The sequence below is a fragment of the Methylobacterium sp. 275MFSha3.1 genome (genome assembly GCF_900108435.1).
Taxonomy (GTDB): Bacteria; Pseudomonadota; Alphaproteobacteria; order Rhizobiales; family Beijerinckiaceae; genus Methylobacterium.
Genome location: NZ_FNWP01000010.1, coordinates 111559 through 168010 on the forward strand (window position 1 = coordinate 111559; position 56452 = coordinate 168010).

Annotated in this window: 55 protein-coding genes and 2 tRNA genes (2 of these 57 running past the window's edge); 21 read left to right on the forward strand and 36 right to left on the reverse strand. The window is 71.9% G+C overall.

What is annotated here, in order from left to right:
- The 17 genes from BLW78_RS13885 to BLW78_RS13965 form a co-directional block, all read right to left on the reverse strand.
- Nucleotides 1-1310, reverse strand: partial view of a ribonuclease J gene (locus BLW78_RS13885; protein ID WP_012319023.1) — the 5' portion only. It extends 364 nt beyond the left edge of the window; only the first 1310 of its 1674 coding nucleotides appear in the window; its start codon is at nucleotides 1308-1310; the stop codon falls past the left edge of the window.
- A gap of 16 nt (nucleotides 1311-1326) precedes the next feature.
- Nucleotides 1327-2130 (reverse strand): biotin--[acetyl-CoA-carboxylase] ligase, encoded by an 804-nt coding sequence (locus tag BLW78_RS13890; protein ID WP_091680288.1) that lies wholly within the window; start codon nucleotides 2128-2130, stop codon nucleotides 1327-1329.
- Nucleotides 2131-2137: 7 nt separating this feature from the next.
- On the reverse strand, nucleotides 2138-3583 hold the full coding sequence (gene nuoN / locus BLW78_RS13895) for an NADH-quinone oxidoreductase subunit NuoN (protein ID WP_020092244.1): 1446 nt from the start codon (nucleotides 3581-3583) through the stop codon (nucleotides 2138-2140).
- A 10-nt stretch (nucleotides 3584-3593) separates the two neighbouring features.
- Entirely contained in the window at nucleotides 3594-5114 is a 1521-nt protein-coding gene (locus tag BLW78_RS13900) for an NADH-quinone oxidoreductase subunit M (RefSeq protein ID WP_020092243.1), read from the reverse strand.
- A gap of 1 nt (nucleotide 5115) precedes the next feature.
- Nucleotides 5116-7239, reverse strand: coding sequence for an NADH-quinone oxidoreductase subunit L (gene nuoL, locus BLW78_RS13905; protein ID WP_091680291.1), 2124 nt, complete (start codon nucleotides 7237-7239; stop codon nucleotides 5116-5118).
- Nucleotides 7240-7321: 82 nt separating this feature from the next.
- Nucleotides 7322-7627, reverse strand: a complete 306-nt coding sequence (nuoK, locus tag BLW78_RS13910) for an NADH-quinone oxidoreductase subunit NuoK (protein ID WP_010686008.1) — start codon at nucleotides 7625-7627, stop codon at nucleotides 7322-7324.
- Nucleotides 7628-7661: 34 nt separating this feature from the next.
- A complete protein-coding gene (locus tag BLW78_RS13915) occupies nucleotides 7662-8282 on the reverse strand; it encodes an NADH-quinone oxidoreductase subunit J (protein ID WP_020092241.1) in 621 nt (206 codons plus the stop codon).
- Between the two features lie 222 nt (nucleotides 8283-8504).
- Entirely contained in the window at nucleotides 8505-8993 is a 489-nt protein-coding gene (nuoI, locus tag BLW78_RS13920) for an NADH-quinone oxidoreductase subunit NuoI (RefSeq protein WP_007560744.1), read from the reverse strand.
- 27 nt (nucleotides 8994-9020) lie between these two features.
- Nucleotides 9021-10043, reverse strand: a complete 1023-nt coding sequence (gene nuoH, locus BLW78_RS13925) for an NADH-quinone oxidoreductase subunit NuoH (RefSeq protein WP_020092240.1) — start codon at nucleotides 10041-10043, stop codon at nucleotides 9021-9023.
- A gap of 13 nt (nucleotides 10044-10056) precedes the next feature.
- Complete coding sequence (gene nuoG / locus BLW78_RS13930; protein WP_091680292.1) at nucleotides 10057-12138, reverse strand: NADH-quinone oxidoreductase subunit NuoG; 2082 nt, start codon at nucleotides 12136-12138, stop codon at nucleotides 10057-10059.
- A 10-nt stretch (nucleotides 12139-12148) separates the two neighbouring features.
- Nucleotides 12149-12358 (reverse strand): hypothetical protein, encoded by a 210-nt coding sequence (locus tag BLW78_RS13935; RefSeq protein WP_091680294.1) that lies wholly within the window; start codon nucleotides 12356-12358, stop codon nucleotides 12149-12151.
- A gap of 4 nt (nucleotides 12359-12362) precedes the next feature.
- Nucleotides 12363-13664, reverse strand: a complete 1302-nt coding sequence (nuoF, locus tag BLW78_RS13940; protein ID WP_012319032.1) for an NADH-quinone oxidoreductase subunit NuoF — start codon at nucleotides 13662-13664, stop codon at nucleotides 12363-12365.
- A 9-nt stretch (nucleotides 13665-13673) separates the two neighbouring features.
- Nucleotides 13674-15035, reverse strand: coding sequence for an NADH-quinone oxidoreductase subunit NuoE (nuoE, locus tag BLW78_RS13945; RefSeq protein WP_091680296.1), 1362 nt, complete (start codon nucleotides 15033-15035; stop codon nucleotides 13674-13676).
- Between the two features lie 10 nt (nucleotides 15036-15045).
- Nucleotides 15046-16236, reverse strand: a complete 1191-nt coding sequence (locus tag BLW78_RS13950; protein ID WP_020092237.1) for an NADH-quinone oxidoreductase subunit D — start codon at nucleotides 16234-16236, stop codon at nucleotides 15046-15048.
- Between the two features lie 16 nt (nucleotides 16237-16252).
- Entirely contained in the window at nucleotides 16253-16900 is a 648-nt protein-coding gene (locus BLW78_RS13955) for an NADH-quinone oxidoreductase subunit C (protein ID WP_056532537.1), read from the reverse strand.
- A gap of 9 nt (nucleotides 16901-16909) precedes the next feature.
- The gene (locus BLW78_RS13960) at nucleotides 16910-17497 is read right to left on the reverse strand and encodes a NuoB/complex I 20 kDa subunit family protein (protein WP_010686017.1); all 588 of its coding nucleotides are present in this window, start codon (nucleotides 17495-17497) and stop codon (nucleotides 16910-16912) included.
- A 42-nt stretch (nucleotides 17498-17539) separates the two neighbouring features.
- Nucleotides 17540-17905 (reverse strand): NADH-quinone oxidoreductase subunit A, encoded by a 366-nt coding sequence (locus tag BLW78_RS13965; protein WP_007560754.1) that lies wholly within the window; start codon nucleotides 17903-17905, stop codon nucleotides 17540-17542.
- Nucleotides 17906-18288: 383 nt separating this feature from the next.
- Between BLW78_RS13965 and BLW78_RS13970 the strand changes: the two genes are divergently transcribed.
- Nucleotides 18289-18365: transfer RNA gene (locus tag BLW78_RS13970), tRNA-Asp, on the forward strand.
- Between the two features lie 100 nt (nucleotides 18366-18465).
- Here the strand turns inward: BLW78_RS13970 and BLW78_RS13975 are convergent.
- Nucleotides 18466-19368: an EamA family transporter gene (locus BLW78_RS13975; RefSeq protein WP_091680297.1), complete on the reverse strand. Its 903-nt coding sequence runs from the start codon at nucleotides 19366-19368 to the stop codon at nucleotides 18466-18468.
- Between the two features lie 29 nt (nucleotides 19369-19397).
- The gene (locus tag BLW78_RS13980) at nucleotides 19398-19721 is read right to left on the reverse strand and encodes a DUF1127 domain-containing protein (protein WP_056532530.1); all 324 of its coding nucleotides are present in this window, start codon (nucleotides 19719-19721) and stop codon (nucleotides 19398-19400) included.
- A gap of 114 nt (nucleotides 19722-19835) precedes the next feature.
- Between BLW78_RS13980 and BLW78_RS13985 the strand changes: the two genes are divergently transcribed.
- Nucleotides 19836-21227: an aminotransferase-like domain-containing protein gene (locus BLW78_RS13985; protein ID WP_091680299.1), complete on the forward strand. Its 1392-nt coding sequence runs from the start codon at nucleotides 19836-19838 to the stop codon at nucleotides 21225-21227.
- 9 nt (nucleotides 21228-21236) lie between these two features.
- Here BLW78_RS13985 and BLW78_RS13990 read toward each other — a convergent pair whose 3' ends face one another.
- Nucleotides 21237-22562, reverse strand: a complete 1326-nt coding sequence (locus tag BLW78_RS13990) for a sensor histidine kinase (protein WP_091680301.1) — start codon at nucleotides 22560-22562, stop codon at nucleotides 21237-21239.
- On the reverse strand, nucleotides 22562-23227 hold the full coding sequence (locus BLW78_RS13995) for a response regulator transcription factor (protein WP_020092230.1): 666 nt from the start codon (nucleotides 23225-23227) through the stop codon (nucleotides 22562-22564). Before BLW78_RS13995 ends, BLW78_RS13990 begins: the two co-directional genes overlap by 1 nt.
- A gap of 291 nt (nucleotides 23228-23518) precedes the next feature.
- Between BLW78_RS13995 and BLW78_RS14000 the strand changes: the two genes are divergently transcribed.
- The 12 genes from BLW78_RS14000 (at nucleotide 23519) to BLW78_RS14055 (ending at nucleotide 35109) form a co-directional block, all read left to right on the forward strand.
- Nucleotides 23519-24205: a DNA-binding protein gene (locus tag BLW78_RS14000; protein WP_091680303.1), complete on the forward strand. Its 687-nt coding sequence runs from the start codon at nucleotides 23519-23521 to the stop codon at nucleotides 24203-24205.
- Between the two features lie 21 nt (nucleotides 24206-24226).
- Nucleotides 24227-24604, forward strand: a complete 378-nt coding sequence (locus BLW78_RS14005) for a hypothetical protein (RefSeq protein ID WP_244526940.1) — start codon at nucleotides 24227-24229, stop codon at nucleotides 24602-24604.
- A gap of 79 nt (nucleotides 24605-24683) precedes the next feature.
- Entirely contained in the window at nucleotides 24684-26435 is a 1752-nt protein-coding gene (locus BLW78_RS14010) for an ABC transporter ATP-binding protein (RefSeq protein WP_091680305.1), read from the forward strand.
- Nucleotides 26436-26511: 76 nt separating this feature from the next.
- Nucleotides 26512-27387, forward strand: coding sequence for an aldose 1-epimerase family protein (locus BLW78_RS14015; RefSeq protein WP_091680307.1), 876 nt, complete (start codon nucleotides 26512-26514; stop codon nucleotides 27385-27387).
- A gap of 3 nt (nucleotides 27388-27390) precedes the next feature.
- A complete protein-coding gene (locus BLW78_RS14020; RefSeq protein WP_091680310.1) occupies nucleotides 27391-28098 on the forward strand; it encodes a uroporphyrinogen-III synthase in 708 nt (235 codons plus the stop codon).
- 375 nt (nucleotides 28099-28473) lie between these two features.
- A complete protein-coding gene (locus BLW78_RS14025) occupies nucleotides 28474-30390 on the forward strand; it encodes a COG4223 family protein (RefSeq protein WP_244526941.1) in 1917 nt (638 codons plus the stop codon).
- Nucleotides 30391-30515: 125 nt separating this feature from the next.
- Nucleotides 30516-32180 (forward strand): heme biosynthesis protein HemY, encoded by a 1665-nt coding sequence (locus BLW78_RS14030; protein WP_091680313.1) that lies wholly within the window; start codon nucleotides 30516-30518, stop codon nucleotides 32178-32180.
- 226 nt (nucleotides 32181-32406) lie between these two features.
- Nucleotides 32407-32841, forward strand: coding sequence for an NUDIX hydrolase (locus BLW78_RS14035; protein WP_091680314.1), 435 nt, complete (start codon nucleotides 32407-32409; stop codon nucleotides 32839-32841).
- Between the two features lie 102 nt (nucleotides 32842-32943).
- Nucleotides 32944-33018 (forward strand) — tRNA-Thr (locus tag BLW78_RS14040).
- Between the two features lie 123 nt (nucleotides 33019-33141).
- Nucleotides 33142-33423: a hypothetical protein gene (locus tag BLW78_RS14045; RefSeq protein ID WP_020092220.1), complete on the forward strand. Its 282-nt coding sequence runs from the start codon at nucleotides 33142-33144 to the stop codon at nucleotides 33421-33423.
- 422 nt (nucleotides 33424-33845) lie between these two features.
- Entirely contained in the window at nucleotides 33846-34703 is an 858-nt protein-coding gene (locus tag BLW78_RS14050) for a manganese catalase family protein (protein WP_020092219.1), read from the forward strand.
- 154 nt (nucleotides 34704-34857) lie between these two features.
- Entirely contained in the window at nucleotides 34858-35109 is a 252-nt protein-coding gene (locus BLW78_RS14055; protein WP_244526945.1) for a metal-sensitive transcriptional regulator, read from the forward strand.
- A gap of 35 nt (nucleotides 35110-35144) precedes the next feature.
- Here the strand turns inward: BLW78_RS14055 and BLW78_RS14060 are convergent, their stop codons facing one another.
- Nucleotides 35145-35390: a hypothetical protein gene (locus BLW78_RS14060; RefSeq protein ID WP_020092217.1), complete on the reverse strand. Its 246-nt coding sequence runs from the start codon at nucleotides 35388-35390 to the stop codon at nucleotides 35145-35147.
- Nucleotides 35391-35689: 299 nt separating this feature from the next.
- On the opposite strand from BLW78_RS14060, the gene BLW78_RS14065 reads away from it, so the two are divergent.
- The gene (locus BLW78_RS14065; RefSeq protein ID WP_091680318.1) at nucleotides 35690-36439 is read left to right on the forward strand and encodes a sigma-70 family RNA polymerase sigma factor; all 750 of its coding nucleotides are present in this window, start codon (nucleotides 35690-35692) and stop codon (nucleotides 36437-36439) included.
- An 87-nt stretch (nucleotides 36440-36526) separates the two neighbouring features.
- Complete coding sequence (locus BLW78_RS14070; RefSeq protein WP_091680319.1) at nucleotides 36527-36922, forward strand: energy transducer TonB; 396 nt, start codon at nucleotides 36527-36529, stop codon at nucleotides 36920-36922.
- A 60-nt stretch (nucleotides 36923-36982) separates the two neighbouring features.
- Here the strand turns inward: BLW78_RS14070 and BLW78_RS14075 are convergent, their stop codons facing one another.
- Nucleotides 36983-37150: a hypothetical protein gene (locus BLW78_RS14075; protein WP_020092214.1), complete on the reverse strand. Its 168-nt coding sequence runs from the start codon at nucleotides 37148-37150 to the stop codon at nucleotides 36983-36985.
- A gap of 455 nt (nucleotides 37151-37605) precedes the next feature.
- On the opposite strand from BLW78_RS14075, the gene BLW78_RS14080 reads away from it, so the two are divergent.
- Nucleotides 37606-37827 carry a hypothetical protein gene (locus BLW78_RS14080; RefSeq protein ID WP_020092213.1) on the forward strand — a complete coding sequence of 74 codons (222 nt, stop codon included), beginning with the start codon at nucleotides 37606-37608 and terminating at the stop codon, nucleotides 37825-37827.
- Nucleotides 37828-37915: 88 nt separating this feature from the next.
- On the opposite strand, the gene BLW78_RS14085 is transcribed toward BLW78_RS14080, so the two are convergent.
- Both BLW78_RS14085 and BLW78_RS14090 read right to left on the reverse strand, forming a co-directional pair.
- A complete protein-coding gene (locus BLW78_RS14085) occupies nucleotides 37916-38503 on the reverse strand; it encodes a TadE/TadG family type IV pilus assembly protein (protein WP_020092212.1) in 588 nt (195 codons plus the stop codon).
- Complete coding sequence (locus tag BLW78_RS14090; protein ID WP_091680321.1) at nucleotides 38497-39108, reverse strand: TadE/TadG family type IV pilus assembly protein; 612 nt, start codon at nucleotides 39106-39108, stop codon at nucleotides 38497-38499. The genes BLW78_RS14085 and BLW78_RS14090 overlap by 7 nt, the downstream gene beginning before the upstream one ends.
- A gap of 428 nt (nucleotides 39109-39536) precedes the next feature.
- Between BLW78_RS14090 and BLW78_RS14095 the strand changes: the two genes are divergently transcribed.
- The 3 genes from BLW78_RS14095 to BLW78_RS14105 all read left to right on the forward strand — a co-directional run bounded on the left by BLW78_RS14095 (nucleotide 39537) and on the right by BLW78_RS14105 (nucleotide 44827).
- A complete protein-coding gene (locus BLW78_RS14095; RefSeq protein WP_091680322.1) occupies nucleotides 39537-40928 on the forward strand; it encodes a TadE/TadG family type IV pilus assembly protein in 1392 nt (463 codons plus the stop codon).
- A 53-nt stretch (nucleotides 40929-40981) separates the two neighbouring features.
- Nucleotides 40982-42019, forward strand: coding sequence for an HD-GYP domain-containing protein (locus BLW78_RS14100; RefSeq protein WP_091680324.1), 1038 nt, complete (start codon nucleotides 40982-40984; stop codon nucleotides 42017-42019).
- Between the two features lie 78 nt (nucleotides 42020-42097).
- Nucleotides 42098-44827 (forward strand): ATP-binding protein, encoded by a 2730-nt coding sequence (locus BLW78_RS14105; protein WP_091680325.1) that lies wholly within the window; start codon nucleotides 42098-42100, stop codon nucleotides 44825-44827.
- Between the two features lie 261 nt (nucleotides 44828-45088).
- On the opposite strand, the gene BLW78_RS14110 is transcribed toward BLW78_RS14105, so the two are convergent.
- The 8 genes from BLW78_RS14110 to BLW78_RS14145 form a co-directional block, all read right to left on the reverse strand.
- The gene (locus BLW78_RS14110) at nucleotides 45089-46333 is read right to left on the reverse strand and encodes a KpsE/RkpR family capsule polysaccharide export protein (RefSeq protein ID WP_020092207.1); all 1245 of its coding nucleotides are present in this window, start codon (nucleotides 46331-46333) and stop codon (nucleotides 45089-45091) included.
- Nucleotides 46334-46639: 306 nt separating this feature from the next.
- A complete protein-coding gene (locus tag BLW78_RS14115) occupies nucleotides 46640-46834 on the reverse strand; it encodes a helix-hairpin-helix domain-containing protein (RefSeq protein WP_020092206.1) in 195 nt (64 codons plus the stop codon).
- A 67-nt stretch (nucleotides 46835-46901) separates the two neighbouring features.
- Nucleotides 46902-47360, reverse strand: a complete 459-nt coding sequence (locus BLW78_RS14120) for a response regulator (RefSeq protein WP_091680327.1) — start codon at nucleotides 47358-47360, stop codon at nucleotides 46902-46904.
- Nucleotides 47357-48475 carry a sensor histidine kinase gene (locus BLW78_RS14125; RefSeq protein ID WP_091680433.1) on the reverse strand — a complete coding sequence of 373 codons (1119 nt, stop codon included), beginning with the start codon at nucleotides 48473-48475 and terminating at the stop codon, nucleotides 47357-47359. The genes BLW78_RS14120 and BLW78_RS14125 overlap by 4 nt, the downstream gene beginning before the upstream one ends.
- A gap of 217 nt (nucleotides 48476-48692) precedes the next feature.
- Nucleotides 48693-49460: an FkbM family methyltransferase gene (locus BLW78_RS14130; protein ID WP_091680329.1), complete on the reverse strand. Its 768-nt coding sequence runs from the start codon at nucleotides 49458-49460 to the stop codon at nucleotides 48693-48695.
- A gap of 129 nt (nucleotides 49461-49589) precedes the next feature.
- Entirely contained in the window at nucleotides 49590-50087 is a 498-nt protein-coding gene (locus BLW78_RS14135; protein WP_091680331.1) for a peptide deformylase, read from the reverse strand.
- 86 nt (nucleotides 50088-50173) lie between these two features.
- On the reverse strand, nucleotides 50174-51112 hold the full coding sequence (locus tag BLW78_RS14140; RefSeq protein WP_091680334.1) for a sigma-70 family RNA polymerase sigma factor: 939 nt from the start codon (nucleotides 51110-51112) through the stop codon (nucleotides 50174-50176).
- A gap of 62 nt (nucleotides 51113-51174) precedes the next feature.
- On the reverse strand, nucleotides 51175-51924 hold the full coding sequence (locus BLW78_RS14145; protein ID WP_091680335.1) for an SDR family oxidoreductase: 750 nt from the start codon (nucleotides 51922-51924) through the stop codon (nucleotides 51175-51177).
- A 237-nt stretch (nucleotides 51925-52161) separates the two neighbouring features.
- Here BLW78_RS14145 and BLW78_RS14150 point away from each other — a divergent pair, with 237 nt between their 5' ends.
- A complete protein-coding gene (locus BLW78_RS14150; protein WP_091680337.1) occupies nucleotides 52162-53766 on the forward strand; it encodes an ATP-binding cassette domain-containing protein in 1605 nt (534 codons plus the stop codon).
- 77 nt (nucleotides 53767-53843) lie between these two features.
- Here the strand turns inward: BLW78_RS14150 and BLW78_RS14155 are convergent, their stop codons facing one another.
- The 3 genes from BLW78_RS14155 to BLW78_RS14165 form a co-directional block, all read right to left on the reverse strand.
- A complete protein-coding gene (locus tag BLW78_RS14155; protein ID WP_091680338.1) occupies nucleotides 53844-54785 on the reverse strand; it encodes an adenylate/guanylate cyclase domain-containing protein in 942 nt (313 codons plus the stop codon).
- Between the two features lie 8 nt (nucleotides 54786-54793).
- A complete protein-coding gene (locus tag BLW78_RS14160) occupies nucleotides 54794-55039 on the reverse strand; it encodes a hypothetical protein (protein WP_042669809.1) in 246 nt (81 codons plus the stop codon).
- Between the two features lie 312 nt (nucleotides 55040-55351).
- On the reverse strand, nucleotides 55352-56452 hold the 3' portion of the coding sequence (locus BLW78_RS14165; protein WP_091680340.1) for a glycosyltransferase. 201 nt of this gene lie beyond the right edge of the window; the window shows 1101 of its 1302 coding nt (coding positions 202-1302); its start codon lies off the right edge, out of view — the gene reads right to left on this strand; the stop codon is at nucleotides 55352-55354.

Below are 56452 nucleotides of genomic sequence, written 5' to 3' on the forward strand. Positions count from 1 at the left end.
ACGTGGTCGATCACCTCGGGCTTGCCGGGGCTCAGGCGGATCAGGCTGCCGTTGCGGGCCTTGACCACGTTCTGCACGCCCTGCGCCCGCGCGAAGCGGGCGTGCTCGTCGAGGTGCAGGGCCTCGCCGTGGACCGGGATCGCGGTGCCCGGGCGGGTCCACCGGTACATCTCGACCATCTCGTCCCGGCGCGGGTGGCCGGAGACGTGGACGAGGTCGGTGCGGTCGGTGATCACCTCGACGCCCTGCTCGATCAGGTCGTTGATGATCGAGCCGACATCGCGCTCGTTGCCCGGGATGGCGCGCGAGGAGAAGATCACCTGGTCACCGGCGGTGAGGCTGATATCCGGGTGGTCGCGGCGGGAGACGCGGGCGAGCGCCGCCCGCGGCTCGCCCTGTGAGCCGGTGAGCAGCGCGACGACGCGCTCCCGCGGCAGGCTCTTCCACGAATCGGAGCGGCGGAACTCGGGCAGGCCGTCGAGGTAGCCGCACTCGCGGGCGACGTCGATCACCCGGTCCATGGCGCGGCCGACCGCGATGACCTCACGCCCGCAGGCGGCGGCGGCCTCGGCGACCGCGCGGATGCGCGCCACGTTGGACGCGAAGGTCGTCACGGCGACCCGGTGCGGCGCGTCCGCGATCAGCGTCTTCAGCGTCTCGGCGACGGTCTTCTCGCTCGGCGAGAAGCCCTCGCGCACGACGTTGGTCGAGTCGCAGACGATGGCGAGGACGCCCTCGTCCCCGAGCGCCGTGAACGCCTCCGGCGACGTCACCGAGCCGGCCACCGGGGTCGGGTCGATCTTCCAGTCGCCGGTGTGGAGGACGAGGCCCGCCGCGGTGCGGATGGCGATGGCGTTCGATTCCGGGATGGAGTGCGAGACCGGCACGTACTCGAGCTCGAACGGCCCGACGGTCACGCGCCGCCCGGGCTTCACCTCCCGCAGCTCGACTTTCGGGGCGCCGGGCTCGGACAGGCGCCGGGTCTCCAGCAGGTTCTTGGCGAAGCGGGTCGCGTAGACCGGCGCCTTCAGCCGGGGCCACAGCTCGGAGATCGCCCCGATATGGTCCTCGTGCGCGTGGGTGATGAAGATCCCCAGCAGGTCCTTGCGCCGCTCCTCGATGAAGGAGAGGTCGGGGAACATCAGGTCGACGCCCGGCATCTGCTCCTCGCCGGCGAAGCCCATGCCGCAATCGACCATGATCCACTTCCGGCCCTTCTCCGGGCCGAACCCGTAGAGCGCCGCGTTCATCCCGATCTCGCCCACGCCGCCGAGCGGCAGGAAGACCAGCTCCTCCTGTCCCTTTACCATCTGTCGTCGTCCAAACTCAGGCCGCCGTCGCGGCCGATCCGAAATGCACCTCGCCCGCCGTCACGGTATGCCGGTTCCCGTCGGGGGCGAGGATCACGAGCCGCCCCCCCTCGTCGATCGTCTCGAACACGCCCCGCAGGATGTGACCGCCGCTGTGCACCGCGATCTCCGATCCGAGACCCGCGGCCCGCGCGAGCCAGGCCGCGCGCAGGTCAGCGAAATTCCGTCCCCGGTCCCAGGCGCGCGCCCGCGCGGCCACCCGGTCCGAGAGATGTTCCAGTAGCGCCTCGGCGCCGCACGCGTAACCCGCCGCCGCCAAGCTCGCGGCCCCGAGGCCCTCCGGCGCCGCCGCGACGTTCACGCCGAAGCCGATGACCGCGGCGCGCCGCCCGCCCGGGAGCGTCTCCGCCTCCAAGAGCAGGCCGGCGAGCTTCGCCCCGCCGAGCAGCACGTCGTTCGGCCATTTGAGCTGAAAAGATCGGGCCCCGGCGCCGGATCCGGTATCCGGCAGGGTGCCGCAGGCCGCCTCCAGCGCCTCGATCAGGGCGAGGCCGGCCACGAAGCCCAACTCGGCGAGGTGGTCCGGCGCGACCCCGGCGACGGGCCAGAGCACGCTCGCCGCGAGGTTGCCGGGGAGCGAGGACCAGCTGTTGCCCCGCCGACCGCGGCCCGCCTCCTGGCGGTGCGTCACCACCCAGAGCGGGCCTGTCTCGCCGGCGCGCGCGCGCGCCACGGCCTCCGTGTTGGTGGAGCCGAGGGTGTCGTGGACGTGCAGGCGGTGGCCCTCGGCGCGCGCCGAGGGCCCGAGTCGGTAGGTCAAGGCCGTCCTAGAACAGCGACTTCGCGGCCCGGCCGGCGGCGCCGACCAGCGGCCCGGGCAGCAGGAAGAACAGCACCACCACGACGCTCGACAGGGCGAGCACGATGCGCAGGCCCGGGGCCATCGCCTCGTACGGCTCCTTCGGCTCGTCGAAGTACATGATCCGCACGACGCGCAGGTAGTAGTAGGCGCCCACCACGCTGGTCACCACGCCGATTACCGCCAGCGTCACGAGACCCGCCTTGATGGCGGCGGCGAAGACGTAGAACTTCGCGAAGAACCCGGCGAGCGGCGGGATGCCGGCCAGCGAGAACATCATCGCGGCGAGGCAGAAGGCGAGCCACGGATGGGTCCGCGACAGGCCCGACAGGTCCTCGATCTTCTCGAACATCACGTCCCGGCGCCGGAGCGACAGGATGATCGCGAAGGTGCCGAGCGTCATCGCGAGGTAGATGATCATGTAGGTGACGAGCCCGCTGATCCCCTCTTCCGAGCCGGAGGCCAGGCCGATCAGCGCGTAGCCGATATTGCCGATCGACGAGTAGGCCATCAGGCGCTTGATCGAGGTCTGCCCGATCGCCGCGAACGAGCCGAGCGCCATCGACGCGATCGAGACGAAGATGAAGATCTGCTGCCAGATCGCCGTCACGTCCGGCATCGCGCCGATGAAGACCCGCACGGTCATCGCCACGGCGGCCATCTTGGGCGCCGAGGCGAAGAAGGCCGTCACCGGGGTCGGCGAGCCCTCGTAGACGTCGGGCGTCCACATGTGGAACGGCACGGCCGCCAGCTTGAAGCACACGCCGGCCGCCAGGAACACGATGCCCAGCACGATGCCGAACCCGGCATTCTCGTTGAGCGCCGAGACGATGCCGGGGAACGAGACCGTGCCGGTGAAGCCGTAGACCAGCGAGGCGCCGTAGAGCAGCATGCCGGAGGACAGCGCGCCGAGCACGAAGTACTTGAGGCCGGCCTCGGTGGACTTCACGTCGTCGCGGTGGAAGGCGGCGATCACGTAGGCGGCGAGCGACTGCAGTTCCAGGCCCAGGTAGAGCGCGATCAGGTCGTTGGCCGAGACCATGACCATCATGCCGATGGTGCAGAGCACGATCAGGACCGGGAACTCGAACCGGTCGATGCGCTCGCGCTTGAAGAAGTCGTGCGCCAGCAGGATCGTCGCCGCGGATCCGAGCAGCACCAGCGACTTCATCACCTTGGCGAAGGAATCGGACACGAACGCGCCCGACAGGGTCGTGACCCGGCCGTGCACCGGCTGCGAGATCACCACCGACAGGGCGACGAGGAGCAGGGCGAGGGCGCCGATGCTCACGGTCTCGGCGGAGCGGTCGCCGCGCCACGCGCCGTAGAGGATCAGGCCCATGACGCCGACGCCGAGGATCAGCTCGGGCATGAGCGGCGCCAGCGAGGGCAGGACGGAGTGGACGGTTGTCATGGTGTCCGCCTCAGCGCGGGATCGGCAGCGCCGCGGCGGCCGTCTGGGTGTTCGAGAGCGCGGTCTTGATGCTCGCCATCAGCGCGTCGGTCGAGGGCGCGAACACGTCGAGCACGGGGGCCGGGTGAACGCCGTAGTAGATCGTCAGGACGACCAGCGGCGCCAGGATGATCTTCTCGCGGGTGTCGAGATCCAGGATGCCCTGGAGATTCGGCTTCTCCAGCTTCCCGTAGATCACCCGGGCGTAGAGCCACAGGGCGTAGGCCGCCGACAGGATGATGCCGAAGGTCGAGAAGAACGCCACGTTCGGGTTCGCCTTGAAGGCGCCGAGCATGGCCAGGAACTCGCCGACGAAGCCCGAGGTGCCCGGCAGGCCGACATTGGCCATCGTGAACACCATCATGGCCACGGCGTAGAGCGGCATCCGCTTCACGAGGCCGCCATAGGCCGAGATCTCGCGGGTGTGCATCCGGTCGTAGACGACGCCGACGCAGAGGAAGAGCGCCCCCGACACGATGCCGTGGGAGATCATCAGGAACAGCGCGCCCTGGATGCCCTGCTCGTTCAGGGTGAACAGGCCCAGCGTCACGAAGCCCATATGGGCCACCGACGAGTAGGCGATCAGTTTCTTGATGTCGGTCTGCATCATCGCGGTGAGCGACGTGAAGATGATCGCGATCACCGACAGCGCGAACACGAAGGGCGCGAAGTCGTGGCTCGCCACCGGCAGCATCGGCAGCGAGATCCGGATGAAGCCGTAGCCGCCCATCTTCAGGAGGATGCCCGCCAGGATCACCGAGCCGGCGGTGGGCGCCTCCACGTGGGCGTCGGGCAGCCAAGTGTGGACCGGCCACATCGGCATCTTCACCGCGAAGGAGGCGAAGAAGGCGAGCCACAGCCAGGTCTGCATCTGCACCGGGAAGCGGTACTGCAGCAGGGTCGGGATGTCGGTGGTGCCGGCCTGCCAGTACATCGCCATCACGGCGAGCAGCATCAGCACCGAGCCGAGCAGGGTGTAGAGGAAGAACTTGAAGCTGGCGTAGACCCGGCGCGCGCCGCCCCAGATGCCGATGATCAGGAACATCGGGATCAGGCCGGCCTCGAAGAACAGGTAGAACAGCACCAGATCGAGGGCGGCGAAGACGCCGATCATCGTCGTCTCGAGGACGAGGAAGGCGACGAAATACTCCTTCACGCGGAAGTGGATCGAGTGCCACGAGGCGCCGATGCAGAACGGCATCAGGAACGTGGTCAGCAGGATCAGCGGCATCGAGAAGCCGTCGACGCCGAGCTTGAACCGGATCGTCTCGGTGAGCCACGCGTGACTCTCCACGAGCTGGAAGCTCGACGAGGCGGTGTCGTAGCGGCTCCACGCCACCAGGGAGAGCAGGAAGGTGACGATCGTGGTGGCGAGCGCGGCCCAGCGGCTGTTGCGCGCGACCGACTCCTCGTCGCCGTTCAGCGTGAGGATGAAGGCCGCGCCGCAGAGCGGCACGATCAGCAGGCCGGAGAGGATGCCGAGGCCGAGCATGTCAGTGTGCACCCTTGGGCAGGCCGGACATCAGGTACCAGCTGATCAGGCCGGCGACGCCGATGAGCATGACGAAGGCGTAGTGGTAGACGTAGCCGGTCTGGAGACGGACCACTCCGCGGGTCACGTCCACGACGCGCGCCGCGATCCCGTTCGGCCCGAGGCCGTCGATGATCCGGCCGTCGCCCTGCTTCCAGAGGAACAGGCCGAAATCCTTGGCCGGGCGGACGAAGATCCGGTCGTAGATCTCGTCGAAGTACCACTTGTTGAGCAGGAACCGGTACAGCGACGGCTGCTGCGCGGCGAGCGCGCCCGGCAGTTCCGGCCGGCGGATGTACATCCAGTAGGCCACGACGAAGCCGAGGATCAGCATGATCAGCGGCGCGTACGAGACCAGCGCCGGGACGTCGTGGATCTCGTGCATGATGTGGTTGTTCGGGCCGTGCGCCAGGGCGTGACCCCAGAACGCCTCCATCCCCTCGCCGATGAAGCGGTTGTGGAAGATAATCCCGGCGAATAGCGCGCCGAAGGCGAGCACCGCGAGCGGGATCGTCATCACCAGCGGGCTCTCGTGGGGCGTGTGGTCGCCGTGGTGGCCGTGCCCGTGGTGGTCGTCGGCGACGAGGTCGCTCTTGTGGGCCGGCTCGATGTCGTGGCCCTTGTCGTCGTGGGCGACGCCCTCGGTGTGCCCGGGCGCGCCGTCGGCCTCGTGGGCCATGGTCGCGTGGGCCGTAGTCGCGTGGGCGACCGCGGGCGCGTGGTGCTGGTCGTGGGCGGCGTGGGCGCCCCAGCGGGCCGGGCCCTCGAAGGTCATGAAGAACAGGCGCCAGGAGTAGAACGAGGTGAAGAACGCCGCCACCACGGTGCACAGGAAGGCGAGCGTGTGCCCGGGGCGGGTCGAGGCGTAGGCCGCCTCGATGATCGCGTCCTTCGAGTAGTAGCCGGCCGTGTAGGGGAAGCCGATCAGCGCGAGCGAACCGATCGCCATCATGGCGCTGGTGTAGGGGATGTAGCGGCGCAGGCCGCCCATGTTCCGCATGTCCTGCTCGTGGTGCATCGCGTGGATGACCGAGCCGGCGCCGAGGAACAGCAGCGCCTTGAAGAAGGCGTGGGTGAACAAATGGAACACGCCGGCCGCGTAGGCGCCGACGCCGAGCGCCACGAACATGTAGCCGAGCTGCGAGCAGGTCGAGTAGGCGATCACCCGCTTGATGTCGTTCTGCACGAGGCCGATCGTGGCCGCGAACAGGGACGTGATGCCGCCGATCACCGTCACGACGATCAGCGCGTTCGGCGCCTCCTCGAAGAGCGGCGACAGGCGGGCGACCATGAACACGCCGGCGGTGACCATCGTGGCGGCGTGGATCAGCGCCGAGACCGGGGTCGGGCCCTCCATGGCGTCGGGCAGCCACGTGTGCAGCAGGAACTGCGCCGACTTGCCCATGGCGCCCATGAACAGCAGCAGGCAGGCCAGCGTCAGGGCGTTCCAGTCGTAGCCGAGGAGGTGGAAGCTGAGCGTCTTGATCGCGTCGACCTTGCCGAAGACGGCGTCGAACGCCACCGAGCCGGTCAGCACGAAGACCAGGAAGATGCCGAGCGAGAAGCCGAAATCGCCGACGCGGTTGACGATGAACGCCTTCATGGCGGCGGCGTTGGCCGAGGGCTTCTCGTACCAGAAACCGATCAGCAGGTACGAGGCGAGGCCCACGCCTTCCCAGCCGAAGAACATCTGGACGAGGTTGTCGGCCGTCACCAGCATCAGCATGGCGAAGGTGAACAGCGACAGGTAGGCGAAGAAGCGCGGCCGGTGCGGATCCTCCTCCATGTAACCCACGGAGTAGAGGTGCACGAGGGTCGAGACGGTGGTCACGACGACCAGCATCACCCGGGTCAGAGTGTCGACCTTGAAGGCCCAGTCGACCTGGAGGTCGCCGGCCGCGAACCAGGACGCCACCTGCACGCGCTCGGCCGGGCCGCCGTCGATGAACACGCCCCAGGCGATCAGCGCCGTGAAGGCGAGGAAGGACGTGGTGATGTACTCACAGGCCCGCGCCCCGATGTACCGGCCGAACAGGCCGGCGATCAGGAAGCCGATGAGCGGGAAGAAGACGATCGCGTGATACATCGCTCTCTTGCAGTCCGTCCTCCGGGCCGGCCGCGAAGCGGCGGCGTCCGGATGTCACTCGGGGCGCGCGAAGGGGAAGGCCCTAGCCCTTCATCATGCTGACGTCTTCCACCGCGATCGAGCCGCGGTTGCGGAAGAACACCACCAGGATGGCGAGGCCGATCGCCGATTCGGCGGCCGCGACGGTCAGCACGAACAGGGCGAAGACCTGTCCGGTGATGTCGTTCAGCTGCGTCGAGAAGGCGACGAGGTTGATGTTGACCGAGAGCAGGATCAGCTCGACCGACATCAGGATGACGATGATGTTCTTGCGGTTGATGAAGATGCCGAGCACGCCGAGCGTGAACAGGATCGCCGCGACGGTGAGGTAGTGGCTCAGGCCGATCATCGTTCGATTCCTCCGGCTCTCATCAGCGCGCGCATCAGACCTCGACACCCTGGCGCGAGGGGACCTTGCGGGTCTCGACCGCCATGGCCTGGGTGCGGGCGTTCTGGACCGCGATGTTCTGGCGCTTGACGCCCGGCCGGTCGCGCAGCGTCAGCACGATGGCGCCGATCATGGCGACCAGCAGGATCAGGCCGGCGAGCTGGAAGAAGTAGGCGTAGTCCGTGTAGATCACGCGGCCCAGCGCCTGGGCGTTGGTGAGGTTCTCGGCCGAGGCGACGTTGCCGAGCGGGGCCTGGACGAGGCCCGGGTCGATGCTCCACGAGCCGACGACCAGCAGGATCTCGACCAGGAAGATCGCGCCGATCAGGGCGCCGATCGGGAGATACTGCTGGAAGCCCTGGCGCAGCTCGGCGAAATCGACGTCGAGCATCATCACCACGAACAGGAACAGCACCGCGACCGCGCCCACGTAGACGACGACGAGGATCATCGCGAGGAACTCGGCGCCCATCAGGACGAACAGTCCGGCGGCGTTCACGAAGGCGAGGATCAGGAACAGCACCGAGGCGACGGGATTGCGCGAGGCGATCACCATGAAGCCCGACGCGACCGTGATGCTCGCGAACAGATAGAAGAAGGCGGCTGCTGCGGTCATGCGCTGATCGGGATCGGCCGCCGGAGCGGCCCCTTCTGCCGTGCGTGGAGACGGTCCGCGGCGGGCGGCCCGTCTATAGAACCCGGTCGACGGGGGCACAACAGCGCCCCCGGCATGGCTCTAGAGCATCCCACCGGAACCGGGAACCGGTGCGACGCTCTAGGGCCTTGTTTTCGCGTCATCTTCTGCCGGGCACCGGCGACCGGTGCCCGGGACGACGGCTCAGCGATACGGCGCGTCCATCGCGATGTTGCGGGCGATCTCGCGCTCCCAGCGGTCACCGTTCAGCAGGAGCTTCTGCTTGTCGTAGAGAAGCTCCTCGCGGGTCTCCACCGAGAACTCGAAGTTCGGCCCTTCCACGATGGCGTCCACCGGGCAGGCCTCCTGGCACATGCCGCAGTAGATGCACTTCACCATGTCGATGTCGTAGCGCGTCGTGCGGCGGGTGCCGTCGTTGCGCCGGGGGCCCGCCTCGATGGTGATCGCCTGCGCCGGGCAGATCGCCTCGCAGAGTTTGCACGCGATGCAGCGCTCCTCGCCGTTCGGGTAGCGGCGCAGCGCGTGCTCGCCCCGGAAGCGCGGACCGCGATGGCCCATCTCGAAGGGGTAGTTGATCGTGGCCTTCGGCTTGAAGAAGTAGCGCATGCCGAGGATCATCCCGGACACGAACTCCTTCAAGAGGAGGCTCTTGGCGACCTGATCGAGCTTCATGCCCGGATCTCCGATGCGAAGGGGGGCTCAGGCGCCCGGCGCGAGGCCGGTCAGCTTGAGCACGAAGGCGACGACGACGACCGAGATCAGGGAGATCGGCAGGAAGACCTTCCAGCCGAGACGCATGAGCTGGTCGTAGCGGTAGCGGGGCACGATGGACTTCACCATCGCGAACAGGAAGAACAGGAAGCTGGCCTTCAGGGTGAACCAGATCACGCCCGGCACCCAGGTGAAGGGCGCGAACGGGATCGGGGACAGCCAGCCGCCCAGGAACAGAATGGTCCCGAGGGCGCACATGCTCATGATGGCGACGTACTCGCCGAGCATGAACAGCAGGTACGGCGTCGAGGAGTACTCGACCATGTAGCCGGCCACGAGCTCCGACTCCGCCTCCGGCAGGTCGAAGGGCGGGCGGTTGGTCTCGGCGAGCGCCGAGACGAAGAACACCACGAACATTGGGAACAGCCACAGCCAGTACCAGCCGAACAGGCCGAGGCTGGTGTCCTGCGCCATCACGATGCGCGAGAGGTTGAGCGAGCCGGCGCAGAGCAGCACGCAGATGATCACGAAGCCGAGTGAGACCTCGTAGGAGATCATCTGGGCCGCCGAGCGGAGGGCGCCGAGGAAGGCGTATTTCGAGTTCGACGCCCATCCGCCCATGATGACGCCGTACACGCCGAGCGACGAGATCGCGAAGATGTAGGTGATGCCGACATTGATGTCGGCGATCGCCCAGCCGTCCGCGAGCGGGATCACCGCCCAGCTCGACAGGGCGAGCATCGCGAAGACCAGCGGCGCCAGCAGGTAGATCGCCTTGTTGGCGCCCGCCGGGATCACCGGCTCCTTGATCACGAACTTGATCAGGTCGGCGAAGGACTGGAACAGGCCGAACGGCCCGACCACGTTCGGGCCGCGCCGGAGCTGCACGGCAGCCCAGATCTTCCGGTCGGCGAGCAGCGCGTAGGCGATGAAGACGAGCAGTGCCGAGAGCAGCACGAAGCTCTTCAGCACGATCAGGAGCACGGTCCCGAGGATTTCGAGCGGCGTCATCGGTCTTGAGCTCCTACTCGGCCGCCGCCAGGGGCCGCGCCTCGGCGGCGCGCTCCCGGGCGAGGCGCGAGCACTCCGCGAGGATCCGCGAGGCGCGGGCGATCGGGTTGGTGAGGTAGAAGTCGGTCACGGGCGACGCGAAGGCCGGACCGGTCGCGGTGCCGCCGAGGCCGGCGAGCCGGTCGACCGCCTCGGTCACGTTGCCCGGCTCGACGGCGCCGACCGCCGCCAGATGCGGGTGGGCGGCGTAGAGCGCGCGGCGCAGCGCGGTCAGCGAGTCGAACGGCAGGCGCTTGCCCAGCACGTCCGAGAGCGCGCGCAGGATCGCCCAGTCCTCGCGGGCGTCGCCCGGCGGGAAGGCGGCGCGGTTGCCCATCTGGACCCGGCCCTCGGTGTTCACCCAGGTCGCCGACTTCTCGCTGTAGGCGGCCCCCGGCAGGATCACGTCGGCGCGGGCGGCGCCGCGGTCGCCGTGGCTGCCCTGGTAGACCACGAAGGCGCCCGGGGCGACGTCGCGCTCGTCGGCGCCGAGGTTGAACAGGACGTCGAGCGCGCCCGGCTCCAGCATCTGCGCGAAGGTCAGGCCGCCCTCCCCCGGCACGAAGCCGAGATCGAGCGCGCCGACGCGGGCGGCGGCCGTGTGCAGCACGCCGAAGCCGTTCCCCTCGGCCGAGACCGCGCCGATCTCCTTCGCGAGGGAGGCGGCAGCGGCCAGGATGCCCGGTGCAGCATCGGCGCCGACGATCACGAGCGGCGCCTTCGCCTCCTTGAGGATCTCGAGGAAGCTGTGCTCGCCGCGGGCGAGCGCCGCGAGCGAGTCGGGGCCGGCGCCGATGTAGTGGCTCGGGTAGGTCAGGTCGACCGGCTCGCCGATCACGCCCACCGCCAGCGGGGCCATGCGCCAGCGCTTGCGGATGCGGACGTTCAGCAGCGAGGCCTCGGTGCGCGGGTTGGCGCCGACGATCAGGATCGCGTCCGCCGCCTCGATGCCCGGGATGGTCGGGTTGAAGATGTAGGAGGCACGGCCGAGCGCCGGGTCGAGGCCGGCATCGGTCTGGCGGCAATCGAGGTTCGGCGAGCCGAGGCTCCTGATCAGCTCGCGGAGCGCGAAGATCTCCTCGACGCCCGCGAGGTCGCCGACGATGGCGCCGACGCGCTTCGGATCCGCGCCCTTCACCTTGGCGGCGATCGCCTGGAACGCCTCACCCCAGGAGGCGGGCCGCAGCCGGCCGTTCTCGCGCAGGTACGGCCGGTCGAGGCGCTGCATCCGCAGCCCGTCGATGTGGTAGCGGGTCTTGTCGGAGATCCACTCCTCGTTGATCTCCTCGCTGATCCGCGGCTCGATCTGCATGACCTCGCGGCCGCGTGTGTCGATGCGGATCGACGAGCCGACCGCGTCCATCACGTCGACCGACTCGGTCTTGTTCAGCTCCCACGGCCGGACGTTGTAGCTCTGCGGCCGGTGCACGAGGGCGCCCACCGGGCAGAGGTCGGCGACGTTGCCCTGCAGCTCCGAGGCCATCGACTGCTCGAGGTAGCTCGTGATCTCCATGTCCTCGCCGCGGCCGATGGCGCCGAGGTCGGGCACGCCCGCCACCTCGGCGAGGAAGCGCACGCAGCGGGTGCAGTGGATGCAGCGGTTCATCGCGGTCCGCACCAGCGGGCCGATATGCTTCTCCTCGACCGCCCGCTTGTTCTCCGTGTAGCGGGTCGAATCGACCCCGTAGGCCATGGCCTGGTCCTGCAGGTCGCAGTGGCCGCCCTGGTCGCAGATCGGGCAGTCGAGCGGGTGGTTGATGAGGAGGAACTCCATCACCCCCTCGCGGGCCTTCTTGGTGCCCTGCGAGCGCGTCAGCACCTCAGGCGGCTCGCCGTTCGGGCCGGGGCGGCAATCCTTCACCGCGTAGGCGCAAGAGGCCACCGGCTTCGGCGCGCCCTTCAGCTCGACGAGGCACATGCGGCAATTACCGGCGATCGACAGGCGCTCGTGGAAGCAGAAGCGCGGGATCTCGGCCCCCGCGGCCTCGCAGGCCTGGAGCAGCGTGTAATCGGCGGGGACGTCGACCTCGGTGCCGTCGACGAGGATTTTTGTCATCGGTGCAATCTCAGTGCGGGGCGTCGGCCAGATCGAGGCGTCGCTCGATCCGTTCGATGCGAAGCTCGACCCTGTCGATCTGTCGGTGGACGCCGGCCAGGTTTTCTTCGACCGCGGCCATCCGGCCCTTCAATTCACGGACATCATCGCTGAGGCGATCGACCTTCTCGTCGATCCGCCGCAAGTACACGAGCATCAGGTTGTCAGGCTGGCTCGTCATCGGCCTACTCGGCGGCCATCGGCACAGGCTCGCTGTGCGGGTTGGCGGTGTAGCGGTCGATGCGCTTCTCGATCTCGGGGCGGAAGTGCCGGATCAGGCCCTGGATCGGCCAGGCCGCCGCGTCGCCGAGCGCGCAGATCGTGTGCCCCTCGATCTGCTTGGTGACCTCGAACAGCATGTCGATCTCGCGCTTCTGGGCGCGGCCCTCGGTCATGCGCTGCATCACCCGCCACATCCAGCCTGTGCCCTCGCGGCAGGGCGTGCACTGGCCGCAGGACTCGTGCTTGTAGAAGTACGAGATCCGGGTGATCGCCGCGACGATGTCGGTGGACTTGTCGAGCACGATCACCGCCGCGGTGCCGAGGCCGGAGCCCAGGTTGCGCAGGGTGTCGAAGTCCATCTTGGCGTCGACGATCTGCTCGGCCGGCACCAGCGGCACCGAGGAGCCGCCCGGGATCGAGCACAGGAGGTTGTCCCAGCCGCCGCGCATGCCGCCGCAATGGCGGTCGATGAGCTCGCGGAAGGTGATGCCCAGCTCCTCCTCGACGTTGCACGGCTTGTTGACGTGGCCGGAGACGCAGAAGAGCTTGGTGCCGGTGTTGTTCTTGCCGCCGAGCCCCGCGAACCAAGCGCCGCCCCGGCGCAGGATCGTGCCGGCGACCGCGATCGACTCGACGTTGTTCACCGTCGTGGGGCAGCCGTAGAGGCCCATATTGGCCGGGAAGGGCGGCTTCAGCCGCGGCATCCCCTTCTTGCCCTCGAGGCTCTCGATGAGCGCCGTCTCCTCGCCGCAGATATAGGCGCCGGCGCCGTGGTGGACGTAGATGTCGAACGGGTAGTCGTGGACGTTCGACTGGCCGACGAGGCGGGCCGCGTAGGCCTCGTCCACGGCCTTCTGGAGGGCGTGCTTCTCGGCGACGTACTCGCCGCGGATGTAGATGTAGCAGGCATGCGCGTTCATCGCGAAGCAGGCCAGCATGCAGCCCTCGATCAGGAGATGCGGGTCGTGCCGCATGATCTCCCGGTCCTTGCAGGTGCCCGGCTCCGACTCGTCGGCGTTGACCACGAGGTAGTGCGGGCGCCCGTCGGACTTCTTGGGCATGAACGACCATTTGAGGCCGGTGGGGAAGCCCGCGCCGCCGCGGCCGCGCAGGCCGGAGGCTTTCATCTCCTCGATGATCCAGTCGCGGCCCTGCTCCAGCAGGAACTTGGTCCCGTCCCACGCGCCGCGCTTCTTGGCGGCCTCCAGCCCCGGCGAGTGCAGGCCGTAGAGGTTGGTGAAGATGCGATCCTGATCCGACAGCATGTCAGGTCCTCACTGAGCCGGCGCCGACAGGGCCTTGGCCTGCCCCACCCAGTTCTCCCGGTCGATGCGACCCGGGAACGCGAGGTAGGTGCCGACCCAGGCGATCTCGTCGCGGGACCAGGCGGCGATCTGGTCGAAATGGTAGATGCCGAGCCCGTTCAGGCGCTGGCTGTTGCCCGGGCCGATGCCCTTGATGCGCGTCAGCTCGTCCGGCTTGCCGGCGCGGGCGGCCTCCAGCCCCGGCGGTCGCTTGCCCACGGCGTCGGCCTTCTGCTCGGGGCTCGCGTCCTTCGGCAGGGCCGCGAGCGCGCCGGCGATGCGCGCCTCCTCGGTCTCGGCCGCCACCTCGCCCTCGCTGGCGCCGGAGGCCTCCGGTTGCTGCGGGACGGCGTCGCGGTTCGGCACCGCCTGGTGGCCCTGCTCGCCGGCGGCGGGCTCGCCCTCGGCGACGCGCTTGGCCGGCGTGTCGAGCACGTCCGCGTCGCCCGGCCGGGCGGCGCCGTGCTTGGCGGTGGAGCGGCCGCGCTCGGCCGCGTCGGCACGATCCTCGGGCTTCACCGGGCTCTCGCCGTTGGCGGCGCGCTGGGCCGGGGCGTCGCTCACGGGACGCTCGACCGGGCGGCCGGCGTCGGGCCGGGCCGGCTTCGGGTTCTCGGCGGCCTGCTGCGTGCTGGACGCGGCCTCACCGGTCTGGGCGGCCGGTTCCTCCGCCTTGCCGGCCTCCTCGAAGCGCTTGCGCCACGCGCCGACCCGCGAGCCGTCGAACAGCGTCGGGTCGGTGAGGGTGTTCACGGCGTCCTGGGGCTCGGACGAGACGCGCCCGGTCTGCGAGCCGACCTTCACGGGCCGGCCGGCGGCGAGGTCGTCCATCAGCTGGCCGAGGGACTCGGGCGTCAGGTCCTCGTAGTAGTCCTGGTTGATCTGCACCATCGGCGCGTTGCAGCAAGCGCCCAGGCACTCGACCTCGAGCCACGAGAAGGTGCCGTCGGCGGAGACGTGGCCGGCCGGTCCGAGGCGGGCCTGGAGCATCTCCTTGAGGCCCCGCGCGCCGCAGGAATCGCACGGGACCGTGCCGCAGACCTGGATCCAGAAGCGCCCCACGGGCTCGAGGGCGAACATCGTGTAGAAGGTCGCCACCTCCAGCACGCGGATGTTCGGCATTCCGAGCTCGGCCGCCACCGCCTCGATGGCCGCCCGCGGCAGCCAGCCGCCGTTCTGCTCCTGCGCCCGCCACAGGAGCGAGATCACCGCCGAGGCCTGGCGGCCCTCCGGGTACTTGGCGATCTGGGTCTTGGCCCACTCGGCATTCTCAGGGGAGAACGCGAAGCTCTCGGGCTGCTCCGAGGCCGGGGCGAGTCTGCGGTTTGCCATCGCTTCTGTCTTACCGATCCACTTCGCCGAACACGATGTCGAGCGTGCCGAGCACGCAGGACACGTCGGCTAAGAGGTGCCCGCGGCACATCCAGTCCATCGCCTGCAGGTGCGCGAAGCCCGGCGCGCGGATCTTGCAGCGATACGGCTTGTTGGTCCCGTCGGACACCAGGTACACGCCGAACTCGCCCTTCGGCGCCTCGACCGCGGCGTAGACCTCGCCCTCGGGCACGTGGAAGCCCTCGGTGTAGAGCTTGAAGTGGTGGATGAGCGCCTCCATCGAGCGCTTCATCTCCCGGCGCGGCGGCGGCGCGAACTTGCCGTCGACGGAGGCGATCGGACCCTGGCCGGCGGGCTCGCGCAGCTTGGCGACGCACTGCTTCATGATGCGCACGGATTCGCGCATCTCCTCCATGCGGATCACCTGGCGATCGTAGGTGTCGCCGTTCTTCCCGACGGGGATGTCGAACTCCATCTCCTCGTAGCACTCGTAGGGCTGCGCCTTGCGCAGGTCCCACGGGATGCCCGAGCCGCGCACCATCACGCCCGAGAAGCCCCACTCCATCGCCTCGTCGACCGACACGATGCCGATATCGACGTTGCGCTGCTTGAAGATGCGGTTGGCCATGACGAGGTCGTCGAGGTCCTGGACGACCTGCAGGAACGGGTCGCAGAACGCGTCGATGTCGTCGATGAGCTTCGGCGGCAGGTCCTGGTGGACGCCGCCGGGCCGGAAATAGTTGGCGTGGAGCCGGGCGCCGGAGGCCCGCTCGTAGAAGATCATCAGCTTCTCGCGCTCCTCGAAGCCCCAGAGCGGGGGCGTGAGGGCGCCGACGTCCATCGCCTGCGTGGTGACGTTGAGCAGGTGCGACAGCAGGCGGCCGATCTCGCAGAACAGCACACGGATCAGCTGCGCGCGGCGCGGCACCTCGATCCCGGCGAGCTTCTCGATCGCCAGGCAGAAGGCGTGCTCCTGGTTCATCGGCGACACGTAGTCGAGCCGGTCGAAATAGGGCGTCGCCTGCAGGTAGGTCTTGTACTCGATCAGCTTCTCGGTGCCGCGGTGGAGCAGCCCGATATGCGGGTCGACCCGCTCGACCACCTCGCCGTCGAGTTCCAGCACGAGGCGCAGCACGCCGTGCGCCGCCGGGTGCTGCGGGCCGAAGTTGATCGCGAAGTTGCGGATGTTGTGTTCGGTCACGGACGCTCTCCGCGGCTCAAGCCGACGTCTTCTCGTCGCCGGGGAGCACGTAGTCGGTGCCTTCCCACGGGGACAAGAAGTCGAAGTTCCGGAATTCCTGCGTCAGCTGCACCGGCTCGTAGACGACCCGAGCCTGGTCCTGGTCGTAGCGGACCTCGACGAAGCCGGTGAGCGGGAAGTCCTTGCGCAGGGGGTGCCCCTCGAAGCCGTAATCGGTGAGCAAGCGGCGCAGGTCGGGATGGCCCGAGAACAGGATCCCGTAGAGGTCGTAGGTCTCGCGCTCGTACCAGTTGGCCGCTGGGAAGACCTCGATCACCGAGGGGACCGGCGTTACCTCGTCGGTCTGCACCTTCACCCGGATGCGCAGGTTATGGCGCAGGGAGAGCAGGTGATAGACCACGTCGAAGCGCTTCTCGCGCTGCGGGTAGTCCACGCCGCATATGTCGATGAAGTTGCGGAACGCGCAGGCCGGATCGTCGCGCAGGTACGTGAGCGCGTAGACGATGTCGGAGGCCTGGACCACCAGCGTCAGCTCGCCGAACGCGACGGTGTGGGACACGACCGCCGGCCCGAGGGCGCCGAGGACGCGCTCGGCCAGGGCCGAGACGGCGTCGTCGCCGTAGGCCGGCTGGGTGTGGGGCAGGATCGAGATGCCGTTCGTCATGGCCGCTCCTCAGCGCTCGATCGTGCCGGTCCGGCGGATCTTCTTCTGCAGCAGCAGCACACCGTAGAGCAGCGCCTCGGCGGTGGGCGGGCAGCCGGGCACGTAGATGTCCACGGGCACCACCCGGTCGCAGCCGCGCACCACCGAGTAGGAATAGTGGTAGTAGCCGCCGCCGTTGGCGCAGGAGCCCATGGAGATGACGTAGCGCGGCTCCGGCATCTGGTCGTAGACCTTGCGCAGAGCCGGGGCCATCTTGTTGGTGAGCGTGCCGGCGACGATCATCACGTCGGACTGGCGCGGCGAGCCGCGGGGTGCGAAGCCGAATCGCTCGCAATCGTAGCGCGGCATCGACATCTGCATCATCTCGACCGCGCAGCAGGCGAGACCGAAGGTCATCCACATCAGCGAGCCCGTGCGGGCCCAGTTGATCAGCTCGTCCGTGGTGGTGAGCAGGAAGCCCCGGTCGGCCAGCTCGTCGCTGATCGACAGGAAGGTCGGGTCGTCCGCGCCGATCGGGCGGCCGGTGTTGGGATCGATGATCCCCTTCGGCTGGGGCGCGATCGCGGGGGCGCGGTTGGTGTCGGTGATCAGGGCCATCGGCGACTCAAGAATTCGGTGCGGGCGGCGAGCGGCGGGAGATCAATCCCATTCGAGGGCGCCCTTGCGCCACTCGTAGACGAAACCGACGGTCAGCACGCCCAGGAAGACGATCATCGACCAGAAGCCGAACCATCCCAGGTCCCCGAAGGTGATCGCCCAGGGGAAGAGGAACGCGACCTCGAGATCGAAGATGATGAACAGGATGGCGACGAGATAGAAGCGCACGTCGAACTTCATGCGGGCGTCGTCGAACGCGTTGAAGCCGCACTCGTAGGCCGAGAGCTTCTCCGGATCGGGGCTCTTGAAGGCCACCAGGAACGGCACGACCAGGAGCGCCGTGGCGATGAACAGCGCCACGCCGATGAACACGATGAGCGGCAGGTAATCCGCCAACAATCCGGTCATGCCAGGGCCTCGCGAGACGAGTGAAACCGCGGTGCGACGCCGACCCGGATCCGCCCGTGGAATTGTTCTTATGCCAGGATGCGCGCGGCCGGAGGCTTAGTCGAGCCGCCGGCCCGTGACAATGGCTTGTCGCGTCGCACAAAGCGCGCTGTCAGCCATCCTGTCGGTCGTCCTGTCGGTCATGTCCGAGATGGGCTTGCGCGGCGCCGGCGCAACACGACGGAAGCGCGCAGGCCCGAGTCGGGGGGCTGGTATGCCTGCGGCGGCGGTCGCGGATCGAGGCGGATGCGAATCCGTGCGGGACGCGCTTGACAGGGCACCGGGCGCCCCATAAACCCCGCCCCGTCGCCGGGCGAAACGCCCCTTCGAAGCGACCACGCCGTGCGGGCGTAGCTCAGTTGGTTAGAGTGCCGGCCTGTCACGCCGGAGGTCGCGGGTTCGAGCCCCGTCGCCCGCGCCACGTCCCCCCGATATCACCATCAGAATTCGTCTCGCGGTGCACCGTGCCGACGCGCAGTCGCGCGTGCCCGAGCGGGACGGGTGATGGCTCGACCGTGCGGTCAGGCCACCTTCGACGATTCAGGGGCAGGACTCGGCGGAGCGACCGCGCCCGGCCGCGTCCCGCGCAGGCTGAGGGCGATTCCCGTCAGGATCAGGCCTCCCCCGGCCAGGATGTCGGCGCTCAGCGGTTCGCCCAGGACGAGATGCGTGCTCAGGATGCCGGCCACCGGCACCAGCAGGGCGAAGGGGGTCACGGCAGCCGCCGGGTAGCGGGTCAGGAGCCCGTTCCAGAGGCCGAAGGCGAGGAGCGTCGTCGGGTAGGCCTGGAACGCGACCGATCCGATCGCCCCCCAGCTCGGATGCGCCAGCGCCGTGAGCGCCCCGGGCCCCTCGACGATCAGCGACAGGATCAGCAGGGGCGGCGTGGTGGCGAGGCTGCTCCAGACCATCAGCGCCAGCCGGTCGACCCGGCCGATCCGCTTCGCGACGACGTTCGCGCTGGCCCAGGACAGGGCCGCGCCGACGACGAGGATCAGCGGGCCGAGCGGGGCGCCTCCGCCCCGCCCGAGCGCCACCGCAGCGACGCCGAGGAGCGCGATGCTGCCGCCCAGGATCTGTCGTCGGCGCGGGCGCTCCCCCTGCAGCGCCCAGGCGAGCGCTACGGTGAACGGGACCTGGACCTGGATCAGGAGCGACGACAGCCCGGCCGGCATGCCGAGGCGGATCGCCGTCATGAGCAGCCCGAACTGGCCGACCCCGAGGGCGAGGCCGAACCCCGCCACCAGGGCGACGGGGGCCCGGGGCGGCCGGATCACCAGCGCCGCCGGCAGCGCCGCGAAGCCGAAGCGCAGGGCGCACAGCATCAGCGGCGGCACCGTCTCCAGGCCGACCTTGATGGCCACGAAGGCCAGCCCGAGGATCGTGACCACCAGGATTGCGGCGAGCCCGTCGCGCAGCGTCATGCGCGCACCCTACGCCGCACGCCGCCGCGTCACCAAGGCCGCACGGCCGCCCGGGCATGGCGTCGCTCGTCGCGCCGGCCGACCAGCAGGTGGATCGCGTCGCCCGTGCCGGGCACGCAGGCATCGGCCACGTCCTGCCGTGTCAGGCCGATATCCTTCAGTTCCCGGTCCGACAGGGTCGACAGGCGCTGGAGCACGCGACGGTTCATCGCCGCCCGCGACAGGCCCGCGCGCACCTCGGCGGCGACCGTCAGCACGGGCCCGGCCATCCGGGCGAGCCATCCGCCGCGCGATCTGATCCGGGATCCGATCCGGGTTTCCAGAGCGGCGGTCTCTGTCAGGCACTGGGTCATGGATCCCCTCCTCCATCGTTCCGGGGCGTCGCGATCCTGGCGGGCGGGGGCTGGCGGCGACAGGAACACTTCGGTACGGTTCGGAAGAATTGTTCGGACGAAAGAGCAGTACGGATGGCGGTCGCAGTCAGAAGCCCGGGGACGCGCGTCGAGGCCGTGGTCGGCGAGATCCGCGAGCGGATCGCGGCGCGGCGGCTGGTCCCGGGCGTGCGGATCCCCTCGGTCCGGGCCTTCGCGGAGACGATGGGCGTCTCGAAATCCACCGTCGTGGAGGCCTACGAGCGACTCGCCGCCGAGGGCGCCGTGGTGCCGCGGCCGGGCTCGGGCTTCTACGTCGCCGGCAAGACCCGGCCGCTCTCGCTCCAGGCGATGGGGCCGCGGCTCGACCGGATCGTCGACCCGCTCTGGATCACCCGTCAGGCGCAGCAGGCCGGCTCCGACCAGCTGAAGCCCGGGGCCGGCTGGCTGCCCGATTCCTGGATGCCCCACGAGGCGATCCGCCGGGGCCTGCGCCGGGTGGCCCGGGCCGACCTCGCCGAGATGACCAATTATGACCGGCCCCTGGGCTACGAGCCCCTGCGCCACCAGATCGCCCGCAAGGTCGGCGAGAAGGGCGTCGGCGCCGAGCCCGACCAGATCGTGCTGGTCGAATCGGCCACGCAGGCGCTGGACCTCGTCTGCCGGTTCCTGCTCCAGCCCGGCGACACCGTGCTGGTCGACGATCCCTGCTACTTCAACTTCCTGGCGCTGCTGCGCGCGCAGCGCGTCGCGGTGGTCGGCGTGCCGATCACGCCGGAGGGGCCGGACCTGCAGGCGCTCGCGACCCTGCTGGAGCAGCACCGGCCGCGCTTCTACCTGACCAACGCCGCCCTCCAGAACCCGACCGGGGCGAGCCTCGCGCCGACCGTGGTGCACCGGCTCCTCAAGCTGTGCGAGGCGCACGACACGCTCATCGTCGAGGACGAGATCTTCGGTGACCTCGAGCCCGAGGCCGCCCCGCGGCTCGCGGGCTTCGACGGGCTGGAGCGCGTGATCCAGATCGGCAGCTTCTCCAAGACCCTGTCGGCGGCCGCGCGCTGCGGCTGGATCGCGCTCCGGGCCGACTGGGTCGAGCCGCTGGTCGATCTCAAGCTCGCCCTCAGCCTCGGCAACGGCCACATCACGGCCGCGCTGGTGCACGCGCTGATCACCGAGGGCGCCTACCGGCGGCACCTCGCCGAGACCCGCCGCCGGCTCGCCGGCGCGATGGTGCAGGCCTCCGCGGAGCTGCGCGCCTGCGGCCTCGAGACCTGGGCGCAGCCCCGGGGCGGCTTCTTCCTGTGGATGCGGCTGCCCGACGGGCGCGACGGGGCCGACGTCGCCCGCCGGGCGCTGGCCCGCGGCATGGTGCTGGCGCCCGGGACCTCGTTCAGCCTGTCGGATGCGTGGAACGGCTACATGCGCTTCAACGTGGCCCACTGCGCCGACCCGCGGATCCGGCCGATCCTCCGGGAGGCGCTGGGCTGAGGGGCCCGGTCAGGCCGGCAGCCGCAGCTCCGCCCGCAGGCCGCCGAGATCCGACCGCCCGAGGCTCAGGCCGCCGCCGTACAGCTCGGCGAGCTCCAGGGTGATCGGCAGCCCGAAGCCGTGGCCCGGCACGCCCTCGTCGAGGCGCCGGCCCCGGGCCATGACGGCGGAGGCCGCCGCCGGGTCGAGGCCGGGTCCGTCATCCTCCACGACTACGGCCACCGCGCCGTCGCGCGCCGCCGCCGAGACCCGCACGCGGCCGCGGCACCAGCGGCAGGCATTGTCCACGAGGTTGCCGAGCATCTCGTCGAGATCCTGGCCCTCGCAGGAGACCGACAGGGTCTCCGGGACGTCGAGGTCGATCGCCGCGCCCTTCTCGGCGTGGATCCGCGTCAGCGCCGCGCGCAGGTCCGACAGGCGGGGCGCCAGGGCGGTGCGGCCCCGGGCCGAGCCCGCCAGGGCCGCGGCCCGGGCGCGCCGGAGGTGATGGCGCACCCGCCGGTCCATGTCGTCCACCTGCCGGCGCAGGGCGCCGTCCGGGTCGCGGGCCGGCTCCGCGAGGGCCATCGACAGGGTGGCGAGCGGCGTCTTGAGGGCGTGGGCGAGGTTGGCGACGTGGCCGCGGGCGCGTTCCAGGTTCTGCGCGTTCTGGTCGAGGAGCGCGTTGAGTTCCGCCACCATCGGCGCGATCTCGGCCGGCTGGTCCGCCGGCACGCGCTCGTGCCGCCCCGCCCGGACCGACGCGAGGTCCGCGCGCAGGCGCGTCAGCGGCGCGAGGCCCAGGCGCACCTGGAAGGCCAGGCCCGCGAGCAGGCACAGGCCGAGGATGCCGAGCGCCAGGGCGAGGCTCGTCAGCGCCTCGCGCAGCGGCCCGCGCAGCTCCCCCTCCGGCGCCGCCACCACGATCGTCGCCGGCTCGGGCCCGGGCACGGCCAGCACGCGGGCGACGAGGGGCTCGCCGCGCGGCCCCGTGCCCGAGGCCGGGTGCGGCCGGCCCGGATCGTCGTCCGGTCCGGGATCGGACAGGCGGATGTCCCCGCCCCGCAGGGAGCCGGATCGGATCGTCTCGGCGCCGCGGCGCACCTCCCAGGCCCAGCCGGGGCCGGGCCGGTCGAAGGGCGGCGCGTCGAGCCCCTGCGGGAGGATCCCGGCCTCGAGCCCGGCCCGCAGGGCGACGATCTGCGCGTCGAGCCGGCCGTCGAGCTGCCCGCGCACGAAGCGGTGCAGGATCACCCCGATGGCGAGGCCCGCCACCACCAGGGCCGCCAGCACCAGCACCAGGGCCGACGCGAGCAGCCGTGTGCGGAGCGAGCGGCGCCGCGCCGTCGCCGCCATCAGGCGGGCTCCGCGTGCAGGCGGTAGCCGTGGCCGCGCACGCTCTCGATCCGCGCCGGCGCGATCTTCCGGCGCAGGCGCGTGATGATCACCTCGACGGAGTTCGAATCGACGTCGGCGTCGCCCTCGTAGACCCGCTCGATCAGGTGCGGGCGCGGCACCACGGTCTCGCGGTTCAGCATCAGGCAGGACAGGACCCGCCATTCCAGGCCGGTGAGCTTGAGCGGCAGGCCCTCGTGCTCGAAGGCGCCGAGACCCGGATCGAAGCTGAGGGGACCGCAGGTGATCCGGCTCGCGCCCCCGCCCTGGGACCGGCGCACGAGGGCGCGGAGGCGGATCACCAGCTCCTCCACGCGCACCGGCTTCACGAGATAGTCGTCCGCCCCCGCCTTGAAGGCCGCGACCTTGTCGCTCCAGCCGTCCCGGGCGGTGAGCACCAGCACCGGCAGGGTCCGGCCGGCCCCGCGCCAGGCCCGCAGCACCGAGACGCCGTCGCCCTTCGGCAGGCCGAGATCGAGCACGACGGCGTCGTAGCCCTCGGTCTCGCCGAGATGCTGGGCGTCCTCGCCGGTGGCGGCGTGGTCGAGCACGAAGTTCTCGGCGCGCAGGACCTTGGCGACCTCCGCCGCGAGGGCGGCGTCGTCCTCCACCAGCAGGATCTTCACCGGTCTCACCTCCCCGTCTGGACCGCGGCGGCCGGCCGGTTTCGCCCGCTGCCGCCGGCACTTAGGGCCGTGGTCTTACGTCGGCTCCCGGGACGGCCGCCCGGGCGCCGACCTGTCGGCCCGCATCAACGCCCGCTGCCAAGCCTCTGAACCCGCACGGGTTCCACACGGAGCGCTCTAGGGCGGCGCGTTTAACCGGGCCTGAACCGCGCGGTTCAGACCGGATTGCCGGCGCCTCCCTAGGAAGGGGCATCGGATCGAGCCGATCCGGACCCTCCAGAGGATGAGATCATGAGCGACGACAAGACCATCGACGGGACCGCGCGGGAAGTCCGCGAGACTGAGGCCGCCAAGCCGGCGTCGCGGGCGGTGCCGCGGCGGACCTGGGTGGTGGGCGCGGTGGCGCTGCCGCTGGCCCTGGGCGCCGTCGGCCTGTCCCTGGCGCAGGGAACGCCGTTCCAGCCGACGCCGGTCGCGCCGGTGGCGATCCAGGCCCTGGCCCCCTCCGGCGCGACCGCCATCAAGGGTGAGGTCGCGGAGATCTTCGGCAACAAGTTCGTGGTGCAGGACGGGACCGGGCGGGCCCTCGTGGAGACGGGCCGCGAGGGCGAGGGCGGCGGCCTCGTCGCCAAGGGCGAGACCGTGACGGTGCAGGGTCGCTTCGAGACCGGCTTCCTGCGCGCCCGGGTCCTGACCCACGGGGACGGGCGCACGCTGCTGCTCGGGCCGGCCGGCGGCCCTCCGACCGGCAGCCTGGACTGGGCCAAGGACCGGCTCGGTCTCGGGCCGAAGCCCGACATGGCCGCCCTGACCGCCTCGGTCCAGGCGGCGGGCTACGGCGACGTGCGGGTCACGGGTCGCGGGCCGCGCCACGTCGAGGTGGCCGCGAAGGACCGGGACGGCCGCGAGCACCAGCTCCATGTCGGCTTCGACGGCCAGGTGCGGGAGCGCCCCGCGCCGGGGTTGCCGCCGCTCTGAGCCGGGCCCGGGCGGGTCCGCGTGCAACCCTTCCGCGCCTGCCGCGTCCTCCTGTCTCTCGCCGGACAGGAGGTGCGCGCCGTGGAGCCGATGAAGCCGATGGAACCCATGAAGCCCATGGAGCCCATGGAGCCCATGAAACCGATGAAGGGCGCGGAGCCCTGGTGGCCGAAGGATCTCGGCGAGCCCGCGACCAGCGGCGCGCAGAACGGGATGAGGTACGCGTTCTTCCCGGACAAGCGCCGCCTCCTCGTCGACCGCGACGGGCAGGTCTCGACCTACGACAGCGGCGACCACCGGATCGGCGGCGTCGCGCAGGCGGACGGGGCGGCCAAGACCCTGACCTTCACCGGCCAGGACGGCGAGGTCGACCTGGGCTCCCTGAAGAAGCTCGACTGAGCCCGGCGTGGACAGGCCGGGACGGCGCGCTTAAGCCCGGCCCGACCATGCGAGCCGTCCCGCCAGACCCCGCGATGCCATGCGCGCGCTGATCGACCTCGTCCGCGCCATGCGGTCGGCCGACCGGCGCCGGCTCGCCCTGATCGCCCTCGGCCTCGCGGCGGCGGCGCTGCTCGAGGTGGTGGGCGTCGCCTCGGTGATCCCGTTCCTGACGCTGGTCGGGGACCCGTCGGCGGCGACCCGGATCCCCTACCTGGCCCAGGCCCGGAGCGCCCTCGGACTGACCGACGAGCGCGGCTTCCTGCTGGTGACCGGCGGGGCCGCGCTCGCGGCGATCCTCGTCACCGCGCTGGTGAATGCCGGGCTGACCTACGCGCAGCTCCGGTTCACGCACCTGGCCGGCTACAGCCTCAGCCGGCGGCTGCTGTTCCGCTACCTCGACCGGGAGCGGCTGTTCTTCGCGAAGGCCAACAGCGCCGAGCTCGCCAAGAACGTGCTGTCCGAGACCGACCGGCTGGTGATCGGCGCGCTGACCCCCGCCACGGTGCTCGCCTCGCGGGCGAGCTCGGCGCTCGCGGTGATCGTCTTCCTGCTGGCCTACGCGCCGCAGCTCGCGCTGATCCTGGGGGGCGGCTTCGGCGGCCTCTATGTCGGGATCTACCTCGTGATGCGCGCCCGGCTGGCGCGGCTGGGCGGCCGCACCGTCGCCGACAACGAGGCCCGCTTCCGGATCGTGCAGGAGACCTTCGGGGCGCTCACCGAGCTGAAGCTCTACGGGCGCGCGGAGGCGTTCGCGTCGCGGTTCGACGCCCCGGCCCGGGCCTACGCCCTCGCCACCGCGGCGAGCCAGCTCACCGGCCAGATGCCGCGCTTCGTCATCGAGGCCCTGGCCTTCGGCGGGGTGATCGTGGTGGTGCTGTTCGCGCTCGCCCAGGGGCTCGACGTCGCCGGCATCCTGCCGCTGCTCGGCCTGTTCGCCTTCGCGGGCTACCGCATGCTGCCGGCCTTCCAGAACATCTTCACCTCGGTGGCGCTGATGCGCTTCACCCTGCCGGCGGTGCGGGTGATCGTCGACGAGCTCGCCGACGAGCGCGAGCCCCGGCCCCGCACCGCGGAGCGTCTGCCCTTCGCGCGGGCGATCCGGCTCGAGGGCCTCGGCTTCGACTACGGCACCGGCCGTCCGGCTCTCGCGGGGATCGACCTGACGATCCCGGTCAACGCCACGATCGGCCTTGCCGGGCGCACCGGCTCGGGCAAGTCGACGCTGGCAGGCCTGATCCTCGGCGTCCTGAGCCCGACTGCCGGGCGGATCACCGTGGACGGTCGGCCCCTCGATGCCGGCACCCTGCCCGCCTGGCAGAACCGGATCGGCTACGTCCCGCAGGAGGTGTTCCTGGTGGACGGGACCGTGGCGGAGAACATCGCGCTCGGCCTCGACGCGCCGGACCTCGCCGCCGTCGAGCGGGCGGCGCGGCTCGCCGGCGCCCACGACTTCGTCGCCGCCCTGCCGCACGGCTACGCCGAGCGGGTCGGCGAGCGCGGGGCGCGGCTGTCCGGCGGCCAGCGCCAGCGCGTCGGCATCGCCCGGGCCCTCTACCACGACCCGGACGTCATCGTCTTCGACGAAGCGACCTCGGCCCTCGACGACGAGACGCAGGCGGCCGTGATGCGGGCGCTGCGCGCCCTCTCGGGCCGGCGGACGCTGATCCTGATCGCCCACCGCCTCTCGACCCTGGAGGGCGCCGACGCGGTCCACGTCCTGGAGGCCGGCCGGATCGTCGCTTCCGGGCCGCCCGAGGCGGTCCTGCCCGGGCTCGGAACGGCGGCCTGAGCAACCGCGCGCCGGGGCCTTGCGTCCGGCCCCGCCTCCGTTACCTCGGCTCACCGAGGCAGACCGGGAGAGCACCGTGACCACGCGCATCGAGCTGACCGCACCGGACGGCACCACCGCGACGCTCGCGACTGACGGGGCCGAGCCGGTCTCGTGGCGGGTCGGCGGGACCGAGTATCTCTGGAGCGGCGATCCCGAGCACTGGAACCGCCACGCGCCCTGGCTCTTCCCGGTGGTCGGCGCCTCGGCGGGCGGGCACGTGACGGTCGGGTCCAAGCGCTACCCGATGGCCCAGCACGGCTTCGCCCGGGACCTGCCCTTCGCGGTGGTCGACCGGAGCGCCGACGCGGTGACCCTGCGCCTGACCGACGGGCCCGAGACGCGGGCGCACTACCCGTTCGCGTTCCGGCTCGACATCGCCGCGCGGGTCCGCCCGGCGGGGCTCGACCTCGACGTGACCGTCGCCAATCCCGGCGCCGCCCCCCTGCCCTACGCCCTCGGCTTCCACCCGGCCTTCCCATGGCCCTTCGCGGGCGGCACCCGCGCCCGCGACGGCGGCTACGCGGTCGCCTTCGAGGAGGCGGAGCGGCCCTTCGCCCCCCAGGTCGGCCCGGGCGGCCTGCTGCTGCGCGACGAGCAGCCGATCCCCCTCGCCGGGGACACGTTGCCCCTCGATCCGGCGCTCTTCACCGAGGCCTTCGTGTTCCGGAACGCCCGCAGCCGCTGGATGCGCTTCACCGGCCCCGGACGATCGATCCGCATGGAGATGGCGGATTTCCCCCACCTGGCGGTCTGGACCAAGCCGACCGCACCCTTCCTGTCGCTGGAGTGCTGGACCGGCTACGCCGACTGGTCGGACTTCGCGGGCGACCTCGCCGCGCGCGATTCGCAGCGCCTGCTCGCCCCGGGCGACGCGGCGCGCCACGGCGTCCGCCTGACGCTGGAGACCTAGCCCTTGCGGATCTGGGTGGCGCGGCCCGAGCCGGGAGCGACGCGGACCGGGGCGGCCCTGGCCGAACTCGGCCATGCGCCGCTGGTGGCGCCGGTCCTGGCCGTGCGGCCGACCGCGGCGGCCCCGCCCATGGGACCCTTCGCCGCGCTGCTGCTGACCAGCGCCAACGCGGTTCCGGCGATCCGCGACGCGCCGGCCCTGCGCGGCCTCCCGGTCTTCGCCGTCGGCGCTCGGACGGCCGCCCTGGCCCGCGCGGCCGGTCTCGGCCCCGTCCGGGAGGGCCCCGGCGACGCCGCGGGCCTCGCCGGCTTGGTGGCGGCGACGCTGCCGCCCGGCCAGCCGCTCCTCCACGCGACGGGAGCTGAGCGCAAGCCGGAACCGGCGGCGACGCTCACGGCCGCCGGATTCCGGGTCACGGCCTTCGTGGCGTACCGGGCCGAACCGCTGGACCGCCTGCCGCCGGCGGTCGGCCGTGAACTCGCCGAGAACCGCCTCGAGGCAGCCCTTCACTATTCCCGGCGCAGCGCCGCCGTCGCCCTTGCCCTCGCGGATGGATCGGAGCACGGCGGAGCTTTCCGCCGGCTGAGGCATTACTGCCTATCGCCGGATGTTGCGGCACCCCTGGAAGCGGCCGGTGTTCCGGTCCATTTCGTCGCGGCACGCCCGCGCGAAGCGGACCTGCTCGACGCCCTGGCAGGGCGACCGGGCTAACCGCGCGGTGACAGGGAGGCCGGGCCGCCGTATCTCGCCCTCGCGCCCGGCGCCGCCGCGGTGCTAGGGGGGCGCGGCGACGCCGAAGAGTTGGAGGACTTGCCCGTGACGCCACCACCCAGCGACGCCGACAAGCCCGGCCCCGGCGGCCGGAAGCCGGACGCCGCGCCCGGCAAGCCCGGGCAGTCTAGCCCGCCCGGTGGCGCGTCCCGACCGGCCGCGACGTCGGCGTCCACAGCCTCCACGTCGGCCTCGACGTCCGCTTCCACGTCGGCCTCGATGTCGGCCTCCACCTCTTCCACCGCCGCCGGCGGCGTGCGGGGGCCGCAGGGATCCGCGTCCGGAACGCCGCCCAGGCCGGCGACCGACCCGGTCGTGACCGCCAAGCCCGGCACGACCGATCCGAAGGCCGACGCCGGCAAGCCGGTCTCCGGGACCGACGGCCTGAAGCCGTCGACCGGCCCGGCCGCCCAGTCGGCCGGTGCGAAGCCCGATCCCGTGACGGCGGGTGCCGCGTCGTCGGCCTCCGACGGCAGGACCGGGGCGTCCGCCTCGTCGTCGACGACGGCCTCCACCGCCGCGTCCGGGATGTCCGGCGCGAAGATCGATCCGAAGGCCGCGCAGCCCGGAACCGGAACGCAGGGCGGTCCCCGTCCGGGCGGACCCGCACCCGGCGCCGCGGGCCCGGCGGCGGCCAGCGCGGTGACGGCCGGCCCGATCATCGACCTGAAGGCTAAGCGGATCCCGGATCCGGCGACAGCCGGCAAGGAGCCGGGCAAGGACGCTTCCAGGGATACTTCCAAGGACGCCTCCAGGGACGGCAAGGAGCCGCCGAAGGGCCCGATCCCCGCGGTGGCCGCCGTCGATCCCAGCAGGAGCGCCGCCGCGCCCGCCGGCCGGGCCCGGGCCGGGTTCGGCTCGCTCGCGGCCGCGGGGCTGCTCGGCGGCGTGATCGGCGCCGGCCTGCTGTTCGGCGCCGAGAAGGCCGGGATCGGTCCCGACCCGCGCCTGAGCGCCCTGGACCAGAGGCTCTCCGGCCAGCTCGCGTCCCTCGACAAGCGTCTCGACGGGCTGGCCCCGCGCGACGCCGTGACGGCGCTCGACAAGCGCGTCGCCGCCGCCGAGGCGAGCGCCAAGCAGGCCCTGGACAAGTCCGGTGCGGCGCCCGCGTCCACCGCCGACGGGCAAGCGGCCGGTCAGGCCTCCGGTCAGGCCCCCGCGGTGCCGCCGGATCTCGTCGCCCGCCTCGACAGCCTCGACCAGCGCGTCGCGGCCCTGCAGGAGGAGCCGGGTCAGGAGCCCGGTCGCGACCAGCCGGCCGATTCGAAGCTCGGCGTGGTCCAGGACAACGCGAAGCAGATCGCCGACCTCGAGACCCGCCTGAAGGCGGTGGAGGATGGCGGCGCCAACAAGGGCGCGGCCGAGGAGGCCGCCCGGAAGGTCGCGGCGCTGCAGAGCGAGGTGGAGCAGAAGACCAAGGCGAACGCCGAGGCCGACGCGGCCCTGGGGCAGCGCCTCGACGCGCTGCAGCAGGCCGTCGACGCGCGGGTGAAGGCCGCGACCGAGGCGGTCCAGGCGGCGACCCAGGCGAGCCGCACCGCCGCCGAGGCCGGACAGGCCCAGGCCGCGGAGGCCGCGAAGGCGGTTGACCGGCGGCTGCAGGAGCAGGCCGACCAGATCGCCGCCCTGGACAAGAGCGTCGCGCAGCGCGCCGAGGCCAGCACCGTCCAGGCGGCGCTCCGGGTCGTCGTCGCCGACCGCGTGGCGGCCGCCCTGGAATCCGGGACGAGCTACGCCGAGCCGCTCGCGACCCTGCGCAAGCTCGATCCGGGGACCGACGCGCAGGCCAAGGCCCTGGCGCCCTTCGCCGACGGCGGTGCTCCCTCGGCGGGGGATCTTGCCGACACGTTCCGGCCGATCGCCGAGCGGATCGCGGCCAAGCGGCAGGCGCAGCGGGCCAAGAGCGCGGCCGAGACCGGCGATTTCCGCACCAAGCTCCTCAGCATGGCCGACGGTCTCGTGCAGATCCGCAAGGCCGACGCACCCGCTCCCGAGGCCGCGGACGATCCGGAGAGCAAGGTCCAGGCGGCCCTCGACCGCGGCGACCTGCCGGCGGCCTCGGCGGCCTTCGCGGCGCTCCCGGCCGAGGCCCGGGAGCAGGCCGGGGATTTCGGCGCCAAGCTCAAGGCCCGGGCCGAGGCCGAGCAGGCCGTGCGCGCGCTGCTCGACGGCGCCTTCAAGGCCCTGCCGGTCGGCGCCGCCCAGCCGGCCCAGGCCGCCCCCGGGCGCTAGGCCGGTGAGGGCCCCGATCCGCGCGCTGCGCGGCCGCACCATCTCCGAGCGGGCGCGCAGGCGCCCCGCTCCTCCCGCACCCCGCGACGGCCGCCAGCCGGCCGCCGACAGGAGATACTGACCCCATGTGGCGCGCCCTCGCCTTCCTGGCCCTGCTCGCACTCGCCGCCTTCGGGGCGGTCTGGATCGCCGACAGGCCCGGCACCGTCACCGTCGTCTGGAACGGCTACCAGATCGGCACCAGCCTCGCGGTCGCCCTCGTCGGCGTGATCGCGGCGGCGATCGTCCTGGGCGTCCTCTGGGCGATCGTGCGCGGTGTCATCGGCCTGCCCGAGGCCCTGGTCCGCGGCTCGGCCGAGCGGCGCCGGGCCAAGGGCCTCTCGGCCCTCTCCCGCGGCATGGTGGCGGTGGGCTCGGGCGATCCCCTGGCGGCCCGCCGCTTCGCGGGCGACGCCGAGCGGCTCCTCGGCACCGAGCCGCTGACCCTGCTGCTGAAGGCGCAGGCGGCGCAGATCTCCGGCGACCGGGACGCGGCCGAGAGCGCCTTCCAGCGCATGGTCGACGATCCCGAGACCCGGGTCCTGGGCCTGCGCGGCCTGTTCGTTGAGGCCCGGCGCCGCGAGGACGAGACGGCCGCCCGCGCCTACGCCACCGAGGCCGCCCGCCTCGCCCCGAGCGTGACCTGGGCCAACGAGGCCCTTCTGGAGGCGCAGAGCGCCGACGGCGACTGGGCAGCCGCCCTGGAGACGATCGAGCGCCGCTCGTCCCTCGGACTGATCGACAAGGCCGCGGCCCGACGCCAGCGGGCGGTGCTCCTCACCGCCATCGCCGGCGAGCGCGAGGCCGGCGAGCCGGAAATCGCCACGGAGCGGGCCCTGCAGGCGGTCAAGCTCGCCCCCGACCTCGTGCCGGCGGCCTGCATCGCCGGCCGCCTCCTCGCCCGTCGCGGCGACGTCAAGAAGGCTGCCCGGATCGTCGAGGCGGCCTGGAAGGCCAATCCCCATCCCGACCTCGCGAAGGTCTATCTGGGCCTGCGTCCCGGCGATTCGGTCCGCGACCGCCTCGCCCGCGCCGAAGTCCTGGCGAAGCTGTCGGTCTGGGACCCCGAATCCCGCCTCGCCCTGGGCCAGGCCGCCCTCGACGCGCGGGACTACAAGCGGGCCCGCGAGGCCGTGAAGCCCCTGCTCTCCGACCGTCCGACCGCCCGGGCCTGCCTGATGATGGCGGCCATCGAGGAGGCCGAGCACGGGGCCGCTTCCGGTCAGGCCCGCGAGTGGCTGGCCCGGGCCGCCCGCGCCCCGCGCGACCGCGTGTGGATCGCCGACGGCATCGCCACCGATACCTGGGCGCCGGTCTCGCCGGTGACCGGGCGCCTCGACGCCTTCGCGTGGCGCGAGCCCCCGAACACGCTCGGTGCCGCGCCCGCGGTGGAGCCGGAGGCGGACGCCGCCGGCCCGGCCCTCGTGCCGGCGGCCCCGAACGCCGCGGCGCCGGGCGCCAGACCGCTCGCCTCATCGGTCCCCGTGTCGCCTTCGACCGTGTCCCCCGCCGCCGCGACTGCTCCGGTCCCGTCGCCGACACCCGCGTCGACCTCCGCGTCGGCCCAGGCCGCGTCCTCGGCCTCGGTCGCGTCCGCGGCGTCGACCTCCACCGGCCCGATCCCGACCGTCCTTCCGGCGAAGGCGAGCGCCTCGAAGGCGGCCGGTGCCGACCCGGTCTCGGCCGGGATGGCGTCCGCGGCGTTGCCGCCTTCCGGCTCGGGTGAGCGGCCGGTTCGTCGGATCGGGTGACCGGTTTCACGGCGCGCCGGCCGTCCGAGCGCGAGATGACAGGAGCGCCGCGGGGTCACGGACACGCCGGGGCGTTCGACTATTGCAAGTTGAATGAGCCGGCGCGCCATGTAGCTTGTCGTGAGCTGCCGACCGAGGATCCGATCATCCCCCAGCCCGCTCACAGCCCGCGCGCGCCGTCGATCCGGTCGGATCGGAGGGGCGTCCCGCGTCGCCGGGTGCGCCCGTGACCGTCCTTGAGGAGGACGGCGAGCCGCGCCGGCAGGTCGGGGCCCTGCCGTTCTGGCACGGGCGGGACGGCAAGACCAAGATCCTGCTGGTGACCTCCCGGGAGAGCCGCCGCTGGGTCATCCCCAAGGGATGGCCGATGAAGGGTCGCAAGCCGTTCGAGGCGGCCGCGCGGGAGGCCTACGAGGAGGCCGGCCTGCGCGGTGCGGTCGGCAAGCGGCCGATTGGGCTGTACCTCTACCAGAAGCGTCTGAGGAACCTCGACACCGTCCTGTGCCAGGTGAAGGTGTTTCCGCTGGAGGTGCGCAAGCAGCTCAAGCATTTCCCGGAGGCGCGCCAGCGGGAACTCCGATGGTTCACCCCGTCGGACGCCGCCGAGGCCGTGTCCGAGCCCGGGCTCGCCGCCCTGATCCGGGCCGCATCGCGCACCTAAAACGGCGCGGAAGCGCAACACGGCGTTGCCAACCCGGCGGCGATCCGTTATGGCCCCACTCGGCCGGACGGAGACGCCCTCGCGGGAGCGCCCCGGTCACCTGCTGCGGTAGCTCAGTGGTAGAGCACTTCATTGGTAATGAAGAGGTCGAGAGTTCAATCCTCTCTCGCAGCACCAGAAACCTTCCCGATCTCGCAAACAGTCCGGACGATGCTAACGGTTCCCTAGCGGAACCCGTCGCAGACTGAGGATCGCGTCGGCTGCCCGGCCGACACCATCCGCTGAAGGGGACGCGCGGACGTGAACTCGACAGCCCTGTTCACCATGCTGGGCCTCGTCATCGGATGGGCGGTCCTGGCCGGGGCGGCCCTGATCACCGGGCGGGTCGCCACCTTCGCGTTCCTGATCCTGACGCTGATCGCCCTCTACCTCTACGTGCCGTGGGTGCGGCTGCGGGCGAGCGGGATCGACGGGTCCAGCCGGCCGGTCCGGTTCTGGACCAACGTCGCCATGCTGGCCGTCAGCCTCGCCGCCTGCCTCGCCTTCGGGATCATGCTCGCCCGGCGCACCGGGCTCCTGTAGGCGCCCGTAGAGCGGCGCGTTCCGCGGCCGCGCCGCGCGCGCCCGGCGATCCCGAGAGAGCTGTCCCCTGTCCGACCACCGAGCGCCCTCACGCGGCGCATCGCGGGCAGAGAAAGGGGCCGCTGATCCGGTCATTCGCGGCGCCCCCTTAACATGGGTGAGGCGCCCTTAACTTACATTGTGTAATTCTGGCCGGTTAGGCGCGGCCCTGATCGTGGATTTTCACGACAATACCCTGGGGCGGCGCGGGAAAATGCGTTCGGTCAAATATTGATCGTTATAAAATTCGCGAAAGATCGAACCGTGGTCCCGAGGCGGGGTTGGACAGGGTGCGAGGCGCGATGCTCCCACGGAGTACCGGGCCGACGGCCGATCGTGCGGTGGGCTTGAGCACGCCGTGCCTCTCGCGAGGGACAGACATCATGTACTATCACGACAAGCGGCTTCAGTACCCGGTCAAGGTCGACAGCCCCGACCCGATCTACGCCCGCATGCTCCAGCAGGCGATTGGCGGCATCGAGGGCGAGATCCGGGTCGCCTTCCAGTACTTCTTCCAGGCCTGGGGGAACCGCGCCCCGACGACCAAGTACCGCGACATGCTGCTCAATACGGCCACCGAGGAGATCGGCCATATCGAGATGCTCGCGACTGCGGTGGCGCTGAACCTCGAGAACGCCCCTACCAAGGTCCAAGAGGCCGGGGCGGCCGACGCGATCGTCGGTGCCGTGATGGGCGGCGAGAACCCGCGCCACATCGCCGAGGGCATGCTGCACAAGACGCTGCTGTCGACCGGCATGGCCGCCTTCCCGGGTAATTCCGACGGCCAGTCCTTCGACATGAGCCACATCTACGCTAGCGGCAACATCGCGGCCGACATGTACTGCAACGTCGCCGCCGAGAGCACCGGGCGCGTCCTGGCGGTGCGGCTCTACAACGCCACCAACGATGCGGGCATGCGCGACATGTGGAGCTTCCTCATCGCCCGGGACACGATGCACCAGCAGCAATGGCTGGCGGTGATCGAGGAACTCGGCGGCCACGCCGGAACGCTGCCGATCCCGAACTCCTTCCCGCAGGAGAAGGAGAACCAGAAGTTCAACTACAACTTCTTCTCGACGTCGGCGGACGGTTCGCCGCCGCCGGCCGGGCGCTGGACCCAGGGCCCGTCGCTCGACGGCAAGGGCGAGTTCAGCGTCGTCCAGAACCAGCCGATGGGCGAGGAGCCGGTGCTCGGCCCGGCGCGGCCCGACAGCGGTGCCGAGAGCCAGCAGATCGGCTGATCCGCCGGCCGGGACGGCTCACCCGAGGTCGCGGCGCTCCGGTGCGCCGCGACCCGCGCGCGGACGGGAACAGGTGGCTCGCAGGACGGTGACACGCGGCACACTCGTCGACGGTCGTGTCTGCCTCGCCCGGACCGACTCGGAGCGCGCCCCGCTGGTCCGGCGACTGGCGCGGATCGAGGGTCAGGTCCGGGGCCTGCGGGCGATGGTCGAGGCCGACCGGCACTGCCTCGACGAGGTCCAGCAGATCCGGGCCGCCACCGCGGCATTGCGCGAGGTCGGCCTCCTGATCATCGACCAGCACGTCGCCGCGGGGCTTCGCCTCGCGGCGCGCGATCCGGACCGGGAGGCGGTCATGGCGGACCTCCTCCGGGTTCTGCGGGCGGCCATGGCGGAGGCCGGATAGGCCCGGGCGCCGGCCCGCGCGCCCGGCGCCCACGCTCAGTGCTTGGTCAGCGTCTCGACGACGGTGCCCGGCCCGATGCGCGCCGAGAAACGGGCCAGCCGGCTGCGGCTGGGCTCCTCGAGACCGCCGGCATGCGCGAAGGTCGTCAGGGCGATGCCGACGAGGAACCGGGCCTCCTCGACGGTCACGGCCCGGCCGCTCAGGGTGCTGGCCGCGCCCCGAACGGCGAGGACGGCCTCCTGGAAGGCGGGATCGTCCTCGAGATCCGAGAGCCGGGTCATGGGCACGATCCCGCGGTCGAGGGCGTCCTGCGGCCGCCCCGCTCGGGGCGGGCATTCGCAGCAGCGAGATCTTCGCGTGCGCTGCCGCAGATACGGCCGTGCGGCGAACAGTTTTCCGGTGCGTATGACCTCATCGAACTCCCTCTTTCCGTCGACATCTCTGTCGCGATTGTCGCGGATGCCAGCATATATTGATCCGAAGATGTGCCCATCCGCTGATCTATGTTGCGGCGGATGCGGCGTATTCAGCGATTAATGGCGCCACGCGATTTTTCGTACCCTTCAGGTGATCGGCTATCATGCTCGAACTCTCGCTCGACGCTGATACAATCGACGCGCAGGGCCCCCGGCTCCCCGACAGCGTGCAGTATCACCTCGGCCATCTGCTCGCGGCGACCTACGCGCAGGACAACGTCGAGCCGACCATCGCGGATCGCTTCGCCGAACTGCTGAGGCTGCTCGACGGCGCCTTCGGCCGGGCGCAGGACGGGCGCGAGAAGGCGTTCCAGGCCTCGCTCCTCGCCCTGGTGCCGAACCTGCAGCGCTTCGCCCGCTCACTGCTGCGCAGCCATGTCGGTGCCGACGACCTCCTGCAGAACACGCTCCTCCGGGCCTGGCGCTCGCGCGCGAGCTTCGCGCCGGGCACGAACCTTGAAGCGTGGCTGTTCACCATCATGCGCAATCAGTTCTACAACGAGCACCGCAAGCGTGGGCGCGAGGTGCAGGACGAGGACGGCGCGCAGGCGGAGCGGATGGTCTCGCTGCCCGAGCAGGGCGGCCATCTCGACCTGAGCGACGTCCAGGCCGCCCTCGACCGCCTGACGCCGCCGATGCGGCAGGCGCTGGTGCTCGTGGCGATCGAGAACCTCACTTACGAGGAGACCGCCGCCGTCATGCAGTGCCGCATCGGCACGGTGAAGAGCCGGGTCTGGCGGGCTCGGACGCAGCTCGCCGAGATGCTGGGTTACACCGGCCTCGAGGTCGGCAGCGACGACATCATGCTGGCCGCCGCGGGACCGAAGGGCCGGAAATCCACCGCTGTCTCGTGACGGCGACCGGCGGACGGGGTCGCTAGGGACCCGCCTCTGCGCGTAGGGTCGATCCCCGATCCCGGGCTCGAGGAGCCGCTGTTCCCCATGTCGCCGCTCCCCATGCTGCCGCGCGCCGTGATCGCCGCTGCCGTCGTGTTCGGCCTCGCCCTTTCGTCGGCGGCGGTGGCGGCGCGGACCGCACCGGGACCCGCAGCGCGTGCCTGGCTCTCCGACCTCGTCACGCGGATCGATGCCGCGGACCGCGCCGGGACGCGGCCGGGACCGGGCCGTGGCCGCGGAACCGTGGTCGTCCACGTGCAGATCGCCGCGGACGGTGCGGTTCAGGGCGCGGAGATCGAGGAGAGCTCGGGCTCGGCGAAGCTCGATCAACGGGCGCTCCGCGCCGTGCAGGGGATCAGTCCGGCGCCCGCGCCGCCCGCCGCACTCCTGGGTGTGGACGGGATCGTCGATCTCAGCATCCCGGTCGCGCTCGGCCACTGAGCCCGCGCCGAGTATGCGTCTGCCGGCCGGACCCCAATCCCGGCGGCGTCGCCGGACCGGTCAGCGGCTCGGGCCGGTATCGGTGCTGATATAGGCCCCGACGAGATAGCCGGCCTGGAGAGCGGTGAGGTAGGCGAAGAGCAGCAGCACCTTCTCGGCGTCGAACTGGGCCCAGACGAAGATCGAGAGGGCCAGCCACCCGAGGGTGACCAGCATCGAGCTGGCCATCAGAACCGATGCCCGATACCGCCAGCCCTCCCATATGCCCACCGCGAAAAGCAGGGCCGCAACCAGCAACGGGCCGTCTCCTTCCGCGCGAACAGATAAAGTTTTACGCGCTAAACCTCTGGTATTTCGAAGATTTTCGACCGCGCGCCCGACATTCGGGGGGGAGTTTTAATTTTGCATTAACTCGGCCCGCCCGCTGGGGCCGTCCGTCATAGGACGACCCGGTCACGGTCCAAGTCCAGCAACGTCTCCACTCCGCGCCGGCCGCTCGGCGGGCCGGAGATGCAGAATGCGAGCCAGGAAGACGGCGGCGCCGACCGGCAGTTTCACCGGCGATCCATCATTGACAAGATCGATAATAGAAATCGATTGCATCTGTTTGGATCATGTTGCTCTGCAGCGTAGATATCCCCTCGAAGCCGGGCACGCCCCGGACAACGAGAGGACTTCAGATCATGACCGTTCGCACCATCGTTCTCGCCGCCCTCGCTGCCGTTCCGATGATCGGGGCCGCTCGCGCCGACGAGAGCATCGCGCTGACCCCGCCGCTCTATCGCGAGCAGGCCCGTCCCACGGCCGCCGTGCGGCCGGCCTCCGAGCTGGCCACGACGCCGCGTCTCGTCCCGGCGAGCCCGGCCTCGCGCCGGGTCGTCGCCACCGCGGTCCCGGCCCGCTGAGGCGGGGCGTGTCCGCGATCCGGCGTCACCGGGTCATCCGGTGGCGCCGGCCGCAAAGCCGGGCCGGTACGAAGCGTCAGCCTAGCCGTCAGGCCGGGCAGGGTTTTCCCCCCGGCAGAACCACCTCGCTCTGCCCGTTGTAGATCTCGCCGCCGCGCACCGGCCAGATCTTCTTGTACCGGAAGGTCCACCGCGTCAGGTTCGAGAGGACCGGGAAGATCGGGTGGTAGGTCATCGTGACTTCCGACACGACGAAGCGGTCGCCGTTCCGGGTCATCCCGGCGGGCGGTGCGCCGAGCGAGGAGCCCGCCGTGCGGGCCTGTCCGTTGGACTCGGCGCTCGAGCAGACCTTGGTCGCCGCCGAGCTGCCGTCGCTGTAGGTGCCCGCCGCCGTGAGCACGATGCTCGCCCGGCTCACGTCGTAGGGGTTGGAGATCGCGCTCGTCGCGGCGAAGACCGGCTTGAGGTCGGCGTAGCTGCCGCGCGAGATCAGGTCCGCCATCGTGGCCGCCGCGTTGTCGAGCCGCTTCCCGATCATGTAGGCGCGGGGCAGCTCGATCGACCCCATCAGGATCAGCAGCAGGATCGGGGCGATCACGCTGAACTCGATCGCGCTCACGCCCTCCCGGTCGCCGATCAGGCGGATCAGGTGGGCGCGCAGGCGACCGCTCAGCACGGCTTGGGCTCGTAATCCTCGGCCCGGAAGATCTCGGTCGTGACCAGCAGCTGAGTCTTGTCGGCCATGATCCGGCCGGTGAAATCCAGCATCTGGAACAGCCGCATCACCGGCACGGCGACCCGGACCGTGACGGTGTCGCCGCCCTGCGGGCACTCGAAGCGCTGGCCGAAGCCCGGCGTCCAGGTCTTCGTGGTCTTGTCGAACGGCTCCGCCGGCTGCGAGGTCGAGAACGAGGGCGTCCGGGAGACGTCGAGGCGCAGGTCGGCGCAGGGGAACAGCGCCGAGGGGCCGGTGCAGACGATCCTGCGGAGGCGCTCGCTCGGATCGCTGCCGTCGGAGCCGTCCTGGAAGGTGCCGGTTCGCAGCTGCCGGACGCTCCGGTCGACCGCGATGTCCAGCGTCTGCTGCTCGATGGCGATGACGCCGGATTCCGCCACGACGCCCAGGAGGGCCAGGAACGGCGCGGCCAGGAGCGCGAACTCCACCGCGGAGGCGCCGGTCCGGTGGCCGGCGAACCGTCGGACGCGTCCGGCCGTGCCGGCGCGGCCCTCGGTCCCGCCCGGACGGCGGACGGTCGCGACGCGCCGAAAGATGCCCATCATGCCAAACGAACTCTGCAGGTCCGTGCCTGCCGCCGTCCGGCCGTGGAGGCGCGGACGAAAATAACCCTATGATGAGGCCGTTTAAAAACGGTTCAAATCTGGGTAGAAATTGCGGGTTCAGCAAGATTTTGCGGTCGCGACATGTGATGAGGACGCGAATTCACCCTGAGGTTGTGTGCTGTTGTGTTCATTCGGCGGCAGGCCGGTGAGGCGGTCAGTCGTCGAGACGGTGCCGGGCATTGTGCGGCCGCATATAGAAGTTGTTCACAGCTAAAGGCGGCTCTATCGCGTGGCGATAGCTTCGCGGTGCTCGGACGCCACGGATTTTTAGGAGCTGTGCCTTAGGCCAACGGTTCGGTGGCCGGTGCCGCCGCAGCCGCCGATCCGGTCCCGCCCTGGGAGACGCGTCCATTTCCCTGTTCTGGAGAGTGCTCCGCGCCGGCCCGCGGGCCCTGACGGACCGGTCGGGCTCGGTCGCCCTGACCTTCGGCCTGAGCGCCGTGGTGCTGCTCGGCCTGACCGGGGGCGGCATCGATTACGCCCGCCTCGCCTCGCGGCGCAGCCAGCTCCAGAACGCGGCCGATGCCGGAGTCCTCGCGGCCGGCAACTACCTCAAGCTCGCCGTCTCGACCTCGGCGGCGGCCAAGAGCATCGTGGTCGACACGGTCCACGCCCAGGCGGCGCCGCGGCCCGAGAGTCCCTACGCCCTCCGGGTCGACGTGGCGGACGACAAGACCAGCGTCGCCACGACGGTCGACGAGACCGTCAAGCTCGCTTTCGGCGGCTTCGTCGGGGTGCCCACCGTCAAGGTCTCGGTCCGCTCGACGGTCCGCGTCGTCGGCAAGATGCGCCTGTGTCTCCTGACGCTGGACCCGCTCGCCGCCGGCGCGTTCGAGCTGGAGAAGAGCGCCGAGGTGACCGCCCAGGATTGCTCGCTCTACAGCAACTCGCAGAGCCCGCGCGGCATGGTCGGCAAGGACAGCGCCTATGCCCGGGCGCAGACGATCTGCACGGCGGGCGGCTTCGACGGCGCCCGCGCGAATTTCGCGCCGCCGCCGCAGACGGGTTGCCCGCCGATCCAGGACCCCCTGAAGGACCGGGCAGCGCCGCCGGTCGGCGCGTGCACGGCGATCCCGTCCTCGGCGAACAGCAAGCGCGACACCTCCGGCAACATCGTCGACCAGAGCGTCACCCTCGATCCGGGCACCTATTGCGGCGGCCTGTACATCACCAAGAACGCCTCCGTGACGCTGCGCGCCGGCATCTACGTGATGAAGGACGGCCCGCTCATCGTCGACAAGAACGCCGCCATGATGGGGACCGACGTCGCCTTCTACTTCACTGGCAACAAGGGCGGTCTGCTCTTCGACAAGAAGACCACGATCAGCCTGTCGGCGCCGACCACCGGCCCCATGGCCGGCCTGCTGATGATGGAAGAGCGCACGGTCAGCGATCCCGTCGACCCCGCGGCGATCCTCGCCGGCCTGGTGGACCAGATCGTCACGCCGCTGCTGCCCGGGCCGCCGCCACCGTCGCCGACCCCGCCGCCGCTGGCGGCGACCAAGCCCATGCGGACCTACCGCATCATCAGCGACAACGCGCGGACCATGCTGGGGACGCTCTACCTGCCGGCCGGCCGCGTGGTGATCGACGCCGACAAGCCCGTCGCCGACCAGTCGGCCTACACGGTGATCGTGGCCCAGCAGGTCAACCTGTACCAGGGCCCGAACCTCTATCTGAACGCGAATTACGACGGGACTAGCGTGCCGGTGCCGAAGGGGGTCGGACCCCTCTCGGGCAAGCTGCTGCTGTCCCAGTAGGGAGGACGCGATGCGGATCCTGTGTCGACTACTCGTCGCCTGGGAGTGACACGGTGCTCGCGCTGATCCTCGACGATTCCGAGATGAACAACCTGCTGATCATGCAGGCGCTCAAGCCCGTGGCCGACTGCGAGCCGGTCGCCTTCACGTGTCCCGTGACGGCGCTCGACTTCCTGCGGGCGCATGTCGACCGGATCGGGGTCGTCGTAACCGACTACGACATGCCCGGCCTGACGGGCCTCGAGGTGATCGCGGCGGCGCGGGCGGTCCCGGGCTTCGCGCACGTGCCGATCGTGATGGTGACGAGCCTCGACCAGCGCAGCCTGCGCCACGAGGCCCTGCGCGCGGGCGCGACCGACTTCCTCGGCAAGCCCTGCGATCCCGTGGAGATCCAGGCCCGCATCACCAACCTAATGAAGATCAGCGCGGCCCACCGGCAGGAGCAGGACCGGGCCGCGTGGCTCGCCCGCGAGGTCGCGGCGGCGGTTGCCGTCATCGAGGCGCGGGAGCGCGAGATCATCGCCCTGCTGATGCGGGCCGCCGAGCACCGCGACACCGATACCGGCGACCACATCGCCCGGGTGGCCGGCTACGTGGGCGTCATCGCCCGGAACCTCGGCTTCGGCCCGGAGGAGATCCGGATCCTGAAGCTCGCCTCCACGATGCACGACGTCGGCAAGATCGGCGTGCCCGACGCGATCCTGCTCAAGCCCGGACCGCTCTCCGCCGAGGAGCGCGCCGAGATGGAGAAGCACGCCGAGCGCGGCCGGCGGATCCTGGAGGGCAGCACCTCCGACGTCGTGCGGCTCGCCGCCGAGATCGCCGAGAGCCACCACGAGCGCTGGGACGGCACCGGCTACCCGAAGGGCCTGCGCGGCGAGGGGATCCCGCTCTCGGGCCGCATCGTGGCTGTGGCGGACGTGTTCGACGCCCTGGTGACCGAGCGGCCCTACAAGGCGGCCTGGACGCTCGAGCGGGCGCGGGCCTTCGTGGCGGACCAAGCCGGCCGCCACTTCGACCCGCGCTGCGTCGAGGCGTTCCTCGCGGGCTGGGACGCGGTGGCGCGGACCTGCCTGCGCGCCGCCGCCTGATCCGCTCCCCGGTACCGTCGCCCTACCGCCCCTCCCCCCCGCGATCGGGCCCGACCGGGCCACCTGAAGGAGCCGAGCGTGCATCTCGCGTGGCTGAGGCCGAGGCGCTCCCTGGCGGGCCGGCTGGCTCTGGCGGTGACCGGCGCCGTCACGGCGGCGCTCGTCCTGGCAGCGGCCCTGTCGGTCTGGCGCGAGGTCGCCCGCTACGCCGCCGACAAGCAGGCGGCGCTGGAAGCCGTCGCGCAGGTCTTCGCGCATGGCGGCGCCCGGGCCACCGCGGCGGGCGACGCCGACGGGGCGGACGCGTCGCTGCGGGCGATCGGCAAGGTGCCGTCCATCGTCTACGGGGCGATCGAGCGTCCGGACGGGTCCGTGCTCGCCGAGCAGGGGATCGGCCTGCGCCTGACCCGGGACGCCGCCCAGGACGGCGCGGACCTGTCGCTCCTGCACCTGCTCGCCACCCGGAGCCTCCAGGCGACCGCGCCGATCGTGGAGAACGGGGTCCCGGTCGGTCGGGTCGTGCTGATCGGCGAGACCGACGACATCCTCGGCCATCTCTGGGCCGCCGCGCAGAACGCCGCGCTGGCGGCGCTGCTCGCCGTCGCGATCGGCGTCGGCGTGTCGCTCTACCTGCAGCGCAGCGTCACGCGCCCGCTCGCCGCCCTCGCCCGCACCATGGAGGCGGTCCGCCTGCGCCACGATTACGCGCAGCGCGCGCCCGTGGGCGGCGACGACGAGGTCGGCGCCCTGGCGCGGACCTTCAACGACCTGCTCTCCGCGGTGAACGAGCGCGATCACCGCCTCGCCGCCCACAGCGCCCACCTCGAGGCGGAGGTCAGCGCCCGGACGTCCGACCTGAGCGAGGCCAAGCAGGCCGCCGACGCCGCCAACGCCGCCAAATCGGCCTTCCTGGCCACGATGAGCCACGAGATCCGGACCCCGATGAACGGCGTCCTGGTCATGGCCGAGCTGCTGGCGGGGTCCGACCTGCCGGCGCGCCAGCGCCGCTACGCCGAGGTCATCGCCCGGTCCGGCCGGTCGCTCCTGGCGATCATCAACGACATCCTCGACTTCGCGAAGGTCGAGGCGGGCAAGCTCGAGCTCGAGCGCGTGCCCGTGAGCCCCGCCGAACTCGCCGACACCGCGGTGACGCTCTTCGCCGAGCGGGCCCGGACGGCCGGGCTCGACCTCGCGGCCGAGGTCGGGCCGGAGGTGCCGCGGGCGATCCTCGGCGACCCGGTCCGCCTCGGGCAGGTGCTGAGCAACTTCGTGTCGAACGCGCTGAAGTTCACCCAGGCCGGCCACGTCGCCGTCCGGATGACGGTCGATGCCGCCGACGGGTGCCTCGTGGTCGCCGTCTCCGACACCGGGATCGGCATCCCGCAGGACAAGCTGGCGACGATCTTCTCGGCCTTCTCGCAGGCCGACCAGTCGACGACCCGCCGGTTCGGCGGCACCGGCCTCGGGCTCTCGATCGCCCAGCAGATCGTCGCCGCGATGGGCGGCACCGTGGCGGTGACGAGCCGCGTCGGCGCCGGCTCGACCTTCTCGGCGCGCATCCCCCTGACCGTCGCCGAGCCGGCCTGCCCGGTCCGGCGCCGCGACGCGGTGCCGGCCGCGATCGCGCTCGACACGGCCGGTCCCGCCACCCGCGCCGCCCTCGCGGCCGGCCTGCGCGCGGCCGGCTTCGCGCCGGTCGCGCCGGGGAGCGCCGCCGACCACTGGATCGGCGACGCGGCCGCCCTCGTGGCGGCGGGCCGCCGGCCGGACCGGGCCGTGCGGGTGCTCGCGGTCGCGGTCGCGGGACCGGGCGACGGCGCGGCCGACGCGGCGCTCCGCGCCGGTCTCGCCGACGCGGTGCTGCGCTGGCCGGTGACCCAGGCGGAGTGGCAGCCCGTCCTGGCGGCGCTGGCCGCGGGCGACGCCCTCGCCGCGGCCGCCTCCCCGGCCTCGCCCGCCGGCACGGAGGAGGCGCTCCCGCGATTCCCGGCCGCGCGGGTGCTCGTCGCCGACGACAGCGCGGTCAACCGCGAGGTGGCCCTCGAGGCGCTGGCCCGCTGCGGCGTGACCGATGTCGTGACCGTCGAGGACGGGGCCGCGGCGGTGGCGGCCGCCGAGACGCAACGCTTCGACCTGATCCTGATGGATGGCAGCATGCCGGTCCTGGACGGCTTCGCGGCCGCGCGGCGGATCCGGCAGCGCGAGGCGGCCACCGGCGGGCGCGTCCCGATCGTCGCCCTCACGGCGCACGTCCTCGGCGAGGCCGCCGACGCCGCGGCGGCGGCCGGCATGGACGGGACGCTCCTGAAGCCCTTCACGCTGCGGCAGCTCGCCGACCTGCTGCAGGCGCAGGTCCCGGCGCTCCGCGTCGCGCCGGCTGCCGCCGCGGCGCATACCGTGACGCCGGCCCCGGTCGCTCCGCTCGCCGCGCCGGCCGTCGCGAACGCCGCCGACGACCTCATCGACGCCGAGGTGATCGACGGGCTGCTCGGCCTCGGAGATGGCGCCTTCCTCGACCGCGTCCTCGACCTGTATCGGTCGCAGGGTCCGGTGGCGCTCGCCGGTCTGAGAGCCGCCCTCGCCGCCTCCGACCAGCCGGCAATCGCCCGGGCCGCGCACAGCCTCAAGTCGATGAGCGCGAATGTCGGCGCGCGCGTCCTCGTGGCGCGTCTGCGCGTCATCGAGGAGGACGCGCGGAGCGCGGCCTGCGTCGAGCGGGCGGACGCGTGCGACGCCCTGGACAGCCTGCTCGCCGCGACGATCCGCGGCCTCGAGGAGCGGACGCGGTCCCGGGCGGCGGCCGCCTAGGATCGTCGCGGGCGACCCCGGCGGCCGTCGGCCCGGCCTATTGAAGCGTTCAGGAAAAGTATTCCATCGGGAGACCGCCCGATTTCGCAGACCTGCCCTGCGATGCGGCATCTGGCATGCCAGCAGGGTCCGCCGTACGGTTGCGCTTCCTCCCAAGCACTCCCTCAGCCCGCCCGGTTCGCCGCGGCGGGCTTTTTCGTCGGCGCTGCCGGCGGGCCGCGGACTGTCCCGACCGCGTCCGCGTGCCGACCTGGCTCGGGATCAGGTGATGAGCATGCGGCGGGTGAACATCGCGGCCGCGAACAGCACGGCGGCGCCGGCGGTGATGATGCTCGTCATCAGGATGCGGCGCGGCTCGGTCGAGGATCCGGCCTTGATGGGCTCGACGATCGGCACCAGGGCCACGACCTGCTGCTGGGCCACGATGCGGGCCCGGTCATAGGCCAGCTGCACGTCGCGGTGATACTTCTCGGCATTCTCGCGCTCGTGCTCGAGATCCTCGAACCGCGTGAGCGCGTCCGAGAGGCGCCGCTTCTCGGTCGGCGCGGTGCCGGCCAGCTGCTGCTGGACCCGCGCGATGTTCGCGTCGAGATCGCCGATCTGCTGCTTCAGGTCGACGATGCTGCGGGATTGCGGGCCGAGGTCCCGCTGGAGCACCGCCAGCTGGACGGCGAGCTTGGTGCGCGTCTCCCGCAGTTCCGAGACCGACTTGATGGTGGCGGTGTTCGACTTGATGACGTCGAGCACGCCCTCGCGGTTGCGCAGCTCGTTCAGGGCGGCGTTGGCCTTGGCCTCGCGCTCCTCCGCGAGCTTCAGGACGCGCGTGCTCACGTCGAGGGCGTCCTTCCGGGACGGCAGGCTGAGGTCGTTCAGCATCCGCTCCGTATCCGTCATGACCGCCTTGGTGATGGCGAGCGACTCGTCGGGATCGAAGGCCTCGACGGTCAGCGACATGATGCCGGACGCCGATTCGACGTCGACGTCGACCCGGCGGCGCCAGTACCGCAGGAACTTCTCGACCGGCTTCTCCGGGTTGAAGCGGGAGAACATGTCGATGTCGTCCCGACCGAACCACGCGCGGATCGGGAGTTCCGCCGCGACCGCTTCGACCATGGGCCGGCTGTGGATGTATTCCTGCGCGATGAGCGTTTCCTGGGCGACGGTCGCCTTGATCACACCGGCATTCGTGCCGACCGTGTCGGGCGTCGCCTTGTCGGCGGTGCCGATGGTCGGCCGGATCGCGAACCGCGCCTCGGTGACGTAGCGGTCGGAGGCGATCAGCCCGTAGTAGATCCCGGCGGCCAGGGTCGGCAGGACGAAGCAGACGACGAACAGGAGCGGCAGCCAGGGGTCGCTTTTGACGTGGCTCTGGTACGAGCGCACGCCCTTCTTGGTGTCGGGCAGGCCCGGGAGGCGCGCGAACTGCCGCAGCGACTGCGCGATCACCTTGTTCCGGTCGATGCCTTTCAGAGGCCGGCCCTGGGCTTTCTCGACCTGCATGTCCATCGTTGCTTCTCGAAGCTCGGGCTTGCGCGGGCGTCGTCGACCCGCGCGGCTTTCACGCCGCTCGCGCAGCCCATCACACGGACAGGCGGCGAAAGCATGTCAGCCGCGCCGTGCCCCCTCCCCCGTGCGGGAGGGCGTTGGGGAGCGGCAGGACGCTTCGAGGTGGAGCGCGCCGTGGAGCCGCTGGGTCCGGATGTGCCTCGTCCGGACGGACCTGATCCCCGACCGGGCGCTCCGCGAGAGCAGACCTCTCCCGACGGATCTCGGGCCTGACCGAGATCCGCGCCGGACCGGTCGGGACCGGCGCTAAGGACTGTCCGCGATCGTGACCTGATCGGCGACACCGTCGGTCTTGCCGCTGAGGCCCGGCACCTCGTCGAGCTGCCGCAGGCTGGTGAACCGGCCGCGCTCCTCCCGGTAGCGCACGATCTCGAAGCCGTGGCCCTTGAGTGCCGGAACGCTGTCCAGTTCCTCGGCCGTCGCCGTGTTGAGATCGATCACGGTGGTGCCCTTCCGCGCCGGTCGGCGCCGTACTCGGTCGCTCCGGTCCCGCGCCGGCCCGGGCGCCTCAGCGGATCGGATCGGCGCGGAACTGCCCGTGGGCGGGCTCGGACGCCCGACAGCGGCAGGCGGGTGGCAGGCCGGTCGGGCCCGTGCGGTTCGGCCCCTCACGGCTCAACAGGCGCAGCAGAAGATGCTCGAGCGGCGCTGCCTGGTAGGGCTTCTGGAGCACCGGAACCGCCTGATAGGCGGCGTCCAGGCCGTGCTGCCCGTACCCGGTGGCGAACAGGAACGGCGTATCGCGCGCCAGCAGCAGGTCGGCGACCGGGTAGCTGCGCGCCTCGCCGAGATTCACGTCGAGCACCGCCAGATCGAACGCCTCGGTCCGGGCATGGGCCAGGGCCTGCTCGAGGCGCATCGCCACCACGACCTCGCAGCCCAGGTCGAGCAGCATGTCCTCGGCGAGCATGGCGACGAGGCTCTCGTCCTCGACCAGCAGGACCCGGCGTCCGGCGAGCGGCGTCATGGCGCGCGCGGCCCTTCGACCGCCTCCTGGCCGATCCAGCCGAGCCGGGTCAGCGGGATCCGCATCTGGCAGGTCGCGCCCGCCGGCGCGAAGGTGATCGCCGCGCTGCCGTCGAACTCCAGCGGCAATTGCCGCTCGATGAGCCGTGAGCCGAACCCCTTCCGGGTCGGGGGCGTGACTGGCGGGCCACCCCGCTCCTCCCAGAGCAGGTCGAGCTGCTGACGGCCGTCATCGCGATCGTGAAGGGACCAGGTCACCGCGACCCCGCCCTCGGGCGTCGACAGGGCGCCGTACTTCGCCGCGTTGGTCATCAACTCGTGGAGGGCCATTGCCAGCGTCACTGCCACCTTAGGGTGCAGTCGCGCGTCCGGCCCTTGTAACCGGAAGCGGCCGGCATCGACCTCTGCCAAAAGGTGGGGGGCGAGCGCGCGCTCGACAACGCCGCGCAGGCTGGCGCTCTCCCAGTTGTCCTCGACCAGCACGTTGTGGGCGTTGGACAGGGCCGCCATCCGGGCGTCGAAGACGGCGCGCGTCGTCTGGTCCGTCTGCCCGCGGAAGGTCTGCGCGGCGATCGACTGCACCGTGGCGAGAGTGTTCTTCACCCGGTGATTGAGCTCGTTGATCAGCAGGCGTTGGCGCTCGGCGGCCGCCTTCTCCTCGCTGATGTCGCGGACCTCGATGATCGTCCCGATGATGTTGGTCGCGTCATCGCGGATCGGGCTGGCAGTGAACGCCACGGGGAAGAAGTGCCCGTCCCTGTGCACGAACACCTCCTCGCCGCGCTCCTGATTGTTCTCCGGGAAGGCGCGGTCGATCGCGCACTCCTCCAGCGGGAAGGGCCTTCCGTCCGGGTAGGTGTGGTGGACGATGTCGTGCAGCGGGCAATCGCGGGCGAGGACTTCCCGCAGCGTCCAGCCGGTCAACTGCTCGGCGGCGCGGTTCATGTAGATGCAGTGCTGGCGGTCATCCATCAGGAAGATGGACACCGAGGCGTTGTCGAGGACCGCGTTGAGGCGACGCTCGCTCTCGAAGAGCTGGCCCGACCCACGCCGCAGGCTCGCCAGCGGCGCGCTGGCGGCGGACGAGGATTGAAACGGCTGCCGCGAGTTCGGCACGGTCACGACCCTTCACGCGGGTTGATCTGAGATACCCTGCGCGCGATCCTGGTGGACCTTCGGGACTGGGCACGGTGGGTGGCTGGCCGCGCCGGACGGCCTAGAGGTGGGAGCGTGCAACGCACCATGCGGAGCCGTTGTTCCGCCGCGCGGACGGTCCGGCCGCGCCGTTCCGCCCGGGTCCATATCACGCGGGTCCATATCACGCGGGTCCGGATCACGCGGGTCCGGGCTCCGGGCGGCGCGCGAACAGGGCGGCCCAGTCGGCTCGACGCTCCTGCGGGACGAGGAAGAAATCCCACGTCACGTAGTCACTGACCGCGAGCCACGTGCTCGCATCGTCGATCAGGTTTCCGGTGATGTCCGCGCAGATGTAGCCGTGGCTCTCGGCGAACCGGTAGAGGGAGTCCTGCGCGTGCCCGTAGGCGGAGTAGCCGGCCCAGCCGTACTCCACGCTGACGATCGGGCGGCATCGCCGGAGGAGCTGGGCCGCGCCGCTCAGAGCGTTCAACTCCCCGCCCTCGATGTCCATCTTGATGTAGGCCACCGCGGGGACGTGACCGAGGGCGGTATCGAGCCTCTCCGTCCTGACCTTGATGGTCTTGGACGTGATGGCGGGACTGCTGAAGTAGCGGGCGAGGAGCCCGCTCTCGCCGGGCACGCTCGCGACCGTGAAATCGGTGCGCCCCGCCGCGTCGGAGAGGGCGACGTCGTGCAGCTCGACCTCGGGTCGTCGGCCGAAACGCCCCGCCAGATCCTTCATCAGGAACGGGATCGGCTCGAAGGCGTGGACCTTGCCGGTCGGGCCGACGATGTCGACGAACGCGACGAGGTGGAGCCCGGTATGGGCGCCGACGTCGACGACGACATCCCCCGGAGCGAGGAAGCGGCTGTAGCCCTGCCGCAGGATGCGCTCGTAGTCCGGGACCTGACCGGCGTCATGAACCGCCCTGAACGCGTTGGCGGCGGCGACGGCAGGATGCATGCGCAGGGTCCGTTCAGAGGAGGCGAGCCCGGAGGGTCGGCGAGGTCGCGCCCATGGTAGGCCGCCCTGTGCCGGCTATGCCAGCGCGCCGCGGCGGGGTGCCGACGCCCGCCGCGAGCCCCGACCGGATCAGGCGGGCCGGCCCTTCCCGAACCGCTTCAGCAGTCGCTCGCGCTTCAGGCGCGACAGGCGGGCGATCCAGAACACGCCGTCGAGCTGGTCGATCTCGTGCTGGAGGACCGCGGCCGGGAAGCCCTCGGTCTCCTCCTCGTGGGCGGACCCGTCGAGGTCGCGGTAGCTCAGGCGGATGCGGGCGGCCCGGGTGATCCGCTCGCGCACCCCCGGCATGCTGACGCTGCCCTCGTCGTAAGCCTCCGTGTCGGGGGACGCCCAGGACACGACGGGGTTCACGTAGACGCGGGCGCTCTCGTCCGGCGACATCCGTACCACCACGAGGCGCGCGGGGACGCCGATATGCGGGGCCGTCAGGCCGATGGCGCTTTCGGCCATGAGCGTGTCCCGGACGTCGTCGGCGAGGGCCCGCAGGGCCGCGTCGAACGCGACGACCGGTTCGGCCGGGCGCGTCAAGCGGGGATCGGGAAACAGGACGAGCGGGCGCGCCGGCATGGTTGATCAGTCCGCGTGGGTCGTTTCACCAGCGGCGCCGCGAGGGCCCGCCGCGCGCCATGCAAGCCGCGCTGCGGGGCGGATCGTCAAGACCGGCGCGCCGCAGGCCCGGCCGCGTCGCCGGGTCCCGGGCCGGCCGCGACGGCGCGCGCGACGTGGTGGAGCTTGTCGGGATTGCGCGTGATGTAGATGGCGTCGATCCGGCCGTTCTCGATCGCGAGGGCCGTCGTCTGCAGGAGGCCGCCGCGCTCGCGGGTGACATAGCCCGGAAGCCCGTCGATCCACACGAACCCGACCAGCGCCGCCCGGCCGTCGCCCCACTTGCGCCGCGCGCCCGCGTAGAGCCGGAGCAGGCGCTCGAGCCCCCGGATCGGGTTGACGAAGGCGAGCACCTTGCCGCCGCCGTCCGAGGCGAGCGTCACGCGATCGGCGAGCAGCGTCCGCAGCCCCGCGACATCGCCGCTCGCGGAGGCCTCGAAGAACGCCCGGGCGACGCGCTCGCCCTCGTCGCGGGTCACGGGAAAGCGCGGGCGCGCGGCCCGGACGTTCCGGCGCGCGCGCGCCGCGAGCTGGCGCACGGCCGGCGCCGCCCGCCCGAGCGTCTCCGCGACGTCGCCGAGCGGCAGGCCGAACACGTCGTGGAGCAGGAAGGCCGCGCGTTCCAAGGGAGACAGCCGCTCGAGCGCGAGCATCAGCGTCAGCGTGAGGTCGTCCTCGTCCACGCCGTCCGCCCCCGGCTCGACCAGCGGCTCGATCAGCGGTTCCGGCAGCCAGGGGCCGACATAGCTCTCCCGGCGCGCGCGCGCCGACTTGATCTGGTCGAGGCAGAGGCGCGTCACGACGCGCGCGAGGAACCGGTCGGGCGCCGCGACCCCGCTTCGGTCCGCCGCGACCCAGCGCAGCCACGCGTCCTGCACGACGTCCTCGGCCTCGCTGCGCGAGCCGAGCATGCGGTAGGCGATGCGCAGGAGCCGGGGACGGTGGGCCTCGAAGGCGGCGGTCCCGTCCCCGCGCCCCGGCGGCATGACCGGACCGGAGGCCTGATCGCGTCGGGGCGGAGCCCGCCCGCGGGGAAGGTCGGGTCCCGTCATGTTGTCGCGAGCCAGGTCTCGAAGCGCGTATCCCCGAGGCGGGCCGCGGCCGCGTCGTCGGGGACCAGGGAGCCTCGCGCCAGCGCGGCACCGAAGTAGCGGGCCGCGGCGTCGACCGTCACCGCGCGGCCGTCGCCGGCGGCCGCCACGCGCCGGGCGACGAACGCCCGGAACGGCAGCCGCTCCGGCCCCGCGACGTCGATCGTCCCGTCGGCGGGCGCGCCGACGGCCACCGCGGCGAGCGCCGCGGCCACGTCCGCCGCCGCGACGGGCTGGAAATCCGCGTCCGGCACGAGGATCCGCTCCCCGACCGCGAAGGCTTCGGCGATCGTCGCGACGAACTCGAAGAACTGGGTGGCGCGGACGATGGTGTAGGGAAGGCCCGACGCCGCGATCAGCCGCTCCTGCGCGACCTTCGCCCGGAAGTAGCCGTTGCCGTCCGCGCGGTCCGCGCCGACGATCGAGAGGGCGACGTGGTGCTTGACGCCCGCCTGCCGGCCGGCGGCGAGGAGGTTGCGGCTCGAGCGCTCGAAGAAGTCGCGCACCGCCGCCTCCTCGAAGGAGGGCGCGTTGGCCACATCGACCACGGTGTCGGCGCCGACGAGAACCTGGGCCAAGCCGGCGCCGGTCACGGCGTCGACGCCCGTGCTCGGGGAGGCGGGGACGGCCTCATGGCCCGCGCGCTCCAGCTCGGCCGTCAGATGCCGGCCGATCAACCCGCTGCCGCCGATCACCACGATCTTCATGACGTCTGTCTCCCGCGCGGACCGGGCCGAGGGGCACCCTGCCGCTCCGGCGTCCCGGTCGGCGACAGGACGATGCAGCATCCCGGTTTGTGACATCCCGCCGCAAAAAGCGACGGCCGCGGCGTTGCGAGAGGCCGCGACCGGCGCTACGGAGGCCCGCCGCCGGAGCCGAGACGCCGATGAGACTGACCCTGACCGCAATGCCGCCCCGCCTTGCCGCCAGGACCGTCTCTCCGCATGCCAGCACAGCTCGCCCTCCTGAACCTCGCGTGGACCGCGCCTGACGGGCGCGCCGTCCTCTCCGGCATCACCGCCAGCTTCGGGCAGGAGCGGACCGGCATCGTCGGCCGCAACGGCGCCGGCAAGAGCACGCTCCTGAACCTCCTGGCCGGCCGCCTCGCGCCGATGGGCGGCAGCATCCACCGCGACGGCACGGTCGCCCTGCTGCGCCAGTTCGCGGGCCCGACCGCCGACGAGACCGTCGCCGACCTGTTCGGCGCGACGGCGGGCTTGGCGCTGCTCCGCCGCGCGGAGGCCGGTGCGGCGGAGGCCGACGAGCTCGCCGTCGCCGACTGGACGCTCGCGGAGCGCCTGACGGGAGCGCTGGCGCGGATGGGCGTGGCGGTGGGGCCCGACACGCCGCTCCGGCGCCTCTCCGGTGGGCAGCGCGCCCGCGCGGCGCTGGCGGCGGCGATCTTCGCCGCGCCGGATTTCCTGCTCCTCGACGAGCCGACCAACGACCTCGATCGCGACGGGCGGCGGGCGGTCCAGGAACTTCTGCAGGTGTGGCGCGCCGGCGCGATCGTGGTCAGCCACGACCGGGCCCTGCTCGATGCGATGGACGCGATCGTGGACCTCGCGCCGGGGGAGGCGACCCGCTACCGGGGCAATTTCGACGCCTTCCGGCAGGCCAAGGCGACGCGTCTCGCCGCGGCCGAGCACGACCTCGCGGTCGCCGAGAAGCGGGCGACGGACCTCGCCCGCCGGGCGCAGGAGCGCGTCGAGCGCCAGCAGCGCCGCGACGCGGCCGGGCACCGCCGCTCCGCGAAGGGCGACCTGCCCCGGATCCTGGCCGGGGCTCGCCGGGACAACGCGGAGCGGACTGCGGGCGGGAGCGCGCGCCTCACCGAGCGCCAGCGCGCCGGCGCCGAGGCCGATCTGGCGGAGGCCCGGGACCGGATCGCGGCGGTGAAGCCGGCCGCGATCGCGCTCCCACCGAGCGGGCTCCACGCCGGCCGGCGCGTCCTCGCGCTCACCGACGTGACGGTCGGCTACCGGCCGGGACAGCCGGTCCTGCGGGACGTGTCCCTCGCGGTCACGGGTCCGGAGCGCGTCGCCCTCCGCGGGCGGAACGGCTCGGGCAAGTCGACCCTGCTCGCGCTGGTCGCCGGCCGCCTCAGCCCGTGGTCGGGCCGCGTCTCGGTCGGGGTGCGCGCCGCGCTGCTCGACCAGCGCCTCGACCTCCTCGACCGCGACCGGACCGTGGCGGAGAACTTCGCGCGTCTCAACCCGGAGGAGGACGCGAACGGGTGCCGGGCGGCGCTAGCGCGGTTCCAGTTCCGGGCGGCGGCCGCGGACCGCCCCGTCGCGGCGCTGAGCGGCGGCGAGCGGGTCCGGACCGCCCTCGCCTGCGTGCTCGGCAACCGCGCGCCCCCGCCCCTCCTGATCCTCGACGAGCCGACCAACCACCTCGACCTGGACGCGGTCGAGGCTCTCGAGGCCGGGTTGGCGGCCTATGACGGCGCGCTCCTCGTCGTCAGCCACGACGCGGCCTTCCTGGACGCGTTGGGGATCACCCGGCGCGTCGACCTCGACGACCTCGCCGACCGGCCCCGCGCCTGAGGGGGGCATCCGGAACGGCGGCGGGACGGGACGCATTCGCCGCCCCCTACCCCGCCGGGTCTTCAGGAGGCGTCGGTTCAGTCCGCACGCGTCCCGGCCGGATCGAGCCGGAGGGTGAACAGGCGCAGGACGGTGCGGGTGCCGCGCACGGGCCCGACAGCCACGATCCGCGCCCCGCCGGACGGCGCCGCCCGGACGACCGCCTCGGAGGCGAGGCAGTCGCAGGGCAGCGCGCGGGTCATCTGTTCCAGCCGACGGGCCACGTTGACGGTGTCGCCGACTGCCGTGAACTCGACCCGCTCCGCCCCGATGACGCCGATGTAGACCGGGCCGCGATGCAGCCCGATGCCGACCCGCACCGGTGGCAGGCCGGCCTGTCCGCGCTCCCGGCTCCAGGTCGCCATCGCGGCCGCGAGCGCGCGGGCCGCCGCGACGGCGCGACCGGCATCCCCGGGCGCCGCGTCCGGCACGCCGAACACCGCCATCACCTCGTCGCCGACGAACTTGTCGACGAAGCCGCCCGCCGCCTCGATCGCCCGCGCGGCGCGGGACCGGAACGCGGCGAGGAACGCCGCGACCTCGCCGGGCGCCATGCCCTCGCAGAGGCGGGTGAAGCCGCGGATGTCGGCGAAGAGCACCGTCGCCTCCTGCTCCCAGCCGGGGCGCCGGGCGGCGCGATCCGTCTCGGCGACCCATCGGGCGACCGTCGGCGCGGTCAGGCGCGCGAGGTTGTTCCGCTGCCGCGTCGCGGCGCACGCGGCCCCGCGCAGGCGCTGCACCCGCAGCGAGAGCCATGCCAGGGCGAGCCCGCCGAGCCCGACCGTGACGGGCTCGGGCGTCGTCGTGGCCGCAAGCGCCAGGAGCAGCGGCAGCGGCGCCGCGGCGAGGAGCCGGCCGCGCCCCGCCGCCGCGACGGCGAGGTGTCGGCGGAGGGGAACGGCCCGCGCCCGTCGCCCGACACCGCCAGCGAGCCCGGAACAGGCGTCCGCCGTGTCCGCGCGGGGCTCCCGCAGCGCCATCGCGGGCATCAGCAGCGCGAGCAGACCCGGGCGATGATGCGCTGCGCCCGGGAATGCTCCCGCTCCACGGCGGGGGAGCGGAGGTCTAGATCCGTCCGGAACGGGCGTGCCCGGGCGATCGCCGCGACGCTCGGGACGTCGGGCTGCGCGAAGCGCGGGATTGGCTGCGCCGGCGCGGCGGTCGGGGCCGCCAGGACTGTCAGCATCGTCCCGAGCGCGGTGGCTGCGGCGGCCCGTGTGCGGTGTGAGATCATGATCTCGTGCTCCTCGTGGTGGAGCGTCCGAAGTAAAAATCCGATCTTTCACCGCGATTTCGGCGGATCGGAAAACAATGACAGCAGACATGCGGCGCGAACGACGGGCGGGCGCGGGATCGTTGCCGGGACGGTCGTGACCCGGGTCCGGGCTCGTCGCCCCGACCGTCGCCCCGACAGTCGCCCCAATGGTCGCCCCGACACGCGAACGGCACCCGGTCCGCCGGACCGGGTGCCGTGATGGGCGCGGATGCGGGGGCCGTCCCCGCCGGGACGGTCCCGGGACGGTCCCACGCCGGGTGCGGCGGACGCTCAGGCGGCGCTGCGCGCGCGGCCGCCGTGGCTGGACAGGAGCCGCAGGATCTCGGCCTTCGCGTCGTAGGCGGCGAACTCGGCGGCGAGGCGTCGCGCCTCCCGGCGATGGCCGGGCGCGTCGAGCACGGTCCGCACCGCCTTCCGGATCGCCTCCGGCGTCGGGTCGTTCGCGGCGAGGTCGATCCCGGCCCCCGACCACGCGATGCGGGCGTTCACGTCGGCCTTGTCCTCGGTGAGGCCGGCGGCGACGAGGGGGATCCCGTGGCTCAGGGCCTGGTTCACGCTCCCGTAGCCGCCGTTGGTCACCATGGCGTCGACTCGGGGCAGCAGCCACTCGAAGGGCAGGTAGGGCGAGAGCCGCGCGTTGGCCGGGATCGGGCCGGGGATCGCTTCGAGCCCCCGGCCGCCGCCCGTCACCACGGTCAGGATGTCGGGCTCATCGGCGAGGGCCCGGAGGGCGGGGCCGACGAGCAGGCCGAAATCGTGGTTCGCGACCGTGCCCTGCGTGACCAGCACGACCTTGCGCGCGCCGTCGAGGTCGCCCGCCCAGGGCGGGAGCGCCGCCTGCCCCGGGACGATCGGCAGCGCCCCGATGAAGCGCACCGTCGGCGGCAGCGGGAACGGGTACTCGAAACTGGGGACGGTCAGCTGCAGGTAGGTGTCGGCGAGCCGGACCACCGCGTCGAACAGCGGCCAGGGCGGGGCGGCCCGGCCGAGTTCCGCCAGCTTGGCGGCGAGGCTCAGCCCGACCGGCCGGTCGACCGCCGCCTCGTAGGCCTCTGCGATGCGGCCGTAGGCGGCCTCCTGCTCGGGCGTCTCGGCCGGCGGGAGACCTAGGAAGGCCGGAGCCCGGTCGGGCCGCGCGCAGTGCAGGATCGACGTGCCGCACAGGACGATGGCGGGGCGCTCCGCGCGCGGCCCTAGCAGCAGCGGCAGGGCGCCGAAGAACATGTCGTCGCCGATCACCAGCGAGGCCGGGAAGGCCCGGAGCGCCGCGCGCAGGCCGCGCGCTTGGTCGGGGATGCGGTCGACGAACACGCGCTCCATGGCAACGCGCAGCCAGTCCGGTCCCGGCGCGATCTCTGCCAGTTCGGGCAC

Coding starts and splice junctions, on each gene's coding strand:
- nuoN (WP_020092244.1), bottom strand. CDS start 3,583: ATGACAACCGTCCACTCCGTCCTGCCCTCGCTGGCGCCGCTCATGCCC.
- BLW78_RS13900 (WP_020092243.1), bottom strand. CDS start 5,114: ATGCTCGGCCTCGGCATCCTCTCCGGCCTGCTGATCGTGCCGCTCTGC.
- nuoL (WP_091680291.1), bottom strand. CDS start 7,239: ATGTATCACGCGATCGTCTTCTTCCCGCTCATCGGCTTCCTGATCGCC.
- nuoK (WP_010686008.1), bottom strand. CDS start 7,627: ATGATCGGCCTGAGCCACTACCTCACCGTCGCGGCGATCCTGTTCACG.
- BLW78_RS13915 (WP_020092241.1), bottom strand. CDS start 8,282: ATGACCGCAGCAGCCGCCTTCTTCTATCTGTTCGCGAGCATCACGGTC.
- nuoI (WP_007560744.1), bottom strand. CDS start 8,993: ATGAAGCTCGATCAGGTCGCCAAGAGCCTCCTCTTGAAGGAGTTCGTG.
- nuoH (WP_020092240.1), bottom strand. CDS start 10,043: ATGACGCCGCTCGAAATCCTCGGGACCGTGCTCCTGATCGTGCTGAAG.
- nuoG (WP_091680292.1), bottom strand. CDS start 12,138: ATGACAAAAATCCTCGTCGACGGCACCGAGGTCGACGTCCCCGCCGAT.
- BLW78_RS13935 (WP_091680294.1), bottom strand. CDS start 12,358: ATGACGAGCCAGCCTGACAACCTGATGCTCGTGTACTTGCGGCGGATC.
- nuoF (WP_012319032.1), bottom strand. CDS start 13,664: ATGCTGTCGGATCAGGATCGCATCTTCACCAACCTCTACGGCCTGCAC.
- nuoE (WP_091680296.1), bottom strand. CDS start 15,035: ATGGCAAACCGCAGACTCGCCCCGGCCTCGGAGCAGCCCGAGAGCTTC.
- BLW78_RS13955 (WP_056532537.1), bottom strand. CDS start 16,900: ATGACGAACGGCATCTCGATCCTGCCCCACACCCAGCCGGCCTACGGC.
- BLW78_RS13960 (WP_010686017.1), bottom strand. CDS start 17,497: ATGGCCCTGATCACCGACACCAACCGCGCCCCCGCGATCGCGCCCCAG.
- BLW78_RS13965 (WP_007560754.1), bottom strand. CDS start 17,905: ATGACCGGATTGTTGGCGGATTACCTGCCGCTCATCGTGTTCATCGGC.
- BLW78_RS13975 (WP_091680297.1), bottom strand. CDS start 19,368: ATGACGCTGCGCGACGGGCTCGCCGCAATCCTGGTGGTCACGATCCTC.
- BLW78_RS13980 (WP_056532530.1), bottom strand. CDS start 19,721: ATGACCCAGTGCCTGACAGAGACCGCCGCTCTGGAAACCCGGATCGGA.
- BLW78_RS13985 (WP_091680299.1), top strand. CDS start 19,836: ATGGCGGTCGCAGTCAGAAGCCCGGGGACGCGCGTCGAGGCCGTGGTC.
- BLW78_RS13990 (WP_091680301.1), bottom strand. CDS start 22,562: ATGGCGGCGACGGCGCGGCGCCGCTCGCTCCGCACACGGCTGCTCGCG.
- BLW78_RS14000 (WP_091680303.1), top strand. CDS start 23,519: ATGAGCGACGACAAGACCATCGACGGGACCGCGCGGGAAGTCCGCGAG.
- BLW78_RS14010 (WP_091680305.1), top strand. CDS start 24,684: ATGCGCGCGCTGATCGACCTCGTCCGCGCCATGCGGTCGGCCGACCGG.
- BLW78_RS14030 (WP_091680313.1), top strand. CDS start 30,516: ATGTGGCGCGCCCTCGCCTTCCTGGCCCTGCTCGCACTCGCCGCCTTC.
- BLW78_RS14050 (WP_020092219.1), top strand. CDS start 33,846: ATGTACTATCACGACAAGCGGCTTCAGTACCCGGTCAAGGTCGACAGC.
- BLW78_RS14060 (WP_020092217.1), bottom strand. CDS start 35,390: ATGACCCGGCTCTCGGATCTCGAGGACGATCCCGCCTTCCAGGAGGCC.
- BLW78_RS14065 (WP_091680318.1), top strand. CDS start 35,690: ATGCTCGAACTCTCGCTCGACGCTGATACAATCGACGCGCAGGGCCCC.
- BLW78_RS14070 (WP_091680319.1), top strand. CDS start 36,527: ATGTCGCCGCTCCCCATGCTGCCGCGCGCCGTGATCGCCGCTGCCGTC.
- BLW78_RS14075 (WP_020092214.1), bottom strand. CDS start 37,150: ATGGCCAGCTCGATGCTGGTCACCCTCGGGTGGCTGGCCCTCTCGATC.
- BLW78_RS14080 (WP_020092213.1), top strand. CDS start 37,606: ATGACCGTTCGCACCATCGTTCTCGCCGCCCTCGCTGCCGTTCCGATG.
- BLW78_RS14090 (WP_091680321.1), bottom strand. CDS start 39,108: ATGATGGGCATCTTTCGGCGCGTCGCGACCGTCCGCCGTCCGGGCGGG.
- BLW78_RS14110 (WP_020092207.1), bottom strand. CDS start 46,333: ATGGACATGCAGGTCGAGAAAGCCCAGGGCCGGCCTCTGAAAGGCATC.
- BLW78_RS14120 (WP_091680327.1), bottom strand. CDS start 47,360: ATGACGCCGCTCGCCGGACGCCGGGTCCTGCTGGTCGAGGACGAGAGC.
- BLW78_RS14130 (WP_091680329.1), bottom strand. CDS start 49,460: ATGCATCCTGCCGTCGCCGCCGCCAACGCGTTCAGGGCGGTTCATGAC.
- BLW78_RS14135 (WP_091680331.1), bottom strand. CDS start 50,087: ATGCCGGCGCGCCCGCTCGTCCTGTTTCCCGATCCCCGCTTGACGCGC.
- BLW78_RS14140 (WP_091680334.1), bottom strand. CDS start 51,112: ATGCCGCCGGGGCGCGGGGACGGGACCGCCGCCTTCGAGGCCCACCGT.
- BLW78_RS14145 (WP_091680335.1), bottom strand. CDS start 51,924: ATGAAGATCGTGGTGATCGGCGGCAGCGGGTTGATCGGCCGGCATCTG.
- BLW78_RS14150 (WP_091680337.1), top strand. CDS start 52,162: ATGCCAGCACAGCTCGCCCTCCTGAACCTCGCGTGGACCGCGCCTGAC.
- BLW78_RS14155 (WP_091680338.1), bottom strand. CDS start 54,785: ATGGCGCTGCGGGAGCCCCGCGCGGACACGGCGGACGCCTGTTCCGGG.
- BLW78_RS14160 (WP_042669809.1), bottom strand. CDS start 55,039: ATGATCTCACACCGCACACGGGCCGCCGCAGCCACCGCGCTCGGGACG.